This is a genomic window from Levilactobacillus lanxiensis (assembly GCF_016861655.1).
Lineage (GTDB): Bacteria > Bacillota > Bacilli > Lactobacillales > Lactobacillaceae > Levilactobacillus > Levilactobacillus lanxiensis.
In genome coordinates this window covers 228,610-271,682 of sequence record NZ_BOLN01000004.1, presented here as the reverse complement: position 1 = coordinate 271,682, position 43,073 = coordinate 228,610, and the positions used below count along the sequence as shown (strand labels likewise).

The 43,073-nt window shown below is 50.2% G+C and carries 40 protein-coding genes and 1 other annotated feature (1 of these 41 running past the window's edge); of the genes, 8 read left to right on the top strand and 32 right to left on the bottom strand.

Annotated features, from left to right (window positions below):
* Positions 1-183: 183 nt before the first annotated feature.
* The 3 genes from asnS to JUF22_RS06965 all read right to left on the bottom strand — a co-directional run bounded on the left by asnS (position 184) and on the right by JUF22_RS06965 (position 2,709).
* The gene (gene asnS / locus JUF22_RS06970; RefSeq protein ID WP_203644925.1) at positions 184-1,575 is read right to left on the bottom strand and encodes an asparagine--tRNA ligase; all 1,392 of its coding nucleotides are present in this window, start codon (positions 1,573-1,575) and stop codon (positions 184-186) included.
* 427 nt (positions 1,576-2,002) lie between these two features.
* The gene (locus JUF22_RS13850) at positions 2,003-2,134 is read right to left on the bottom strand and encodes an HAD hydrolase family protein (RefSeq protein WP_268890138.1); all 132 of its coding nucleotides are present in this window, start codon (positions 2,132-2,134) and stop codon (positions 2,003-2,005) included.
* Positions 2,131-2,709, bottom strand: a complete 579-nt coding sequence (locus JUF22_RS06965) for an HAD hydrolase family protein (RefSeq protein ID WP_268890137.1) — start codon at positions 2,707-2,709, stop codon at positions 2,131-2,133. Before JUF22_RS06965 ends, JUF22_RS13850 begins: the two co-directional genes overlap by 4 nt.
* Before the next feature lie 358 nt (positions 2,710-3,067).
* Here JUF22_RS06965 and JUF22_RS06960 point away from each other — a divergent pair, with 358 nt between their 5' ends.
* Complete coding sequence (locus JUF22_RS06960; protein WP_236000735.1) at positions 3,068-3,643, top strand: C40 family peptidase; 576 nt, start codon at positions 3,068-3,070, stop codon at positions 3,641-3,643.
* A 93-nt stretch (positions 3,644-3,736) separates the two neighbouring features.
* Here JUF22_RS06960 and JUF22_RS06955 read toward each other — a convergent pair whose 3' ends face one another.
* The 8 genes from JUF22_RS06955 to JUF22_RS06920 form a co-directional block, all read right to left on the bottom strand.
* A complete protein-coding gene (locus JUF22_RS06955) occupies positions 3,737-5,104 on the bottom strand; it encodes a M20/M25/M40 family metallo-hydrolase (RefSeq protein ID WP_203644923.1) in 1,368 nt (455 codons plus the stop codon).
* A 659-nt stretch (positions 5,105-5,763) separates the two neighbouring features.
* Positions 5,764-7,386, bottom strand: coding sequence for a peptide ABC transporter substrate-binding protein (locus JUF22_RS06950; RefSeq protein ID WP_203644921.1), 1,623 nt, complete (start codon positions 7,384-7,386; stop codon positions 5,764-5,766).
* Between the two features lie 85 nt (positions 7,387-7,471).
* Positions 7,472-7,709: a binding site (T-box leader), on the bottom strand.
* A 74-nt stretch (positions 7,710-7,783) separates the two neighbouring features.
* A complete protein-coding gene (locus JUF22_RS06945; protein ID WP_203644919.1) occupies positions 7,784-8,695 on the bottom strand; it encodes an anti sigma factor C-terminal domain-containing protein in 912 nt (303 codons plus the stop codon).
* Positions 8,692-9,168, bottom strand: a complete 477-nt coding sequence (locus JUF22_RS06940) for an RNA polymerase sigma factor (protein WP_203644911.1) — start codon at positions 9,166-9,168, stop codon at positions 8,692-8,694. Before JUF22_RS06940 ends, JUF22_RS06945 begins: the two co-directional genes overlap by 4 nt.
* A 186-nt stretch (positions 9,169-9,354) precedes the next feature.
* Positions 9,355-9,669 carry a hypothetical protein gene (locus tag JUF22_RS06935; RefSeq protein WP_203644909.1) on the bottom strand — a complete coding sequence of 105 codons (315 nt, stop codon included), beginning with the start codon at positions 9,667-9,669 and terminating at the stop codon, positions 9,355-9,357.
* On the bottom strand, positions 9,666-10,256 hold the full coding sequence (locus JUF22_RS06930; RefSeq protein ID WP_203644907.1) for a nucleotidyltransferase family protein: 591 nt from the start codon (positions 10,254-10,256) through the stop codon (positions 9,666-9,668). The genes JUF22_RS06935 and JUF22_RS06930 overlap by 4 nt, the downstream gene beginning before the upstream one ends.
* A gap of 114 nt (positions 10,257-10,370) precedes the next feature.
* Positions 10,371-11,756 (bottom strand): class II fumarate hydratase, encoded by a 1,386-nt coding sequence (locus JUF22_RS06925; protein WP_203644905.1) that lies wholly within the window; start codon positions 11,754-11,756, stop codon positions 10,371-10,373.
* A 907-nt stretch (positions 11,757-12,663) separates the two neighbouring features.
* Complete coding sequence (locus JUF22_RS06920; RefSeq protein ID WP_203644903.1) at positions 12,664-13,158, bottom strand: alcohol dehydrogenase; 495 nt, start codon at positions 13,156-13,158, stop codon at positions 12,664-12,666.
* Positions 13,159-13,374: 216 nt separating this feature from the next.
* On the opposite strand from JUF22_RS06920, the gene JUF22_RS06915 reads away from it, so the two are divergent.
* Positions 13,375-13,746 carry a DUF1304 domain-containing protein gene (locus JUF22_RS06915; protein ID WP_203640076.1) on the top strand — a complete coding sequence of 124 codons (372 nt, stop codon included), beginning with the start codon at positions 13,375-13,377 and terminating at the stop codon, positions 13,744-13,746.
* Between the two features lie 459 nt (positions 13,747-14,205).
* Here JUF22_RS06915 and JUF22_RS06910 read toward each other — a convergent pair whose 3' ends face one another.
* Positions 14,206-14,385: a hypothetical protein gene (locus JUF22_RS06910; RefSeq protein WP_125765600.1), complete on the bottom strand. Its 180-nt coding sequence runs from the start codon at positions 14,383-14,385 to the stop codon at positions 14,206-14,208.
* Positions 14,386-14,774: 389 nt separating this feature from the next.
* Between JUF22_RS06910 and JUF22_RS06905 the strand changes: the two genes are divergently transcribed.
* Positions 14,775-15,224 carry an OsmC family protein gene (locus tag JUF22_RS06905; protein ID WP_203644900.1) on the top strand — a complete coding sequence of 150 codons (450 nt, stop codon included), beginning with the start codon at positions 14,775-14,777 and terminating at the stop codon, positions 15,222-15,224.
* A gap of 64 nt (positions 15,225-15,288) precedes the next feature.
* Here JUF22_RS06905 and JUF22_RS06900 read toward each other — a convergent pair whose 3' ends face one another.
* Together JUF22_RS06900 and JUF22_RS06895 are read right to left on the bottom strand one after the other, a co-directional pair.
* On the bottom strand, positions 15,289-15,462 hold the full coding sequence (locus tag JUF22_RS06900; protein WP_164511371.1) for a hypothetical protein: 174 nt from the start codon (positions 15,460-15,462) through the stop codon (positions 15,289-15,291).
* Between the two features lie 61 nt (positions 15,463-15,523).
* On the bottom strand, positions 15,524-15,967 hold the full coding sequence (locus tag JUF22_RS06895) for a MarR family winged helix-turn-helix transcriptional regulator (RefSeq protein ID WP_125765598.1): 444 nt from the start codon (positions 15,965-15,967) through the stop codon (positions 15,524-15,526).
* Between the two features lie 188 nt (positions 15,968-16,155).
* Here JUF22_RS06895 and JUF22_RS06890 point away from each other — a divergent pair, with 188 nt between their 5' ends.
* From JUF22_RS06890 to ppx, 5 genes are all read left to right on the top strand, one after another.
* Positions 16,156-16,752: a DUF5067 domain-containing protein gene (locus JUF22_RS06890; RefSeq protein ID WP_203644898.1), complete on the top strand. Its 597-nt coding sequence runs from the start codon at positions 16,156-16,158 to the stop codon at positions 16,750-16,752.
* A 422-nt stretch (positions 16,753-17,174) separates the two neighbouring features.
* Positions 17,175-17,996 carry a LicD family protein gene (locus JUF22_RS06885; protein WP_203644896.1) on the top strand — a complete coding sequence of 274 codons (822 nt, stop codon included), beginning with the start codon at positions 17,175-17,177 and terminating at the stop codon, positions 17,994-17,996.
* Between the two features lie 772 nt (positions 17,997-18,768).
* Complete coding sequence (locus JUF22_RS06880) at positions 18,769-20,298, top strand: Ppx/GppA phosphatase family protein (RefSeq protein ID WP_203644894.1); 1,530 nt, start codon at positions 18,769-18,771, stop codon at positions 20,296-20,298.
* Between the two features lie 2 nt (positions 20,299-20,300).
* Complete coding sequence (locus JUF22_RS06875; RefSeq protein WP_236000738.1) at positions 20,301-22,460, top strand: RNA degradosome polyphosphate kinase; 2,160 nt, start codon at positions 20,301-20,303, stop codon at positions 22,458-22,460.
* The gene (ppx, locus tag JUF22_RS06870) at positions 22,461-23,396 is read left to right on the top strand and encodes an exopolyphosphatase (RefSeq protein WP_203644891.1); all 936 of its coding nucleotides are present in this window, start codon (positions 22,461-22,463) and stop codon (positions 23,394-23,396) included.
* A gap of 112 nt (positions 23,397-23,508) precedes the next feature.
* Here the strand turns inward: ppx and JUF22_RS06865 are convergent, their stop codons facing one another.
* From JUF22_RS06865 to glmS, 18 genes are all read right to left on the bottom strand, one after another.
* Positions 23,509-24,735, bottom strand: coding sequence for a hypothetical protein (locus tag JUF22_RS06865; RefSeq protein ID WP_203644889.1), 1,227 nt, complete (start codon positions 24,733-24,735; stop codon positions 23,509-23,511).
* Between the two features lie 126 nt (positions 24,736-24,861).
* A complete protein-coding gene (locus tag JUF22_RS06860) occupies positions 24,862-26,061 on the bottom strand; it encodes a hypothetical protein (protein WP_203644887.1) in 1,200 nt (399 codons plus the stop codon).
* Positions 26,062-26,154: 93 nt separating this feature from the next.
* The gene (locus JUF22_RS06855; RefSeq protein ID WP_203644885.1) at positions 26,155-27,348 is read right to left on the bottom strand and encodes a hypothetical protein; all 1,194 of its coding nucleotides are present in this window, start codon (positions 27,346-27,348) and stop codon (positions 26,155-26,157) included.
* A 127-nt stretch (positions 27,349-27,475) separates the two neighbouring features.
* Positions 27,476-28,522, bottom strand: coding sequence for a hypothetical protein (locus tag JUF22_RS06850; RefSeq protein WP_203644883.1), 1,047 nt, complete (start codon positions 28,520-28,522; stop codon positions 27,476-27,478).
* A gap of 262 nt (positions 28,523-28,784) precedes the next feature.
* Complete coding sequence (locus JUF22_RS06845) at positions 28,785-30,014, bottom strand: hypothetical protein (protein WP_203644882.1); 1,230 nt, start codon at positions 30,012-30,014, stop codon at positions 28,785-28,787.
* 462 nt (positions 30,015-30,476) lie between these two features.
* A complete protein-coding gene (locus tag JUF22_RS06840; RefSeq protein ID WP_203644880.1) occupies positions 30,477-31,235 on the bottom strand; it encodes an ABC transporter ATP-binding protein in 759 nt (252 codons plus the stop codon).
* On the bottom strand, positions 31,216-32,184 hold the full coding sequence (locus JUF22_RS06835; RefSeq protein ID WP_203644878.1) for an iron ABC transporter permease: 969 nt from the start codon (positions 32,182-32,184) through the stop codon (positions 31,216-31,218). The genes JUF22_RS06840 and JUF22_RS06835 overlap by 20 nt, the downstream gene beginning before the upstream one ends.
* Positions 32,181-33,074 (bottom strand): heme ABC transporter substrate-binding protein IsdE, encoded by an 894-nt coding sequence (isdE, locus tag JUF22_RS06830; RefSeq protein ID WP_203644876.1) that lies wholly within the window; start codon positions 33,072-33,074, stop codon positions 32,181-32,183. The genes JUF22_RS06835 and isdE overlap by 4 nt, the downstream gene beginning before the upstream one ends.
* A 13-nt stretch (positions 33,075-33,087) precedes the next feature.
* Positions 33,088-33,888 (bottom strand): NEAT domain-containing protein, encoded by an 801-nt coding sequence (locus JUF22_RS06825; RefSeq protein ID WP_203644868.1) that lies wholly within the window; start codon positions 33,886-33,888, stop codon positions 33,088-33,090.
* Positions 33,881-35,059 carry an NEAT domain-containing protein gene (locus JUF22_RS06820; RefSeq protein WP_203644853.1) on the bottom strand — a complete coding sequence of 393 codons (1,179 nt, stop codon included), beginning with the start codon at positions 35,057-35,059 and terminating at the stop codon, positions 33,881-33,883. Before JUF22_RS06820 ends, JUF22_RS06825 begins: the two co-directional genes overlap by 8 nt.
* Positions 35,060-35,131: 72 nt before the next feature.
* Complete coding sequence (locus JUF22_RS06815) at positions 35,132-35,863, bottom strand: NEAT domain-containing protein (RefSeq protein ID WP_203644845.1); 732 nt, start codon at positions 35,861-35,863, stop codon at positions 35,132-35,134.
* A gap of 607 nt (positions 35,864-36,470) precedes the next feature.
* Positions 36,471-36,779: a hypothetical protein gene (locus tag JUF22_RS06810; RefSeq protein WP_125765586.1), complete on the bottom strand. Its 309-nt coding sequence runs from the start codon at positions 36,777-36,779 to the stop codon at positions 36,471-36,473.
* Positions 36,780-37,108: 329 nt separating this feature from the next.
* Positions 37,109-37,396, bottom strand: a complete 288-nt coding sequence (locus JUF22_RS06805; protein WP_203644838.1) for an LlsX family protein — start codon at positions 37,394-37,396, stop codon at positions 37,109-37,111.
* Positions 37,397-38,186: 790 nt separating this feature from the next.
* Positions 38,187-39,272 carry an ABC transporter ATP-binding protein gene (locus tag JUF22_RS06800; protein ID WP_203644836.1) on the bottom strand — a complete coding sequence of 362 codons (1,086 nt, stop codon included), beginning with the start codon at positions 39,270-39,272 and terminating at the stop codon, positions 38,187-38,189.
* 206 nt (positions 39,273-39,478) lie between these two features.
* Complete coding sequence (locus JUF22_RS06795) at positions 39,479-40,924, bottom strand: glycoside hydrolase family 73 protein (protein WP_203644834.1); 1,446 nt, start codon at positions 40,922-40,924, stop codon at positions 39,479-39,481.
* 102 nt (positions 40,925-41,026) lie between these two features.
* Positions 41,027-41,731, bottom strand: a complete 705-nt coding sequence (locus tag JUF22_RS06790; protein WP_203644939.1) for a glucosamine-6-phosphate deaminase — start codon at positions 41,729-41,731, stop codon at positions 41,027-41,029.
* A 151-nt stretch (positions 41,732-41,882) separates the two neighbouring features.
* Positions 41,883-42,005, bottom strand: a complete 123-nt coding sequence (locus JUF22_RS13845; RefSeq protein WP_263853631.1) for a hypothetical protein — start codon at positions 42,003-42,005, stop codon at positions 41,883-41,885.
* Positions 42,006-42,516: 511 nt separating this feature from the next.
* A protein-coding gene (gene glmS, locus JUF22_RS06785) for a glutamine--fructose-6-phosphate transaminase (isomerizing) (protein ID WP_125765581.1) crosses the window boundary here: on the bottom strand, positions 42,517-43,073 show its 3' end. 1,261 nt of this gene lie beyond the right edge of the window; 557 of the gene's 1,818 nt are visible here — the last part of the coding sequence; its start codon lies off the right edge, out of view — the gene reads right to left on this strand; its stop codon occupies positions 42,517-42,519.

Genomic DNA, 43,073 nt, shown 5'->3' with positions numbered 1-43,073 from the left:
AAACTGGAATCCTCGTTCTAGCATTGAATATCCTCAAGTTAGTCTCCACCAGGAGAAGACGGCTTGAGAATCAAGAGTATGGAAATAAGGCACGAAACCAAAGTTCGGTTTCGTGCCTCATTTTTGTTCTACAGAGGCTAGTTATGTCACAGCCTCTTTTCAATTTCTCTAAATTTCAAAAAATTAGAATTCAGCGTTACCTGGGGTCCGTGGGTAAGGGATCACGTCGCGGATGTTTTCCATCCCCGTCACGTACATCAGTAACCGTTCGAACCCGATACCGTAACCGGAATGTGGCGTTTCGCCGTACTTCCGCAAATCAAGGTACCATTGGTATTCTTCTTGTGGCAAGTTGTTGTCCTTGATCTTCTTGGCCATTTCAGCGTGACGTTCCTCACGTTGACTCCCACCGATCAATTCACCGATACGAGGAACCAACAAGTCAGCAGCGGCAACGGTCTTACCGTCGTCGTTGTCGCGCATGTAGAAGGCCTTGATTTCTCGAGGGTAATCCGTCAAGAAGGTTGGACGCTTGTAAACCTGTTCACACAGGTAACGTTCGTGTTCAGCTTGTAAGTCGAGGCCCCAGTAAACGGGAACGTCGAACTTAACTGGTGCCTTTTCCAACTCTTCAATGGCTTGCGTATAAGTGACTTGGGCAAACTTTTCGCTGGTCGTTTGGTGTAACCGGTCCAACAGGCCTTCGTCAACGGCGCCGTTCAAGAAGTCTAACTCATCCTTGGCGTTGTCTAACAGATAGTTGACCACGTACTTCAATAACCCTTCGGACTCGTTGATAACGTCTTGCAGGTCGGCAAAGGCCATTTCTGGTTCGATCATCCAGAATTCTGACGCGTGCCGGGCCGTATGTGAGTTTTCTGCCCGGAAAGTTGGGCCGAACGTGTAAACGTCACGTAAAGCTAAGGCAAAGGCTTCAACGGGTAGTTGGCCACTGACCGTCAAGTTGGTTTCCTTCTTGAAGAAGTCTTCGTGGTCATCAACCTTGCCATCTGCCGTCTTAGGCAGGTTGTTCATGTCCAGCGTGGTGACCCGGAACATTTCCCCGGCCCCTTCGCTGTCACTACTGGTGATGATTGGCGTGTTCACGTAGGTGAAACCGTGACCCTGCAGGTATTGGTGAATGGCAAAGGCTGCCAATGACCGAATCCGGAAGACCGCGTAGAACGTGTTGGTCCGTGGCCGCAAGTGGGCCATGGTTCGCAAGTATTCATAGGAATGCTTCTTCTTTTGCAGCGGATAATCGTTGTCGGAAGTCCCTTCCAACGTGATGGACTTGGCGTGAACTTCTAAGGGTTGCTTAGCGTCTGGCGTGTAAACGACCGTCCCCACGACCTTGATCGTTGAGCTCAGTGGTAACTTCGTCAGTTCTGCATAGTTTTCAATGTCACTCTTCATCACGATTTGGGCATTCTTGATGGTGGAGCCATCGCCGAGTTCGATAAAGCCAACTCGCTTAGACCCCCGCACCGTCTTCACCCAACCGTGTAAGACAACTTCTTCACTTTCGGCAAAGTGTGTTTCGCCGAATAAATCTCTGACTAACGCTTCTGTCATTTGTATTCTCCTTCTTTGAGCACTAAAAAAAGACCCAACATCCCCATAATCAAGGGACGAAAGATCTTTCCGCGGTACCACCCAAATTGTTTTAGTAATCAAAACCAACTTTAAATAAACGTACTATCATACGTTCCGCTTGATAACGTGGCGGATCACGGCGCGGCCTACTCTCGAAATTTCAGCCGGCAACGAAAACGGGGTTATCCCCACCTGACGAGTGACTAAGCTCTCACTATCCTTAGTTCGCTAACCGTCGTAGCAGATTGGGCGTTGGCCGTTTTTATTGTCTTTAAGCTTATGCAACTGTTGTCAGATTAGCACAAGTTGCCCCGAGTTACAACTGAAATTTCTCGGTGCTCCTTAAAAACGCGCGACAAATCTAGGCCAAACGGGCAATCTGTGTCGCCACCGCCTGACTGGTCGGCTAACAGGTGACGGATGCCCGTTGGCCCAGGTGCGCCAGCTGGGCTTTGCTGTTAACCCAGACACTGGTACGCGCGCCGGCCAACATTTCCAGGTCATTTTGATCATTGCCAAACGCAATGTAGTCGGTCACGCCCAGGTGCTCCAGGGCCGTGGTTTTTTAATATTTTGGGCCGTAATATCTAAGTTGCCCTCCCCGGCATAGCTGACCACTGCTAAGCCTTTCCGAGCGGCCAACGTGCGGGACAAGTCAGCGGCCTGACGCGTTGGCAACCCCAGGAGCACCACCTTCACGGCCGTGGTAATTTCTGCTAAAGAGACCCGTTGCGCCAAGTGAGCCGGGTCAATTCGTTGGGCCAGGGGATGCATCGGGGTGACCCGCGCGGCGTAGTTCCAGCGGCCATCGACCACGTAATCCAGATTAGCCTGGGCAATAACCCCACGGAGCCGGTGAAAGTCTGCCGTCTGAATGGGCGCAACGACTTCGACGCGGCCATTCTGCGCCACGAGGGCCCCGTTAGCACCAATCAGTTGGGCGTGCTTAAACCCAGGAATGATCGGCATTAAGTCGCGAATGGGCCGCGCTGAAGCAAAAATTATCCGGTGGCCCCGTTCCACCAATGCCTGAATGCTGGCTAAGATTTCTGCCGCAATCGTTTGCCCATCAAAGCTCAAGGTGCCGTCCACGTCAAATACAAAGGTCTTCATGCCCACTACCCCCAAAATATTAAGTTGATAAGCTCAATCCTACCATGGATAGTGGCCCCTGCCTATCACATTCGTCACCACCCATTAAGCGAATTCGCAGCCAATTTGTCTAGCGTAACTGCCATTTTCACCAGCGGATTGTTCCAAGTTTCCAGCGATTCACACGCTTAGTGACTCACCAGCTTAGCAGGTTTCCGCGTGAAAGATTTGCAACATCTGACATCCACCGTTACTGAACTGTCTTAATCTGTAAACGCCATGAGACACCCCCGCAACCTTTAATCCGTATACTCGAAAGTGTCGTTAAGGCTTTCACCATTTATCAATCGAAGCCACCGACAAATACTTAACCATTGGAGTGACACTTATCACTATTCGAACGCGTCTCATACTCAGTACTCTCGGTGCCAGCGCCCTGTTCTTCGTCGGCACGACCACCACGGCCTCGGCGCACATGACAGCCCAGGCGCAACCGGCCGCTCAGACTAGTCAGGTCGCCACGACGACTACTAGCCAACCGGCCCCATCCTCGACCACCTATGCCCATACGACGGCCAATTCTTCAGCGGCCACGACTACCAGCAACGTCACCGGTGGCAATGGCCTGAGCACCGCCTTAGCCATCGCCAATAGTGGCACACCCTACGTTTACGGTGGCAACACGCCAGCCGGTTTCGACTGCTCCGGCCTGGTCCAATACGCCCTCGGGTTAAGCGCCCGGACAACCACGCAGCAGGCCACTCTGGGCACCCACCACTACGACGTGGCCAACGCGCCCGCCGGTGCCATTCTGTTCTGGGGTTCCGACAGCCAACCGTACCACGACGGCCTATCGCTGGGTAACGGCTCCTACGTCGCTGCACAAAATCCAACGGACGGCATTGGCGTCTTTAGCCAAGCTTACTTCCAACCTAGTTTCTACGTGATTCCTTAACAACTGATTCAACATTAACGCGTAACCGCCAAAATGGCCCGGGACAGTAATTGTCTCGAACCGTTTTGGCGTTCTTTCTTTAACCGATTTTTCTTAGGCCCGACCAAACGCCTGCAACAATTGTGCCGTGTAGGCCACATCCTGCTGGTAATCGGTGACCCGCACGTTTTCGTTGGGTGCATGGGGACCCGACCCCGCCCAGGTGGACCCGAAGGCCACGATAGGCGTGTGCAAGGTCTCATCAAATGGTGCCTGTGGCCCGGTTCCAGCAGCGTTGGGCACCAATTTCACGTGGTCCCCGTAAACGGCCTTCGCCGTGGTCAATGCCGTTTGCACGAAGGGATCAGTCAAGTCTGAACGGAATGGCTTTTCACCCAATAAATAGGTCACACGGACGTCATCGAAGCCGTTGCGGTCCAGCTGAGCCTGAATCAATTGGGCAATCTTATGTGGCTCCTGATTCGGCACCAACCGACAATCCAGCTTGGCCTTGGCAAACTTAGGCAGGACGGTCTTGACGCCATCCCCCTCGTACCCGCTGGTCAGGCCATTAATGGTCATGGTCGTCGCGTTGACCAGCGCCGTCGTTGGCTCTTCCGTGACTAATGGCCGCTTCAACCCAAAGTTCTGGCGAGTCGTTGCTTCATTGAAGGCTAACTGGTCCGTTGCCTGTTGCTCCACGGGCGTCAAGGCACGCACGTCATCGTAGAAGCCATCCACCAACACCTCGTTGTTTGGCCCCCGCAACGACGCCAATGCGCGAGTCAGTCGCCAAGCCGCGTTGTCCGCGTAGGCCGCCAGCGATGAATGCAAATCGTTATCGGCCGTTTGGACGCTGACCTCGAAACTCATGATGCCCTTTACGCCACAGGTGACGTTGAAGTTCTCGTCCGCATCCTTGCCGCCGGTCTCCCACACCACCACGTCAGCCGCTAAATCCGCTGCGTGTTTCCGCACCATTGGCTCAATGTGCCCACTGCCGACTTCTTCTTCACCCTCAACGATAAACTTCAAATTACAAGGTAAGCCGCCACTATTTTGCAGGGCCTTGACCGCCGACAACCGGGCCATCAACTCACCCTTGTCATCGGAAACGCCCCGGGCAACGTACTTCCCCTCAACCTCTGTGAGGGTAAAGGGTTCCGTGTGCCATTCATCTAAGGGTTCCGGTGGTTGCACGTCATAATGGTTGTAGAACAACAGCGTCTTATCCGCGTTGCCGGTCGGTCCGGCGGCAAACGTCGCGAACACAAAGGGATTGCTCCCAGCCACGTCCCGCCAGACTTCGACGTTGGCGCCTAACTTCTGAAAGGCCTGTTCCAAGAACGCCACCGTCTCGGGGATTCCCCGTTTCTGCGCGGAGACCGTTTCCAAATGTAAGTAGTCCGCCAGCCGTTGCCGATCCTCGGCTAGGGCCTGATTGACGGCGTTCTGTAACGTTTCTGCTGCTGTATCTGCCATGAAACCACTCCTTCGATATTTTTTGTTTAAACTTAGTACGCCTCCAGGATGGTGAAAATGGGCCGTGACGCGGTTCTGGTCGTTCCCGCCGGCGGGTCCAAAACGCCCTGCTATGGGGTCGGTTCCAGCCTAAGAACCGGGCTTCCACCTCAACTTTGAGCCAAAGAACGGTCTCAAAGGTTGCCCCGTGGACTAGGTTGGGAAAAGTTCGCCCAACCAAGACCACCGACACAGCTGGGCATTTTGCCCCGCCTCTGGTCACTAACACAGACCTCACTAGCTCATTTTCACCATCCCTGCGGCTAACACTGGTTTAACCCACAACTAACGATTCCATTAATCTATTCTTCAATTAACTTGTTACTCGGTATGACACTACTTATCCACATATGTGAGGCCAATAGAACGGGTGGGATTTCCAACACACAACTGGCAATCACCACCAACATCAGTGACCAGAGGTGGGTCAAGGCTGACCTGCTGTGTCGGTCATCTTGGCTGAGGTTTCTCACTCAGCTTAGATGACGGGACGACCTTTGAGACCGGGCTTCAGGCCCAAAGTCGAGCTGGAAGACCTCCCCTCAGGCTGGAACCGACCTCATAGCAGGCCAGCCTTGAACCCACCGCCGGGAACGACCAGCACTATCAGTTAAAACTCGTTATTTCCAGTAAGCGTAGCGGTATTGCGCGGCGGTGCTGAAGGTGCTGTACTTCACACCCCCGACCTTGTCGCTGACCAGGTTGACTTGGGCTTGTTGGTAAAGTGGGTTGAAGACGCCCAACTTAGACAGCCGTTGACTAGCTTCCTTCAATAGCGCAAACCGCTTCTTGGCGTTGGTTTCCGTTTGGGCGGCCAACATCAACTGGTTGTATTTCTTATCCACGTAGTTCGAGAAGTTGATGGAATTGCCCTTCATGAACAGGTCGAGGTCGGTGGTTGGGTCTGGTTCATCCCCGGTCCAGCCGAACGTGGAAACGTCAAAGTTGCCCTTGAACATCTTGTTGATCTGTTGTGTCAGTGGCATTGAGGAAATCGTGACGGTCAGCCCCGGCATGTCCTTTTGCCATTGACTTTGAATGTATTCGGCCACGTTCTTGGAGCCGTCGGAATCGTTGGTCAAGAGCGTGATGTTAAATTTACCCCCACCCAATTCCTGCTTGGCCTTGTTCCAGAGTTGCTTAGCCTTGGCATCGTTGTGTGGCGTGTAGTTCCCTGTGCTGACGGCGAAGTCCTTGCCGTTGTTCGGGTCCTTGGCAACGCCCTGAGCCACCATGTTCTTCAATGGCACGGAGCCATCCTGATTGACCTTGGTGGTTAATTCCTTCCGGTCGATAGCCAGGCTAGCCGCGGTCCGAAAGTTTTGGTTGCCCCCCAGCTTCGTCTTGGTATTGAAGTATTGGATGGATACGGCCGTCGTTAACGTCTTGCGCATCTGCTTCTTCAGTTTGGCGTTATTGGCCGTCCCAGTGACCGTGGTGCCGGAAATCTTGGTTTCTTGAACCTTGCCGGCGGCGAATAACTTTTCAGCCGTCGAGTCGGTCTTGACCACCTGCACGTTGACCTTCTTGATTTTGACGCTCTTGGCATCGTAGTACTTGTTGTTCTTCACGTAGACCCAGTTGTCCTTGGTCCCGTTCCACTTCTTCAGCACGTAAGGCCCATTGGCCACAACGCGGTCGGAGTTGGTCCCGTACTTAGCGCCGTATTTCTTGACCAAGTTCCGGTTGACGGGCAGATATTCGGTCGCCGCTTCGTAATTGAAGGATGGGTTCTGGCGAGTCAGGTTCACTTGTAGTTTGTATTTGCCCAATGCCTTAACCCCTAAGGCGGACGGTTGTTTCGTGCCCTTTTGAACGGCATCGTAATTCACAAATGTGGCAAACCGGTTGGCGTATTGCGCCTTGGTCGTTGGATCAACCTGCCGGCGGAAAGACTCGACGAAATCCTGGGCCGTGACTTGGTCGCCGTTGCTCCATTTCGCATTGTGGCGCAGCGTAAACGTATAGGTCTTCCCATTGTTCGTGGGCTTCACAACTTTAGTCGCAATCGCTGCAACCACCTTACCGTTGTTATTCTGGCGATATAATCCTTCAGTGGTCTGTTTCATCATGTAAAATGAGTACGCATCCGTGGCCTTATTGGGGTCAGCCGTTTGTAGCTCGGCCGGCATGGTGACGTTCAACGCCTTGTTCTGGTTGGTCGCCGACTTGCTTGACCCACAACCGGCTAAGGTGCCAACCACCATTAGTCCCAACAATCCTAATCCAAATCTCTTATCCATCGAATCCCTCCAAACTTTTCATATTCTGGTAAGCCTTTAGCTGCCGTGGTAAAAAAAAGAGCACCCTCAACAGAATTTTGCTTCTGCTAAGGGCGCTCAACGCGCGGTACCACCTCATTTACGACCTTAAGTCGTCACTTGACGGACTGCCCGGGACAATCCGCTCGCACGATAATGGGTGCCACCAACGCGGTTACTAGAAAAAATTTCTTCACCACTTCACTCCGAAGTGATTTTCGACTGGGGGCCTGTCTCCCCTCACACCAAACGGGAGTCGCTGGTCAGTGCCGCACCAATCTAATCGTCTTCATCAACGCTAATTATTTACCTGCAATCTAGCTTGGAGATAAGATTAGACTTTGATGAGAAATATGTCAAGTGCTTTTTAATCTAATTTTCATTTTATGCCCGTGTCCGGTTGAAAATAGCCGACAGAACTGGTCGTAATCCACTTCGCTTGCGTCAGGGGTTTAAACGCGCCACTCTTCCCAGTCACAATGACCCCGGCAAACTTGGCCTGGTCCAGCTTGGGATAGCGTTTGGCAAAGTGGTTGGCGTACGCGAGCACATCAAAGCCGTTGTACGTCATCCCACTCGCGGTGGACAGGGCCTCGTGGCGGAACCACCGGTAGTTTTCCGCGGTGAATTTGGCCTGACTAGCCCCCTGGAAGCCGACAAAATTATTGTCCATCATAGTGGGGTCGGCTTTACCAGAAACACCGGCCCAATACCAGTTAGCGTGAACCCCGGCCGGTAATTTGGCGTTAATTTGCTTCAGGGTCAGTCGGTGGTCAAAGGTCAGGGCGACCTCGGCCAGGTAATGCTTTTGCCGCACGACCTGCTGGACCTCATGAGCGGGCTGAACCTCGGATTTCTGCCGATTAACGTTGTAGAAGAGCGGAATCTTGTGTTGGGTGACCCGGTCATAGGCGGCCGTGTCGCTGAAATCGGCGGCATTAGAAAAACCGCCTCCACGTCCCAGCAACCAGGTATACGGCCCCCGGTTGGCGGACCAACTTTCGCGGGCCCCGTCAATATCCTTATAGCGGTGACTGACCACGGTGCCCCCAAAGAAATCGCTATTCTCCAAGAATTGATCACTGATTTGAATGTTGGGGGATAGCACCGCGTTGATCACGTCAAACGACCGGTTGATCTCATCGGATGCCTGCTTGGCCCTGACCCTGGTCATTTGGATAAAGGCCAGTCCCCCACCGACCATGATCACCAGAATCAGGCCAATTGTGATGCCCCAGCGGCGCCATTTGACCCGGCGCGCTAGCTTTTGAAATTGTTGCTCCTCATTCATGCTTCCTCACTCCTCAAAATTTTTTCCAACTTGCGATAAACGCGTTGCAGGCGCATCTTCACGGCCGCCGGGCGAATCCGTAACTCCTGGGCAATGGCGGCCATCGATAGCTCCTGATTGTACCGCAAAAGTAACAAGCGGAGTTCCTTAGCCGATAATCTCGCCAGCGCCGGTCCCAAGGAATCTTCGACGGGTGGTTGCCGGATCACCGTTTCCGGGCGTAAGTATTTTTCGACCAAATCCCGATAACGCTGGTCACGCCGATACTGATCCAGGTAGGTGGACCATGCCACCCGGTATAGGTACGGCCGCAGCTTGTCCGGCGGCAAGACCAGCTCCATTTCCAAGACCTTGACGAACACGTCTTGCACGATGTCTTCCGCCGTTTCCCGTTGTGCCCCGCGGCTGATCAGGTAGCGTTGCAGCTCGACCGCCAGCTGGGCGACTAATTTTTGGTACGATTGTAGCTGCATCCTGCTGCCTCCCCCCTCACTGAGATAACGAACGACTCGCCCAAAGGTAACGTTTTTTCTGAAAAAAGTTTCTCTAGCCGCATTATACCGAAAGTTGGGGATGACTGAAACGTAGGCACATAAAAAGGCCAACCCGCTGAGGCTGACCTTTATATTTTTAAATCACGATTCATCCACTGACATCGACTACATGCCCATGACACCCATGCTCTCGAAGCCATCTTTAGACTGAACTTCAAGTCGTTTCACAAACACCGCTAAATCTTCAATGGGCTCGACATCTCTGAAGTATGGATCCATCTGCTGGACGGAATCAAAGCCAGCGCCATCTGTGCCTAAAACGTGCACGCCCCAGAAATAAGCTGGTACGGAACTCGCATCAAGCACCTCACCCCAAACGCGTTGAATCTCCCGTCCCGAGTCATCCGTGGTCGAAAAATGATAGGCGAATGACCCATCCTTAAGCCGCGCTAACGCGATAAAATGCCGATACTTATTCACAGATTCCGCTCCCTTTCATGTCGTTCGTGTTCCTGATAATTATTTTGCTGATTACGTTGCGGCCAAACCTGAAGTTCCCAAGGGAAATAATAATTTTTGCTTTGAAAATAACAATGAATGGCGTGATAGTTACCATCTTCGCGAACGTAGAATCGAGAAATAATTTTCTGATTTTTAAGTTGCTTCAACAATTCCCTAAATTCATCACTGTCATACAGATCATCCGAAACAATAATTCTAGCACCAAAAAAATCGTTACAGATTTTTGCCACATATCGATGTCTGTTAAGGTTATGAGTTAACTTGATTTGAACCGTCTTAAACGATTTAACCCGGAACTGAATGCCTATCGTCGCATAAACTGATTGGTCTAAGAACGTGCCGACTTGCCGATTGCTACTCAATGCTTTGACGTATAACCACGAAAGTTCGCGCCATTCGTCTGTGTTAAAGTCATCAACATAAAGCTTCTTTAGATTTATCAGTAACCGACTACTGCGAACCTTACCATAGAACGCTGCATTAAACAAATCAGAGGATTCTTGTATTGCAAAAATTACGTTTTCAATCACTTTCAAATTTCTCACGAGAGCTCCTCCATTTTTCTGACTCTAGAGGTTAACTCCGTAAAACATACGCAATTTTTTAATTAATATCAAAATAAAAAAGGCCGCCCACTTGGACGATCCCTTCAACATTTTCTATTCTGGTCGGTTCACGTTCGTCATGGCCAACGGATCGACCCACTGATCAAATTGTTCAGCGGTCACGTCACCTGACTTCAATGCCGCCTCACGCAGCGTCCAGCCGTGTTGCTCCGCCGTTTGGGCAATCGCCGCACTGGCGTGGTAGCCGATATGAGGCGACAGTGCCGTCACCGTCATCAGTGAGCGGTCGACCAGCTCAGTCATCCGCGCCTGATTGACCGTCAGTCCGTGAATCAGCTTGTCCGCAAAGCTCTGCATCGTACCGGTCAGGAGGTCCGTCGATTCCAAAAAGGCGGCAATGATGACTGGCTTGTACACGTTCATTTCAAAATTCCCCTGGGAAGCGGCCACGCTAATCGTGACGTCATTACCCATCACCCGCGTCGCCGCCATGGTCAGCGCCTCCGCCTGCGTTGGGTTCACCTTGCCTGGCATAATGGATGAACCCGGCTCGTTAGCGGGAATGTTCAGCTCGCCATAACCGGCCCGTGGACCACTCGCTAGGAAGCGGACGTCGTTGGCAATCTTCAACAGGTCGCCGGCCAGTGTCTTCAACGCGCCGTGCACCACGGTCAACCCCGAATGGGCGGCCAGCCCAAAGAACTTGTTGGTCTTGGCCGTAAAGGGTTGCCCGTAAGCTTCACTCAACTGCGTGGCGACCGCTACATCAAAACCGGGTGCCGCGTTCAGTTCGGTTCCCACGGCCGTACCCCCGATTGGGAGTTCCAAGAGGGTGTCCTGGAGCGATTCGAGGTAGTCGACGTCGTGTTGCAGCATGCTGACCCAGCCACTGATTTCCTGTCCAAAGGTGAGTGGCGTGGCATCTTGCAAATGGGTCCGGCCAATCTTAACGACCTGCCAGTACGCCGTTTGTTTCGCCGTCAGCTCGGCAATCAAATGTTGTGTCGCCGCCAACACTGACTGTAAAGCCATCCGCGCGGTAATCGCCATGGCCGTTGGAAAGGTGTCATTGGAGCTCTGGCTGTGATTGACATCATCGTTGGCCAGCACCCCACTGGTCGGGTCGAGCTTAGCTGTCTGGTGGGCCAGCACCTCGTTAACGTTCATGTTGGTCTGCGTGCCCGACCCCGTTTGGTAGACATGAAGCGGAAAGTCCCGTTGTAGCTGGTCATCGGGCAACGCCAATAACTGGTCCGCCGCCTGAATAATCAGGTTAGCCTTAGCCTCGCGGACTTCGCCTAAATCACGGTTAGCCACCGCGGCGGCCCGTTTCAGCTGAATCAACGCCCGAATCAACACCAGGGGCATCAAGGGCCCGGTCGTAAAATTGTGCCGACTCCGTTCCGTTTGTGCGCCCCACAAGGCGTCGGCAGGCACTTTGACGGTGCCCAGCGTATCTGCTTCTTCTCGATAGGTCATTGTTTAATTTCCTCCCAAAAAAGTCTCTCTCTAATTCAAAATTTGTTGACACTGACCGTTCCCGGCGGCGGGTTCAAGATGCCATGCTGTGGGGAACGGCTACGGCCTGAAGAGCGGTCCTCCGCCTCGCCTTGAAACCTCGCCAAACCCGCGAGTTTCCAAGGTCGTCCCGTGTTGTTAGGCCGAGAAGCTCACTCGGTCTAACAACACCGACACAGCTGGGCATCTTGACCCACCTCTGGTCACTAACATTGTCACCAATTTTTCATCAGATTTAAGTCACGTAACGTCCAAAATTGCGTCACAAATGTTCTCGACCACAGCCAATTAATTTCAGTTAATAGTGTCTGATTTCCCCTATCATAACAGAATAGAACGGCGAATGCTTAGCACTATTTCAACGAAATTAAACAAAAACTGAGACATTCCGATAATCCGATGACATACAAAGTAACTAATAGAAAAATAAGTCTGACAAGCTTCCACCCTCGATAGTAGAACAACCAGAGAGCCTTATAACACCACTACTTTCAGCGCACAGAACTAAACCAATTTCAACTTACATGGCTGGTGAAGATGAGCCAGTTGTGGGAGTAACCAGAGGTGAGCCAAGGCGACCAGCTGTGTCGGTGGTCTTGGTCGGAGTCCCTTCCCGACCTAGTCCACGGGGCAACCTTTGAGACCGCTCCCCAGGCTCAAAGTTGAGGTGGAAGACCGCCCTTTGTCTGGAACCGACCCCACAGCAGGGCCCCTTGAGCTCACCGCCGGGAACGGACGCGACGCGGCTCATCTTCGCCAGCCCGGCGGCGACAATTGGTTTGGTTCTAGTGCACCAAAAAAGTCGTTCCCGACTGATCGGAAACGACTCATTTTGGCTTCTATTTCTTTGCTGGTTAAGCGTGCTGATTTAACCTTCAGCGGGGGTCTTTAACTTCAATTCGTCGTTTTTAGCCAACTGTTTCTCAGCCTGTTTCCGGGCATCAACAGCATCATAAAAGTCGGTAAAAGTCTGGTTTAAAATGTAACGGCCATGGTAGAATAGACGTGCAGCCCATTTGCCAGAACGCTTGTCGAAGCTGACGCCGATAACGCCGGAAATGTTCCGGGAGCTAATCTTTGTCAACGCCGCAACGTTGCTACCATTCACTAATGGCAGGTTCATGGCGTTACCAATTTGCTTACGGGTCCGGGGATCCTTGGTGAGCCGGTCTTTACTAACATCTCGCCGGTAACACCCACAGCTCACGGTAATCCCGTGCCGTAACCGATAACTATCAACTGTGACCAGGTTGCCACAGTTACATTTACACAGCCACGTCGCGTTACCATTCTTGGCCGTGCCGTCACGACGAATAACCGTCAGTCTGCCGAATTGTTGTCCACTTAAGTCTAGGAGTCTCATGGGAATTCCTCCATTCATAATTTCAAAAGTCTTGGTGTGACGCCATTCTCCCCGTGAATGACCCAGGTGTCCTGGTAAATTTATCCTCACTTAACTATTCTACACGCCAAACTAAAAATTAGCTTAAAGTTGCAAATGTTTTTGATCTGAATGGATGATTACCCACACCGTTATCCATTACCACTATACTAACTCAGATAGAAGAAGGCAATTATAATGATTATAATTTTAACATTCTTAATTTATTTTGTCGCGGTTGAACATCTCGTAATTATGGGCTTGGAAATCTTTGGTAAACCTGAACAACAAGCCAAGCTATTCGACATGCCCCTGAGCTTCGTCAACCAGGCCCCAGCCAAAGCAGCCCTCGGCAATATGGGTATCTACAATGGCATGTTGGCAGTCGTCCTCCTCGTCAGTCAATGGGTGCTCACCGGCCAACCCCGGTTGATTACGACGGCCCTGTTACTGGTCTACATTGTGATAGTTGCTATTTATGGGAGCCTAACCGTTAAAAAGTCGATTTTTTGGCTCCAAGGAATGCCGGCATTAGTGACGTTTCTCGTTTTACTAACACAATTCCTTTAAGTGAATCTTTAAATTTGAGGTTTACAGACCCCCGCGGCAACGTTATAATAAGAGTACATATTCAGGTGAGAGCCTGCCACGGGACTTCAATCGTTGGAGGAGTTAATTGACATTTAGCCATTATTAACACCGTTGAAGCCGTACACATACTTCTATTCTGCTGGTTGCGTCCGACGTAACTAGCTTTTTTATTACCTAAAATTTCAAAAAAAGACCAAGCCTATAAAACCAGGCTTGGTCTTCTTAGCATTTATCGTATCAACTTACATATTGCTAGCCGTAATCCACAACATAATCATGTGGTAGATCACGTCCGCCATGATGCCGATGAACAACCATCCACTCAGGTAATAAACATAATACATCATTGGACGTTTCATCTTCTAGCCCCCTAATTCGTCACAGCGTACCACGAATCACCGTGTACCCAGTCAAAAAGGGTTTGGTAGCCCCAGTTACCTAACTAACTGCGGACGTCTCACGCCGTTGGGCCGCCGCAACAATGGCTTTTTGTTCTGCCACGGTTGCCGCAAACTGTTGCATCATTTTCTTCTCGACCACCTCGGCACCATGCTGTTTCGCGCGCCAGGTAATCATCTGGAACTTCTTGCGTTCATCTAATAGCTGTTCGTTTAACATTTGGCTCCCCCCAAACTGTTCGCCAGTGTCTGCTACTTAATGACTACATTATAAACATAAAATTCGGTGTGGTCTACCCCCGTTACGCAATTATTACAAAACTTTTACATAAAACCGTTTACGTACTTTCCCCGGATTAGCGGGCTTTTGCCTAACGTTTACTTTCATGACAATCCGCATTTCAGACCATTTAATCTATAATTGGTATGGTTGTCACGTGCAAACGGTTGAACGCTTGTCCCACCTTGACTTGCCGTAATTGTTTAATGGCTTAACCGTCATTGGTTTAGCCATTAGGAAAGCCCTTACACTTACGTGGCGTTTCCGTTGTTTTTTAGTCTCAATCGGCGTAATCTAGGGGTAGACTAGACGAAAGAAGGTAATTCTTTTTGGCCATTGACCGTAAAAAATTCCCACCCCGCTACCGGACCGTTGCCATCAACGACGATGGGCTCGAAAGCCACTCCTACGTGCCGGGTGGACTGGACGTTTTAACCACTGATCCGCTCTCCGACCAGCCGGGCGCGAACCCCGAACAATTTGTTGGGCTGGCCCTGAGTACCTGTTTGAACGCCACGTTGGAAGCCATTGAGAAACGTAAAGGGATTCCCCACACGTCACAAGTCCACACCATTGTGGAAATGGCGCGTGACACCCGCGGCCTCCAATTCTACGTGACCGCCCAGATTCGGATTCCCGGTGTTGACCAGGCCACAGCCGAGGCCATGGCAGACCTCGCCGAACGCCGTTGTCCTGTTGCCAAGCTCCTGAATGGCAGTGATAACGTGCGTGTTGAACTGGTAAAAGAATTCTCACCCGTTGAGGCGGTTGTGGATTAATCCGTCAAAAAAATGGACCACTCGCCCTGACAATATTTGTCGGGAGCGTGTGGTCCATTTTTAATTAGCGCCGGCCCAGATGCCGGGTCAGCCGGTCCCACCATGATCGTTTCACGGGTTCCCCGTACACATACGACCGTGATTGGCGTGGCGACCGCTTGGCATCGTGGTCATCATCCATGAAGACAATCTTGCGCCAGCGCTTCTCTTCCTCAGTACTCATGCGCTTTTTGCTCATTGGCTCCATTCTCCTTCTCCATCGCAAATTCTCCGGTGGTCAAACGTCCCAAGACGTTCACTTACTTCTTCATGCGGGTAACCTGACTGAAATCTCGAATAAAGTTCAAGATTTCGTGAGCCCGCTCATCACCGTAAACGTCGACCCACCCCTGAAAACGGTGGTTGATACGTTGCCGGATTGCCTGTTCAGCTTTAGTGCCAGCTGGCGTCGCCAAGAGATACAGCCGCCGCCGGTCATTTTCATCCGGCTGCTGTTGCAGGTAACCCTGTTTTAACAGGACCTTGATCTGACGAGAAATGGCGCTGCGCGTGACCTGCCGCTTGCTGGCAATGTCCATCAACGTGACGTTCTCGTTGCGCGTGATTTCTCGCAAAATCAAATACTGTTCAAATGACAAATGAAACGCCTTAGCTGGTTCGGAAACAAACTCATCTAAATACTTCAGCGAATTCATGTAGACGTCGATAAATGCGTCTAACAAAGGCTCTTCTTGCTCAGCCATGATTACCCACCTACATTTCTCAAAATACGATTTTTATCTTAGCATTTACGCCCGGCAAATACCAGCTTTTTCCTACCCAATTAGGCGGTTGTCCGCCCCGTCCTATGCTAAAATGAAGGTAGCGACTCCCCGTTTTCATTGGCGAGCCACCACAGTTCTAATTTTTCACTTTCGAGGGGGAAGTTTCCATGTCACACGTCAAATTAATCGCCGTGTTGGGGAGTGTCTTGTTGCTGGCAGGATGCGGTGCCGGTAACAAGTCCGCGGCCAAAACGCCATCCAGTCAGCAGGAACCCGCCAGCAGTCGGTCGAGTCAGTCATCGTCAGCACAATCCAGTCACGCCAAGTCATCGGCCAGCTCCAGTAGTACGGCTAGCGTTGCCAAGACGGCCACGTTTAGCAATCAGACCTTTACGATTAAAAACGTGGCGTTCAAGCTGACTGGCTCTAAGATCACGGCCAGTGCAACGGCCAATCGCAACCTATTTGTTATTTATTATACCGTAACGAACCACCAGAACACATCCATTATCCCGAGTGACCTCTGGCAAGATGCCGTGAGCGCCAAGCAAAATGGCCATAAGCTGGGTACTGGCAACCTAGCCTTCACCACCAGTCAGACCACTGATAACAACAAGTTGAACCGCACCGTGATGCCGGTCAAGGCCGGGCAGTCGGTCAGTGGTCTGGCGATGTTTGAGCCTAAGGGCAGTCAGAACATTACGGTGACGTTCAAGGATACGCATGGTCAGACCGTCCACACCAGCACTTACCCGGTGAACTAGGGTTTCGGGCTGGTTAGTGAAAATGAGTCGGACCGCGGTGATGCTGTCCGTTCCCGGCGGCGGGTTCAAAACGCCCTGCTGTGGGGTCGGTTCCAGCCAAAGGGCGGGCTTCCACCTCAACTTTGAGCCTGGAAATCGGTCTCAAAGGTTGTCCCATGGGCTAGGCTGTGAGAATACCCCAGCCAAGGCCATCGACACAGCCGGGCATTTTGACCCGCCTCTGGTCACTCACATCGACCACCGCTTGCCACACTTTCACCAGCCCTACGGCCGACACTAGTTTAGTCCGAGGTCTGCGTCGTTTTGGCAATCTGGCCGATAGTCAGCATCAACGCAACAATAACTTATCACCGTGTCCACAATTATCAACTGTTTTCAGTTTTGTCACCCGAATCTATTTCAGCGCCAGAAAGGAATTGCCTATGCCGAGTTTAATCGAACGCATTCACCAAGTTGAGCTGGGAAATCTTGCTCAGTTTGCTCATTTGTGCCAGCAACTAGACCTCCCCTACTTTTTAATGGGGGGCTCACTTCTCGGCGCGATTCGCCATCAGGGGTTCATTCCCTGGGACGACGACGTGGACGTTGGCCTGCTTCGTGCCGACTATGACCGATTCTTGGCCGCCGCGCCCGACCTGCTTGCTGGTAGCCATTACTTTCTGCAGACGCCCACTAGCGATGAAAATTACGCGCTGAGTTACGCCAAGCTCCTGGACCGCAACACCTATATTGAAGAAAAACGCAACGTGAACAACGCGCGGAAGGGGATTTTCATCGACATTTTCCCATTAGATCGAATCCCCACGGATATTACCGCCCAACGTGAACAGCTCGGGAAGTTTCAGCTACTCAATACGCGGATTCTCCTACAGTTGCGCTACCACCTGGTGGACAATCCCCTCCGCAAGCTTCAAAGCCCGCTCAAGCCTGAGCAGGTCACCGCGGTCAATGAATTGAAGGCACAACGCGAAGCCGTCATGACCCAGTACCAAGACGACGAGACGCTCCCTCAAGTCAAAAATTTAGCGTCCCAGTACGCTTATGACAAGGAAATCTACAGCGTTGCGGAACTAACTGACCTAACCCCCGTGCCATTTGAGCAGTTAACTGTTCAGGCGCCGTCGCAATATGATACGATTTTAACGCGGCTATACGGCGACTATCACGAATTACCACCGGAAAACCAGCAAACAGAAAAACATCTCGACCTAGTCATCATGGACAATCAATTATTTACCGATTAAATTAAAGCGTTAACAATTGGATTAGCCATCTGACAAACCAAGTCAAATCTCGAAGTTTTTCACATTATTTTTGCCCCCAGCAACATGGTCCAGACCAATTTTAGTATAATAAACACAATCTGTGACAATAACTAAAGTGGTAAAACGTAAGATCCGATTAGTCGGTTTACATGCGGCAATGGAACTACCCGTTCAATGGGCCACAACCTGTGGTCTAACATCCAAGCCATGCAGTCTCTAATAATGCGTTTAAGTTTCACAATAAGTTAACCCAGATTGATGAACGACCAGTAGCCACAACAAGAAGCCCATTAGCCTCATTGTCAAAGCACAGAACGGACCACATGGGGTTAAACCGGTGTCAGCCGCAGGGCTGGGAAAATGGGCCGGTCGTGGGAGTGACCAGCGGGGCGCCAAGGTACCCGGCTGTGTCAACAGTTCACTTTTAACTGACCCCAGAACACTGATTCTAAGTAGCCACAACAGAACCGTTGCCCAAGCACAGAACGGGACCACATGGGGTTAAACCGATGTCAGCCGCAGGGCTGGTGAAAATGGGCTCAGCCGTGGGAGTTACCTTAGCGGGTTCCCCGCTTAGGTAACTGATATCTTTGAGACGTGAACTTCGGCTCAAAGTAAGCCCGGAGACCGCACTTTGGCTCCGGGCGTTCGCCCACAGCGCCACGGCCCATTTTCACCAGCCCGGAGGCGCTGCCAAAGACAAAAAGGCTTAACCCAAAACCAAGAATATTGAAGAAAGTAGATGAATTTTATGGCTGATGATTATTTTGGCGCTATGCTCGTAAACGTGTCCAGTATTGAATTGTCGATTGTGAACCTTAAAACCGGCGCCCAGACGGAACGGGTCAAATCGGCCGTCGCCATTGGGGAAAATATTTACAACCATGAAGAAATTAGTTTTGAAACCGTGGGAGATGCCGTCGAAGCATTGCGTGGCTTCCTCCAGGTTTTAAAGGACTACGGCGTGACCCGGTACAAACTGTGGGGTTCACAAGCCCTCTCGTCGGCACCCAACGCCGAGTTCATCCGTGATCAACTCTATGTGCGAACCGGACTCCACATCGAATGGCTCTCTCTGGGCGAGGAATCCTTCGTCCGCAACGAGGCGATTGCCCTGAAGTACGACCGCTACCATCACCTGGTCAAGGACCACGCGGCCATCATCGGCATGAACTCCGGAAGCACCACCCTGTCCTTCTTTGCCCACGACGACCTGATTGCGTCACACAACATGAAGTTGGGTCCCATCCGGATCAAGGAAGTGCTGCAAACGTTGCGGGCCACCGCGCCCAACCCGGTCGACGTCCTGGACGATTACATCAATAGTAAGGTCGATGACTTCTACCGCTTCTTGCCGGAAGAATTTCAAACGACCCAAAACCAGGTGATGTTGATTGGGGCCTCCCCCCTCAACACCTACTTCATCCCCAAGGGCGACGTGAGTTACACGCTGTCCGTCAAATCGTTTAATAAATTCTGTAATGAGGTGGCTGGGGCCTCCAACCAATACTTAATGGAGCGGCTCCACCTGACCGAGGAAAACGTGGAAATCGTCTTACCCGTGGTCCTGCTGGTCCGTAAGCTCCTGACGGTCGTGCACGCCGAGAAGCTTCACCTGGTCAACCTGAACGTCCTAGACGGCCTGACCACCAACCAAGCCATCACGGCGGGCTATCACAAGTACCATTTCGAAGACCAAATCTTAGCCGCCGCTAACGACCTGGCCGACCGGTATCGCGTGGAACCCAATCACATGGAGTTGGTCCGGCGCTTTGCCCTGCACCTCTTTGATCAATTGAAGCCACTGCACCACCTGACGCCGCGCGACCGCTTGTTACTCGAGGTCGCCGCCATCGTTCACGATATTGGGGGCTTCATCGACACCCACGAGCACTACCTGCACTCGGATTACGTGCTCAAGGAATCTGAAATCCTGGGATTGTCGACCGAGGAAACGCAGATCATCGCCGCCGTTTCCCGCTACCACAGTACCCGGACGCCCGCCGAAGACCTGGCTCATTTCCGCCAGTTAGACAGCGACAAGCGTGTCGTGGTTGCCAAACTCTCCGCCATCTTGCGGATTGCGGACGCCCTCGACGATGCGCATCAACAAACGATTCAACGCATCTCCGTCTCCGTGCGGACCAACAAGGTCGTCATCACGGCCTTCAGCGACGACGAGCTCTCGCTGATTCGTTGGGCCTTTAACTACAAGGCCGATTTCTTCACTGATGTCTTCGGCCTGCAACCAGTCTTAAAACAGAGGAGGTTACACAAATGACCCTGGATTATACAAAAGCAAAATATTACACCAACCGGGAACTCAGTTGGCTAGATTTTAACGACCGGGTCCTGGAGGAAGCCCGTGACAAGGCCAATCCGTTACTCGAACGTGTGCGGTTCCTGGGCATCACCCAGAGCAACGCGGATGAATTCTTCATGGTCCGGGTCGCCTCGCTCTCGAAGCTGGCCGCGGTCAACTATCCGAAGCCAGACGCATCCGGCATGACGGCCGAGGATCAATTACTCGCGGTCAACGCCAAGGCTCACGACCAAGTCGTTAAGCAATATTCCACGTTGAACCGGATGCTGCTGCCGGCCCTCGCTGCGGAAGACATTCACATCTTGACGCCCAACGAGTTAACGCCGCAACAGACGCGCTTCATTGAAAAATACTTCAACGATGAAATTTCGCCAGCCCTGACCCCAATGGCGGTGGACAGCTCACGGCCGTTCCCGTTCATTGGCAACAACACCCTAAACATTGCGATGCGGCTATACAAGGACGGCGACAAGAAGGATAAGCGCTTCGCCACCGTACAAGTCCCCGAGATTTTCCCACGGACCGTGCGTCTGCCGGGTGCCGACAACGATTTCATCATGTTGGAAGACATCATCAAGACCTTCATCGGCAACCTGTTCATTGGCTACCAAGTCAAGGAAGCCGCCAACTACCGGGTCATCCGGGACATGGACTTGGACGTCGCCGAAGAGGATACGTCCGACCTCCTGAAGGAAGTTGAACAACAACTGAAGAAACGGGAACACGGGGGCGCCGTCCGCATGGAAGTCGAGGCCGGCATCAGCCAGTCGCTACAGAACCGCCTGGCCACCTCCATCAAGATTGCCGACTACGCGGTCTACGAAATTGGCGGGCCCATCGACTTGACCTTCCTGTCGAAATTGACCAAGCAGATCAGTGGTCACGACGATGAAAGCTATCCGAAGTTTACCGCCGCCCGGACCCCTGGCCTGCAACATGACGATGACGTCTTCAAGACCATTCGCCAGCACGATGTCTTGGTGCACCACCCGTTCGACGATTTCGCCGCGGTTACTGAGCTGATTCGCCAGGCCGCTTGCGACGACGGCGTGCTGGCCATTAAGATGACGCTGTACCGGGTCTCCGCCAACTCCCCAATCATCAAGTACCTGGGGAATGCCGCGCAGAACGGCAAACAGGTCACGGTGCTGGTCGAAGTTAAGGCCCGTTTCGATGAAGAAAACAACGTCCACTGGGCCCAACAGCTTGAAAAGATGGGCTGTCACGTCATCTACGGTCTGATTGGCCTGAAGACCCACTGTAAGCTGACGCTGATTGTTCGGCGGGAACCCGACGGCATTCGGCGCTACATGCACATGGGGACCGGGAACTACAACGACGTGACCGCTCACTTCTACACCGACCTGGGACTGATGACCACCAACACGGACATGGGCATCGATGCCTCCAACATCTTTAACATGTTGTCCGGCTACTCCGAACCGCCCTACTTCCACCAGCTCCACATGTCACCCGATGGCATCCGCAATTTTATTACGGCTAAGATTGATCAGGAAATTGCCAACGCTAAGGCCGGCCAACCTGCTTGGATTGAAATGAAGATGAACTCCTTGTCCGACTCGGCCATGATTGCCAAGCTCTACGAGGCGTCCAACGCCGGCGTTAAGATCAAGCTGATTGTCCGGGGCATCTGCTGCTTAAACGTGGGCATCCCCGAACTCAGTGAAAACATCGAGGTCCACTCCATCGTCGGCCGCTTCCTGGAACACAGCCGGATCTACGCGTTTGCCAACGCGGGTGACCCACAGCTGTACCTGTCCAGTGCCGACTTGATGACCCGGAACCTGAATCGGCGGGTCGAGTTACTCTTCCCAATTTTGAAAGATAATCTGCGTGAAAAGGTCTTTGATATCTTCTCAACCTTGTGGCACGATAACGTGAAGACCCGGGTGCTCACAGCCGACCGGACCTACACCCGCGTCGACCGGCGGGGCCTCGAACCCCTGGATGCCCAGGAAACCTTCATGGCCCAAGCAACGGCGAAAATCAAGGCGAACGCAACGCACGCGCCACAGGACAGCAACGCGCCGCACCAATTCAAACCGATGTTAAGTCCTAAGAACCAACCAAAATCCCCTATTGATCGGAGTCTTGACTAAATGGAAAACTTAGTTGTCATCGACCTGGGTTCCAACTCAGTGCGCATGACCATTAGTGAAATTGACGAAGCCGGCAATCACCAGACCGTGGCGGAAGAAAAGCGCTACGTCCGGTTGTCGGAAAACATGGGTGAAGAGCAGCTTCTCCAACCCGCTGCCATTGAACGGACCCTGGCGGCGTTAGCGGAATTCAAGGCCATCTACGATAAATTAGACGACCCGCAGATTACCGCAGTCGCCACGGCAGCCGTGCGGCAGGCAGCCAACCAGAAACAATTCTTGAAGCAGGTCAAGGACCAATTTGACCTCGACTTCGACGTCATCTCGGGGGCGACGGAAGCCCGCTACGATTACGTCGGCGTGGTGCACACGCTGCCCATCGTGAACGGCTTGATTGTCGATACCGGTGGCGCCTCCTCCGAGCTGATTCTGGTGGAAAATCGCCAGATGAAGCACGTTGTCTCGATTCCGCTGGGCTCCGTGACCCTGTCACAGGCCTACCTGGAAAGCGACAAGGTCCAGGCGGACTCGTTATTCTCCGCCATGACCTTCGTCAACAACGTCTTCAACGACGTCTGGTGGCTGCGTGAAGCGACGAACCTGCCCGTTATTGGCCTGGGCGGCGCCAACCGGACGCTGGCCAAGATCAATCGGCGGAACAAGAATTTCTTAAACGTCGAGGACGTGCACGGCTACAAGCTCAGCGCGACCGACGTCTACAGCACGTTAACTCAGTTGCTAGGACTCGACCTGGCCGGCCGTAAGAAGGTGCCGGGTCTGTCCAAGGACCGCGCCGACATCATCGTCGGTGGCCTGATTCCGGTGGCCCTGTTGATGCGGCTGCTGGATTCACAGCTGATCACCTTCTCCAACGCTGGCCTGCGGGACGGCATCCTGTATGACCGCATTGACCAGATCAAGGCTGCGGTGAAGTAAATTTATTGAAAATTGAAAATCCCAACCATTCAGAATTTTCTGAGTGGTTGGGATTTTTTGTGCTGTTGGGTTGCTTGGGTGTTTAGTTACCACTTACTCCTCCAGAAGGTGGTTATTTGAAATTAGCATATGGGTAATTGTACGTTTCCTTTAATCCACCTGTTATAAACTTTACTTTTCCATTTCGGTAGATAATTACAGAACCGTAACCATCAAATGCAACCGTGTTCACCCGTACTAGCTTTTTGTTACTTGTTGAATAAAATCTACTGTGAATACTATCCACAGATAGATAGTTATCAGCGTGCTCTGCAACATACTTCGTGCGTAATTTTCTCTTATTAGTGCTTGACTTCCACAGTTTGCGACGATAGGTATACGTCTTAATCTTTACAGCATGCCCATTACGAAAATAAATTTTAGTTGGACGATTATCCATACTAATAACTAGCACACGAGAAACCATTTTGTTCTTCCCCATCACCAAATATGCTCGCTGTCGCAAAGATAAACTATCATTTACACCAACTCGATTTCCCGTAGACTTTTTACTCTGCACTTTAGTAACGAGTTTTTCATGCTTTTTTACCGTCAATAATTGTTTTCCTGGATCTTGATATTTACCAGCAATAAGCGTATGCCGCGCTTTAAAAACCCAGCCGAGTTTTCTACCCTTAGCCGTCTCAAGGAAAACGTAATGTTTATTTTTATGAGTAATCAACTCCTTCGTCGCATATAGCTGCTGAGTTGTTAATCGATCAAACACATGGGTAATATATGTGTAGGACATCGTATATACTGGGCGATTCCAAATTCGATGACTATTCGGATCAGCGATATAGTAAGCTTTTTTCTTGGTATATGTCCACTCTGATTTAATTACGGCCAATCGTGTGACATCTGATGCCTTTACATACCCCATATCATCTGGTTCATCTGAATTTTTCTCAAATCCACCTGTTCCAAATTCAATCATGTGATAATAAACTCCCTTACCTGCAGTTATCATCTGCTTAATACCAAAAATCTCGCCTTTCTCTTCCTGATAATCCGAAATTATTCCATGCTTCGTCCCAACATCTTTTAGACTATGATAGAACTTAACTCGCTTATTAGACATCTTATAAGCAACATTAGGATCAGATTTCTGAATAGATACAATCTTTCCAATAGCAAGTGATTTCTTTACACTACTAGAATTCTTAGTATCCGTAATTTTACTGCTTGTTGTGGCAACACTTTCAGAACTACCTGCTGCTTTCCTACCATTGTCCCCTGAGCATCCTGCAATAAATCCTGCCAATATCAATGCACACACTAATATTTTTTTATTTTTCATGGTTCGCTTCTTCCCATCTATACTGCCTTAGACGTTTTTGTTGCTTCAGCAAAGCGGTTCATAATAAGATATCCCCGTCCTGCACTTGTAATTCCCATTCCTTCGGATTACTCCTCCAGGAGGTGGTTACTTGAAATTAAAACTTGATAATGGATATGTCATAATGTGCTTGTACTTATGTGTGTTAAATTTCACTCGGCCATTACGATAAACCGTTGTCGTTGCCATCCCATCATAGCCATAGGTAATGACAGTAACCAATTTAGGATTCTTGACCGAATAGAAATTTGCCCGGGCGTTATCTGTTTGCAAGAAAAGATGTCCCGCCTGGTAATGTGTCCGTAATTTCTTACGATTAGTAATTGTTTTCCAAGGCTTTCGGCGGTATGTGTAGACAGTCAGCTTAGTCGCTTGTCCCTTATGAAAGTTGATTTTAGAAATTCGATTATCCATCCCCGTGACTAAAACTTTGGCAATGTGGTGCTGCTTATCACGTAAAATGTAAGTTCGCTGTGGCATCGACAGGCTTTCATTGGTTGTTACCCGATTACCCGTGGAACGATTGCTTTGTACTTTCTTAGTCATTGCTTCATGCTTCTTAGGCTTCAAAAATTGCTTACCCGGATCACGATACTTTCCGGCCACTAACGATTTAGAATTTTTAAAAGTCCAACCTAGCTTTTGGCCATTCGCCCGTTCTAAGAAAATATAATGCGAGCCGTTATACCTAGTTACTTCCTTGGTCGCATACAATTGCTCCGCAGCCAATCGATCAAACACCCCCGAAATGTAGGTATAGTGAACCGTGTAAGGTGGCTGATTCCAAATTCGGTGAATGTTCGGATCAGCAACGTAGTAGGGCCGCTTGTGCTTATACGTCTTGACATCGTGCACCGTTTTAATTCTCTTCATATCGCTTGCTTTTACATAACCAACGTCCGCAAAGTCAGAAAAATTATCGATTGTCTGAGGCCCATGAATACCTTCGAACCCGCCAGATTCATAGGTAACCATGTGATAAAACGTCCCCTTTGATGTGACATACTTGTTCGTTGCCCCAAATGTCTCACCACGTTCAGTTGCGTAGTCCGCAGTCACCGCAGATTTTTTACCAAACATTTTTAGACTTCGATAAAAGTGGAGTTTTTTATTGGCTATTTTGTAGGCCACGTCGATGTTTGGAACCGTACTTTTCTTGATTTGACCAACTTTAGAATTCGTTGGCACAAACATGCTGGCCGTCGCGTTCTCATCAGAATTCACTTTTGATGCACAACCGGCAACTACTAACGCTAAGCCCAAAAGTAAAAATATTCTACTCTTCATATCTGACCTCTCCCCAGACCGATTTTAAAATACGCAACACGTTTCCCACTCACAACTCTCATCGATGCTCCGAAAGACCATAGCATAAGATGGTTACTTGAAATTAGCGTATGAGTAAGTCAATACATGTTTGTAAATATGCGTACTAAACTTAACCTTTCCATTTCGGTAAATAAGTGTCTTAGCACTTCCATCACCGCCGCCAATAGTCTTGACACGTACCAGAAGCTTACTTGACTTGGGATAGAATTTAACATCAGTTATCGCAATGTCTAATGAATCATGAGCCAAATAATAGCTTGAGGTTAACTTTTTCCGATTAGTTATTGTTTTCCACACTGTACGTCGGTATGTGTATCCAACCATTTTAGTTGGCCGACCATTCTTAAAAACAATCTTGATTGGTCGATTGTCCATCCCCACTACCAATAGCTGAGAAATTTTCCGCTTATTCTTCCGGACAATATAAGCACGTTGCGGCACTGACAAACTATCATTAACACCCACTCTGCTCTTCGTTGATTTAGCACTCTGTTGCTTTTTAATGAGCTTATCATGAGCTTTCACTTTTAATAGTTGCTTCCCGATATCACGATACTTTCCCCTAATCAGTACTTTGAGAGACTTGTAAACCCAACCCAACTTTTTGTTTACCGTTTCCAAGAAAACATAATGAATACCATTACGCTTAATCAATTCCTTAGTCGCATACAATTGCGTCTGGGTTAGCCGATCAAACACGTGCGAAATATAAGTATAGTGCTTCGTATATATTGGGCTGTCCCAAATACGATGTGTAAATGGATCAGCTATATAGTATGGTTGCCGTTTCTTATAAGTCCATTGCGACTTAACAACGTTGACTTGCTTTACGTCCTCAGCTTTAATCACACCGAAATCATCAAACGCATCATAATCAGTTGATGTCATGGCGTCCTTAGACTTTTCAAATCCCCCCGAATCATACGCAACCATACGATAGTACGTACCACTTGCCGTCACATACTTGCTAATAGCACCTAAAGTAGTGATTTTAGCATCGGCATAATCAGCAATCACCCAATCCTTTTTTCCATACTTGGCCAAACTCTTATAAAGTTTAGCGTGCCGATTTGTTACTTGGAATGACTTGTCTGGATTCATTTTTGAAACTGATTTTACAATCCCAACTTTTGAGTTAGTTTGTACACTTGAGCTTGCTAAACCACCCATGCACCCCGCTAATGGGAGTCCAAGAGTAATCAAGACTATCACTAGTACTTTCATCTTTAAATGAACATTAAACATCACTTGATACTCCCCTTTGATTGGGCCGTTTCTGCTACACGGTTAAATACCATGTATCCTCTACCTGAATCTGTCAGACTCACCCCTTCTAATATGGATAATGCACCACCTCAAGTCCAGAGACTGGTTACTTGAATCTAGCATATCGGTAAGTAATGATTTCTTTATATGGATGGGTCATAAATTTAACTGTACCGTTCCGATAAATGGTTGTCGTTGCCATCCCATCTGACCCAATCGTTTTATTCATCAAAAGCTTCTTGCTTTTTTGAGAATAGAAGATTGTCTTGGTCGTTGGCGTATCAATGTAAATATGGTGTGCCCAGAAAGAGTGTCGTAATTTCTTTTGGCTTGTAGTTGTCTTCCATGGTTTACGCCGATACGTATAGCTAATCAGCTTAGTTGCTTGGCCATTCTTAAAGGTGACTTTAGTTGGTCGGTTATCCATCCCCATAACCAATACCCGTACGATTTTTCCCTGCTTATTTTTGACAATGTAGGCCCGCTGCTGCATGGATAAGCTATCATTAATTCCCACACGACTCTTAGTGGATTTTACTGATTGCACATGTGATTGTAATTTCTCGCTCTTTTTCTTATTAAGTAACTGCTTACCTGGATCCACAAACTTCCCTTTGACTAGGACCTTTGGTGATTTATAAACCCACCCCAATTTTCGGTGCGCCGTCTCCAAATACGAGTAGTGTGAACCGTTGCGTTTGACCAATTCTTTAGTCGCATACAACTGCGTGTGTGATAACCGGTCAAAGGTATGGGAAATGTACGTGTAGTGGACCGTATAAGCTGGTCTCGTCCAAATCCGATGATTGCATGGGTAGGCTAAATAGTACGGTTGTCTGTGAGCGTAAGTCCATGATTGGGTCACCGTTTTTATCGGTTTAACATAATCGGCCTGAATGTAACCCTGATCTTCGTACGCCTTATTTTCTTCAGCAGGTGTCACATCATTCTCAAACCCGCCTGAAAGATAGTTAACCATGTGGAAATAGACACCTTTGGTGGTCACAATTTTTTCAGAGACCCCTAAAGTTAAATCCGAACCGTGAACCGTTTCATAGTCTGAATAAAAACCGGACTTCTTACCAAACTCTTTGAGGTTTCGATAAAAGATTGCTTTCTTATTCGATACCTTATACGCATCATCAACATTCATTTTCTTACGTGAAATGATTTTACCTACAGGTAGAGCAACCTTCGACGATGACTTTGACGAGTTGCTGACCTTACTTGAGGAGCTACTAGCAGAAGCTACCTTTTCGTGAGATTCATTGTTTGTACAGCCAGCTATTGATATACCCAACATAGCTAAAATCATGAACGTCTTTCGTTTCATCATTATTGCTCCCTTTGTCCACATTCTTAAGCCACTAATTGATTGTGACTTAATGACAACTACCCACTCCATAAGAACATGACTACTTAAAATCGGCCAACGGATAGGTAATAACATTCTTATACACATGAGTCTTGAATGATACCCGGCCATTTCGATAAACAATCGCATGTGCAATACCGTCATAACCAATTGTCTCAACCATCGCTAATTTTTTACTCTTCTTAGAGTAGAAAGTTGTTTCAGCAATATCAGTATCGATATAAGCATGCTCCGCCCGATAATGCGTTCGTAATTTTTTCTTGCTGGTTACAATTTTCCAAGGTTTTCGCCGATACGTATAGTTACTGAGTTTGGTCACTTGTCCATTATGGACAGTTAACTTCACAGGCCGATTATCCATTCCCATCACTAAAACACTCGTCAACTGATGCTTTCTATTTCGGACAAGATAAACCCGTTGTTGCATAGAAAGACTGTCGTTAACACCTACACGATTCTTAGTCGATTTTTTACTCTGAATTTTCTGTACCATTTTTTCATGTTTCTTTGGCTTTAATAATTGCTTTCCAGGATCACAATACTTCCCAGCAATCAAGACCTTAGGTGTTTTGTAAACCCAGCCTAACTGCTTACCTTTAGCCGTTTCAAGATACACATAATGTGAGCCAGTGTGCTTAATCAGTTCCTTAGTTGCATACAGTTGTGTCGTTGAAAGTCGATCAAACACGTGATTCACATAAGTGTAGTGAACCGTATATGCTGGCCGGTTCCAAATACGATTATTACAAGCGTCTGCCACGTAGTAAGGCTGCTTTTTCTGATAGGTCCACTGTGACTTAACTGTTGAAAATTTAGTTAAATCACTAGCCTTAACATAACCATTATCCGCTTCGTCGTTATAGTCTGAAGAACCCTCTGGCGAAATTGAATTTTCAAACCCACCAGATTGATAGTTAACCACATGATAATATGTATTATCTGCCGTCACATATTTTTCCGTAGCCCCCAAAATTAGATTGGCCCCATGAACTGTCTCATAGTCTGAAAATATGCCACTCTTTTTCCCAAAGACTTTCAAACTATCATAAAATTTAGCCTTTTTATTGGTTACCTTGTACGCAACATCAGGATCCATCTTCTCCGAAGAAATAATTTGACCAATTGGAAGAGTTTTAGATACGGTCTGCTTCCTTTTTGGACTGTTGCTATCACTGCTGGCAGAAGCTCTATTAGCTTGATTATTCTGAGTCGCACACCCCCCCGTCAGTAACCCCAATACTGTCAAGCCTAACAATACCGTTTTCTTCATTCCCCTGTACCCCTAATCATTTTTATTAATCCACTATGTATAGCCAAATCTGAATCAAATTTTGAACAGGATTTCCCTGGCTTCAGCTGCGTATGCGCCAAGCTCACAATTTTAGTCTCATGGATATAAATTGAAATTGATAAGAAATTCACATGAACACGTGAATTTTGCCAATGTTCAGTTAAAATGCTGTCCCCACGAGCTTTCTATCCTGAATTCATGAACGTCCTATCAGTTGAAAATTGACACTAAGTTAATTCCAATAATGAACTTCCCCTAAACTAAAAGCAAGATTAAATACCAAAGCCGTTTAAATTATTTACGCCAATCACATAAAGTCTATCAATCATTATAGTTTGCTTGTTGTTAGCTTTCATGTCCCCAAAAACAGGCTTTCCTATTATGTCTGGCCGATAAAAAGCGCCTCTGTCACAGCAGAGACGCCAAAAATTTTATTAGTCTTTAATCCGGCAGCTGAACAATATAAGGCCCCAGATGCGGCACTGTCACAATCTCAATCGGCGTGGCAAACGTCCGGCCTAACAGCTTAGCATCGCGGAGATCATCCGGGGTGCCACTGGCGACCAGCTGGCCGTCCTGCAACAGCCACAGCCAATCACTCACGCGAAAGGCCTGGTTAATGTCGTGGAGCACCTGGATCACCGTCAGGCCCTTGGCCGCCAACTGGCGCAACTGCGTCATCAACTGTTGCTGGTAATGCACGTCGAGGTAGGTCGTCGGCTCATCCAGCAGGAGCACGACCGGTTCCTGAGCCAGAGCCGCGGCCAACCAGGCACGCTGCTGTTGGCCCCCAGAGAGGTCTTGAATCAGCTCATCGGCCAGCGAGGTCAGCCCCGCCATGTCTAAGTATGGCGTCACCTCGTTTGCCGGGACCGCCTGCAACAACCCGTGATACGGCAAGCGGCCCGTCGCCACGACCTCCCGCACCGTCAGCTCGTCGTACAGCTGATGATGTTGCGTCACCATGGCCACTTGTTGGGCCAACTGCCTGGTGCTCAATTGATTCAACGGCTGTTCATTTAACACGACCTGTCCCGCCTGTGCCGGTAGCCGCCGCGCCAATAGCTGGAGCAGCGTGGACTTGCCCGCACCGTTGGGCCCAATGATCGTCGTGACCTGTTCTGGTGGAAAGACCCCCGTCAGGTCACTCAGGCCGCGAGTTTGGCGAGGATACTGATAGCTAACGTGTTGACATTCCATGAAATCCTCGCCCCCGTTGTAAGAGAATAATGACAAATGGCCCACCGATCACGGCCATCATGGTTGCCGCAGAAATCTCGCTGGGCACGATGACCGTTCGTCCCAGCGTATCGGCGGCGAGCATCAGCCAGGCCCCCGCGAGCATGGAGAATGGGAGCACGGTTTGGTAATCGTGGCCGACTAGCCGCCGCGCCACGTTGGGGATCACGATGCCGACAAAGGGAATCGTGCCAACTACCGCCGTCACGCTGACGGCCAGGTACATCCCCAGTAACAGCAACGTCCAGCGGAGCACGTTGACCGGCACGCCCACATTTTTCAACGCACTATCCGTTAATTTTAAATAGTTCGCCCAGGGTGCCAGTATCAGGGCCGCCACGAGCCCCACGACGCCCAGGCCGAGCAAGGTGGCGGTATCGCTCCAGGTCAACCCGTTAAACGTGCTGTGGCTCACCGCAGCGGCCCCACTGCTCAACAGCTGTTGCAGGCCGACAAAGGTGGCATCGAGCGCCACCCCCACGATGATCAATCGGTAAGGGTCGGTCAGCGCCCGGCCACTGGTCAGGATGGTCAGGGCAATCAGCCCACCGACCAGCGCCATTAGCCAGTTGCGACCGGGTAGCCAGGGTAAGAGGAGTGCCCCACCCAGTTTAAAGAAATCGGCAGCGGAGCTAATCCCTAAGATACTGGGGTCGGCAATGGGATTGCGGAAGACGGCCTGGAACAGTGCACCGGCAACCGCCAGACTCCCGCCACAGATGAGACTGCTCAGAATCCGCGGTAGTCGGAGTGAAAAAATCGTCACGAAGGCGCGGCTGGCCGGATGGCTTACCGCCCACGTGACTTGAGACAGTCCCAGCCATTCCGTGCCGGCCATGAGCGCAATCAGGCTGGTCAGCACCAGCAGCGCGAGCACGCCACCGTACCACCAGCCAGCATGTTTGGTCATGCGGCCGCCCCCTTCGGATACAGCCACTGGCTGACCTGTTTGAGCGCCGTGGCGACCCGCATGTTCGCGGTCGCGTCAAAGGTCGGCTCCTGTAGGTCATAGACGCGGTGGTACTTGACCGCCGCCGTCTGCGCCCACATGGCATTACTCTTGAATTCGTGATTAAACTGCTGGGTCACCATGCTGGGCATCGCGTGCTCTAGGCGTAAAATGACCTGTGGATTCGCCTTCTGAATGGCCTCGTCGTTAGGTGCTTGATACTCCTGTGTGCGACTGGTAAAGACGTTTTGCCCTCCGGCCAGGCGCACCAGGTCCCCCACGTACGAGCGATTGGTGGCCACCATGTAAGACGCACCGGGCAGTCCCATTAATACCAAAACTCGGGGCTGTTGCCGGTGACGCGCGCGTGCCGTTGCCCGCTGTTTGGCTTGATTGATCAGCCTATTTTGCTTCGCCGCAGCCGCCTGGCGGTCGTACCGCTTGCCCAGCTGCGTCAACGTTTTCTGTAAATGGCCCACGCTGGTTAAATCTAAAAAGTGTGGCGTCACGTGTTGGGCCTTGAAGGCTTTGCCAAATTGGTCGTCCAACGTCGTCACGGAATACACGACGGTCGGTTTCAACGCCGCAATCTTTTCCACACTGGGATTCATCGGGCTCCCCACCTTGGTGACCTGGCGATACCGTTGTGGCAACTTATTAGCCGTCGTTGGCACGCCCACCAGGGGTAAATGGAGTTTGTCCGCAATCTGAACGATAGCGACCGTCGTTGCCACGATGCGTGGCTGGCTTTGCTTCTGACGTTGCTGTTGCCAGGCAATGCCGCCACCGGCGAGGCCCAGCACCACCAAAACGGCCAACGTGATCAGGCCGATTTTTCTTGGATTTTGCATGTGCACTTACCTCCTAGTGTCGGCCAAAGTACCACCAACTGCCGCCACCGACTAAGACAACGATGGCCACCACGCCGCCAATCAGCGCGCCCCAATGGGTCTGGTGCGCCGGTAGCTGGTCCGCACTAGTGGCCGATTGACTGTCGGCACTGCTGGACGATTGGCTACTGGTAGACTGACTGGACTTGGCTTTGGCTGATGACTTAGCCTGGTTCTTTGCTTTCGTGGAACTGCTCTTAGCCTGCGATGACGCTTTAGACGCGGTGGCTGCCGACGATGATGCGCTAGTGGTCGCCGGTTTGGCCGTGGAACTTGCCGCCGCACTGGACTGGGTCCGCTTCGCCCGTGTCGTGGTCGTCTGTTGATTCAAGGCCGGTAAATTCCCCGTCTTAAACTTAAAGGTGATCAGGTGCTTGGCCTTGTACACGTCCGGCACATAGATTGATAGCTTCGCGTTTACCGCACGTTTCAAATTCGTGGTGGTAAAGCTGTAATACAGATGGGAATTGCCCGCTGAATCCTTGACCTTGCGGACATTTTCGGGTGATTGCCCATCAACTTCTAAGACTTTTACCGGCCAACTGGTTAACTTCTTGGCCGTTTTAATGTCCATGGTGACCACGTAGGCGTGATTTTTCACCGTCACCTTGGCCGGATGGACAAAGTACCCACTGGCCATCGAGGTTTGATTGGTCCCGTATTTGAGCGCCGAATAGTCCAGTGATTGGGCATGGGCCGCTGTCGCTGTGGGCAGGAACCAGACAGCGATAGTCACCAGGATGGCTAGCATGAGACTGCGTAAGCCTTTAGACATGCGCGCGACCTCCTCGCCAAATGAATCCGCCGAGCGCTAACCCCACGAGACCCAGGACGGCCCAGTTGTTCGAGGCTTCACCCGTTGGTGGCAGTGTTGCCTGATGCGACTTGGTCGCGGTCGACGTGGCCGTTGGACTGGCACTAGCGCTGGCTGCGGTCACGGTGGTATGTGGCAACGCCGCAACCGTCGCGGCCGCTGCCTGATCAGCCGCCCCACTCCGGGCAAAACGGAAACGAATCGGGAACGTCTGACTGATGTTCATGGCAGGCACCGTCACGTGAATCCGACCCGGAATCAATTTCTGGGTCAACGCGGACCGTTTCGCCACGGAAAAGGTATAACTCATGGTATAGTTCCGACCACTCTGACCGTACGTCACGTTTTGTGGCTGTGCGCCGTTGATGCGCTTAGGCACGACCGCCCGGGCCCCGAGCTTCAGGGACTTGGCGTATTTCACATGGAGCGTGACCTGATACCCGGTGCTCTTCGGCGTCACGGTCGCCACATCCGTGTAGTATTGATTGGCCTCGGACTTGGTCATTTTACTGCCCTGTAAGACTTGGTAGCGCCAGTATTCGGTGGCCGCTGTCGTCTTTTTAGCCGTTGAGGTGGCGGTCTTAGCTTTGGTCGTCTTCGGCACGGTTACGGAAGCCCTCTGACTGCTGGCATTGGCCTTGGCAAACGTTTCGGCCTGGGCAATTAAGTCCGTGGTCGCGACACTTGCGCTGACGGATTTGGCCTGGGCCCAGTTCAGGGTCAGGCGGGCCTGTTCCTTCATGGCCCCCATCGGCGTCGTCAGGCTAAAGGCCGTGGTCAGCGGACTGGTCTGGGCCGTCAGATTAAATTGATACAACGCCTGTTGATCCACCGTTTTGACCAGCGTCACGGCTTGGTCAGCCACGATCATCTTCTTAATGTACTTGGCGCCATTCGAGGTGATCAGAACCGTCACCTGAGCGTGATTCACGCGAACCACGGCCGTTTTACCAAAGAACTGATTGGCATCGGACGTGGCGCTACTGTCCGCCTTGATAATTTTCATGGGAACTTGATAAAGGCCATTGCTTAACGTCGCGGCATGGCCATCCGTCGTTTGGGTCCAGCCAAGAAAGACGAGACCCACGACCAGACAGGCGATAACACGGAAAAATTGCTGTAGATGTTTCATCTTGTGCTCCCCCGTTTCTTATTTTAAATAAAACCAAAAAATCACCACCGAAACCGGTAGTGATTTTTCCACTTACTTAACCGTTACGGTCTTGGTCACGGTCTTATAACCGGCTTTAGTCGCGGTGACCTTCAACTTCCAACTCTTCTTAACGGCCTTCTTCAGCTTGACCGTGTAGGCCTGCTTCTTGGTCGTGACCTTGCCTAACGTGGTCTTGTTGTGCTTGACCGTCACCTTGGCGCCCTTGGTGGTCGTGCCACTAACCTTCTTGGCCTTGGCTTTGACTGCCTTGGTGCTCAGCTTAACGGTCTTCTTAGCCTTCGCCTTCGTGGTGGCCTTCAACGTGTTGGTTTGAAAAGCCAACGTTGCGGTTTCCTTCATGGCTTGTGGCATGCCCGGAACGGCGACCGTGAAGCCAATCGTTTGGTCTTGCTTCAAGTTCACGTTGCTAAACGTGTATGTATTGCCCGTTGCCGCCTTCGTGACCTTAGCCGCCTGACCACCTAACGTGACGGCATCCAGGTACTGGTTAGCGGCCGCCGTGCTCTTCAACGCCACGGCAGTCTTCTGGTTCTTAGCCGTAACCGTCGCGGTGGTGAAGTAGCCAGCCGCTTCGGAAGCCGTCGTGGTCCCGGTCTTGTACAGATTGTATGTGATGCTGTACTTACCATTTGCCAGTTTAGCCGCATTTAAAGCAGCCGCCTGAGCCGTCGCAGTTGGCGTTGTGACTTGGTTCAAGGAAATGCCGGCACCCGCACTGGTAACCATCAATAAGGCACTCATAATTGTTAAAGATTTTTTCATAAAATAAACCCTCCCAAAACAAACTATAAATCTTTTATGAATCCGCTTTCATAGTAGCACGATTATTGGTTGAGTACCACAATTTTGTGGCCAATCAAATTGTCATTTTGTTTATAGACTGATAGGCCGATTAGTTTTTCCTTGGGGTTAAATGGGTGGTTAACTGGATTGGATGTCGATGACAGTCCGTTTCCGGCGGCGGATTCAACCTGACCTGCTATGGGGCCGGTTCCAGCCTGAGGGCCGGGCTTCCACCTCGACTTTGAGCCAAAAGGCGGTCTCAAAGGTCGTCCCGTGGGCTAGGCTGGAAAAGGACTCCAGCCAAGACCACCGACACAGCTGGGCAGGTTGATCCGCCTCTGGTCACTTAGACTGTCCGTGCTGATCCATTTTTTCTATCCCGTACCTACTGTCAGTCACTAAGCGTTGGTCTCATATTTGTGAGTGCTTGGGCTCCGCATGGTTGGCTGGCTTTGTTTGCTAAGTTGGCTAACTATCGTCTGCCCGCAATCATCAGTTCCGTGCGTGATTTAGCCCCAAACCAGTCTAAAGAAAAAACCACATCCTCATTGACTAGGACGTGGTTCGCTAACAGATAATTTAAAAATTACCCAATATGGTTTTCGTGGAGAATGGCCGCAACTTCCTTTTCCATTTCTGGCGTGCGTTTCCATTCCTGAAATTCAGTGAAGGCCTCTTCTGGCATCGTGTAATTTTCGTTCACGTAGTCTTCGTAAGCCTGGACGTGAGGCGTGTGGGCAATGTTTAGCTGTAGGATCCGCACTTGCTTGATCAGCTTGCGCTCCACCGCTAGTTCCGCCCGGCCATTTTGGACCATGTCGCTGATTTCCATGTATTTACTGCCATCGAGGCGGGTAATTTCCTCGATCAGTGTAAATGTTTCGTGACTTTTCATTTTTAAATCGCCTCCGCACAATGCTTCTATTATACCGTGATTTTGGGCAAAACAAAACCACTACCAGGGAATGGCAGTGGTCGGCATAAGAGAGAAAGAGAATTGATTAGAAGGTAATTATTAATACCTTACGAGATATAATATACCGGTTTTTGTAAGCGCTGTCAATAGCTTTCAAAAAATAGTTGGTGATTTTCACTATTATTTTACGTTATCAGTTTGGGTGCTCACCAGTTACTCCCCACTCCTACATAGGGTTGGACCGGATTGACGGTTATTTAAAAAAATATATTTTGTGTCGCATTTGAAAATGGTCTGTAACTTGGCCGCTAGTTGGCGTGGCTCAGCTTGCGCCAGAGTTCAACTAAGCCCACTACCAAGACCGCACCAATGACCAGAAGGATTCCAGCGTTCACGGGAAAAATTTGACCGTGAAATTGGCCAATCGCCTGTGTGACCCGGTAAAAGGTGATGTGAAAAAAGTCTACCCTAAGTGGCGTGATATCATCTGCCCGAGCAATCCAGGCATCAAAACCGCCCCACAGTAGCATCGCGATTGCTGTGACTAAACCACCGCTGATCATTTCAATGAGAATTCGCCGACTAGTTTTGTTCATGTGGATTGCCTTCCCTTTTTGGTTGGGGCTAGTTTACTGCAAGTGCTTTGCGACGGTATTAATTTGTGCGCGGTTGGGTTGGTGAGTTTTATTAAAGTGCGTTTTGATTCCACTTTAAAAGAAAAGAGCCACCTTGTAATTGGTAGCTCTTAATTAACGTTATTTGGTTTAAGTTTTGCTTGGCTCCTCGCGGAACTATCCCGATACTGGCAACTTCCGAAACGTGCTACGCGGGGCAGGTCCCTGCGCTTAACCCCGACTAAGCAATGACCCAAGCCTGGCATAGTCCTTAGATCTTATCTTGTTTTAGATTGTTTGCTTGGCTCCTCGCGGAACTATCCCGGTACTGGCAGCTTCTGAAACGTGCTACGCGGGGCAACTGGTTCCGCTTAACACCGTAACGGAAACGACCCAAACCCGGAGATATCCCTTAAATCTTATCTTAACTTTAGGTCGTTTGCTTGGTTCTCCACGGAACTATCCCGATACTGGCAGCTTCCGAAACGTGCTACGCGAGCCAGACTCCTGCGCTTAACCCGGCAAAGAAAATATCCCAAGTTCGGGGATATTCCCTTTGCCACGTTAATGCTCAGAGTCTAAACGGCTCGCTCCGCACTCTACAAAAAGAGACCGAGAATTTCTTCTCGTCCCCGCCATTTAGTCTTCACCAAATGAGAGATAAACCTTTATTCGGTTCATTGGGAAATCAAATAAAGGGGTAAATAAATGGTAACTTAAAGATACCACGAAAAATAATAAAAATCTATCTGTATTCTTATTATTCTCTAATTTATTTCACATTTGTTGTTTTGTTTGAATCGTGAAGCACCGTTTCTGGGTGCACAATGCTCCCTGGGTTTTGCAGGACTTCACTCACTGAGTGACCCGAAACGTTGACCAGGCACGCCAGGACAAAGACGATGGCAACCCCGAAGGTTAAGAGGCGATTGCCCCAGCTCATCTTTTCACTGATGACTGAGCCATAGAAGTCCTTCTTGACCTCGGCTGCCACGTTTGGATCATCTGGTGCCGCCGCTTGACGTTCTTCGGTGACCTGTTTCTGGTAAGCGTCAATATCAAAGGACTTTTGGTTGGTCTTCATTTGACGTTGGAAGTGCTTCTTTTCCTTCTTGGTCTGACCCTTGAACCACTTGGTGAATTCGCGGTAGTGCTTGACCACATCAGCGGTCGCACCAATTTCCTTGAGCGTCCCGTAGTGAATCCAAGCGACGCGGTCACACAGAATTTCCACTTGCTTCAGGGAGTGACTGACGAAGACGATGGTCTTACCCTCGTCTTTAAACTCAGAAATCTTGTCCACACACTTTTGGTAGAAGGTATCATCCCCAACGGACAACGCTTCATCAATGATCAAGATGTCTGGGTTCACGTGCACGGCAATAGAAAAGCCCAGCCGTGACTTCATCCCAGAAGAGTAACTCTTAACTGGTTGGTATAAGAAATCACCAATATCAGCGAAGGACACGATGTCATCCATTAACGCATCAATTTCGGGATTAGTCAGCCCCTGCATCAAGGCCTTCAACCGAATGTTTTCCAATCCGGTCAGGTTCCCCCGTAAGCCGGCACCGATGGCGATGATTGAGGTATCCCCGCGAACATCGACCGTCCCCGTCGTTTGGGGAATGATGCCAGAAATGATGTTGGACAGCGTCGACTTTCCGGAACCGTTGACCCCAATCAGGCCCAGGGTTTCGCCCGGCTTTACTTCCAGGGAGATGCCCATCAATGACCAGAAATGTGGCACGGTGGAGTTACTCAGTGAGAAGAACGCGCGCAGTTTTTCCGCTTGGCTCTTGTACAGATCGTATTCCTTCGTAACGTGTTGTACTTTAATTTTGTAAGAATTATCCATGAATTAAACTTCCTAACTCAATTTTTACGTTTCCTTATGCGGCCCGTAAACGTACCGGGCTCAGTCTGTTGTATTATACCAAATATTTGTGACTTGTGGGAACTTTCTAGTCAGCCTTAGCGATTTGTTAAGGTGTCCGCGATGTCCAAAACGCAAAAAGGTTCAGCAGCCCCACGGCTACCAAACCTTCGAATCACTCTATTTAATTAAGCTAACGCCCGTGAATCGACCCAGTAATTGGTCTTGTTGCCGCTGAACTGGATGCGGTACCAAGTCGTCCCGTAGGCCGTCTTGAGTCCCTTATAGTTCACCGTAACCTTTGCGCCCTTCTTACTCCCGCTCGGCCATTTATAGCTTTCCTGGTTAAAATGGGTCTTCTTCACGTGATTGTAAAGCGTATACTTTTTGTACTTGGCGCTCAGTTTCTTGGTGCCACTGGCCGCTGAATACAAAACGTAGTCATACTGGGGACTGGCAGCCGTTTCCGTTGACGCAATCCAATACTTATCGTCGCCAACCTTGATCCGGTACCAGGTCGATTTGACCCCATCCTGCGTCTTCACCGCCTGATTATCAGCCGTGTAGGACTTTGCCGTTAACTTCTTCAGCGTGCCCATGGACTTGGCCAGGTACGGCGAATTGAACACGTGGTTGTAGTAACTCCCACTCAACGCGCTGTTTACCTTGACCGTGGCCGACCCTTTGGTGTATTTAACAGTTGGCAAGGTTAACGCTTTGCCGTACACCCAATACTTCTTGGCTGAACTGCTGTCAGTAAATTTCAGCCGGTACCAGGTGGTCTTCTTGCCAGTCGTCGTGGCCTTCTTGACCCCACGCATATCCAGGTAAACCTGAACATCCTGGCCAGCTCTAACCTTGTTCCAGGCCGTCTTCGTGACCTTCTCGCGGGTCCCCTTGATGTGGTTGTACAGACGGTAGCTGGTGTATTGGGCGTTCAACCGAGCTGTTTGGGTCCCACTCGCACCAAAGTACGTCGCCTTGTCATACACGACGGGCTTCGGCTTAGGTGCCGCGGTATCCGCACTGCTACTGTTAGAGGAGCTGCTGGATGAACTTGTCGAGCTTCCATCTAGCAGCGAACTCAGATTATACGTCTTAATAATCGAGATGAGACTGCTACCATAGGTTGGGGCGGTGGCGTACGTGTTGGTCAGCGCATTGGCTGCGTCACTGTAAGTCGCCGCATTTTCCCGCCAGGTCCCACTGTAAATCGTGGGATTGTAACTGGTCCCATTGCGTAACAACGTGGCGTTGTCCGTCATTGAGGCCTTGGCGCTTGGATATTTTCTAAAGTTGGCATTTGTATAGTATAACTGTCCATTACTATCGTACTCGGACGTCTGCATCGTCACGGATTGGCCATTATAGGCGCCTTTAATGCCAAAGTAATTATTGGCGGTAGTGGTGAGCGTACTGGTCCCCCAAGCGCTCTCTAAGGCAGCCTGAGCCATCATCACAGACGGATACAATTTATACTTGTTTGCCACCGTCGTGACCGGACTCTTTAAAGTTGAGATAAAGGTTTGTGGGTCGGTGGTCGCCGCATGCCCCGTCCCCTTACTAATGGTAAAGCCACCGACGCCGACACCCAAGACGAGCGCGGCTAGTAGCCATCGTTTCGTTCGCTTCATTTTACCGGTTTCCCCCTTAAAATCGCTTCCAGGACAAGAATACCATATGTGCCCCGGGTGCAGAAAGGAAAATTCAAGAGAAAATGCGGTTGAAACAAAGACTTAATCTAACTGACTTGCAGCGGCTTCATCCAAGATCACGGTCACATTCGGATGAGTCTGCAAATAGCTGGCTGGCACGTCTGGCGTTACGGGACCTTGAATCATGGCAGCAACCGCGGCAGCCTTGGCTTCACCGTAGGCAACAATCAGGATTTGCTTGGCCTTTAAAATGGATCCGATACCCATGGAATAAGCGTAACGTGGCACTTCATCGGCGTTGTCAAAGAACCGCGCATTGGCGTCAATGGTCGAATCCGTCAACATCACCTTGTGGGTCGTTGAGTCGGGGTCAGTCCCGGGTTCGTTAAAGCCGATGTGGCCGTTCTTACCCAAGCCCAACAGTTGTAAATCAATCGGGTTTTCCGCAATGATTTGATCGTATTCGCTAGTGGCCTTAGCCGCATCCAAATCAGCCCCATCTGGGACATATGAATGTGCAAAAGGTTTAGCGTTGAATAAGTGTTCTTGCATAAAGTAATGGTAGCTTTGTGGATGGTCTGCGTTCAAACCAACGTATTCGTCCAGGTTGACCGACGTTAATTGACTGAAGTCCAAATCGCTCGCAGCCAATTGTTCATAAATGGTGACTGGCGTGCTCCCAGTTGCTAAGCCTAAAACCTTGGCCCCGTTCTGTAACGCATCTTCAAAGACCCGGAAGCCGGCTTGGCCCCCTGCTTGCTTGTCGCTAACAATTTGTACCTTCATGTTCGTCAATTGTTTCATATCATTCAGTCTCCCTCTCTTAATGGTATAGGCCAATTATAAATGCTCTAGACCAGTTTTGCAAGTTATTTGCTCGGGATTTTGAAAATTTTTGAAAACAAAAAGGACGACCGCCAAAATGGCTACCGTCCCACTACTTCCGCCGAATTCCCCGCCGGTTGGCGCTTAAATCGTTCTGTTGCTTGCGGAATTTTTCAAAAGTGGCATCCTTTTGCTTCTGGTTTTTATGACTATCGACTCGCTTCGTATATTTCATCATTTTCACCTCCCGCTTTCATAGATTATTTGCAATTACTATACAACTAAAAGTAAGTTAACGCAAGAAAAAGACGTTCCCTGGCGAGCACCAAGACAGTCACAAACGCCGCGTTACTGGGTCATTAGCCAACTAAGCTACTCAACTTTCTCGTGATGGCGTGCCGGGAAACAATCAGCGAGCAACGGCCGAAGTTGTATTGTACCTGTAGTAGACATCAAGGACGGCTGAATCCACCCACTTGTTGGGTGGCACGCACCGAACCAGTCCCAGCGACCAGAGGCGGCTCAAAGTTCCCGGCTGTGTCGGTGGTCTTGGCTGAGGTTTTGTCTCAGCCTAGTCCACGGGACAACCTTTGAGACCGCTTCTCAGGCTCAAAGTTGAGGTGGAAGACCGCCCCTCAGTCTGGAACCGGCCCCATAGCCGGGCACTTTGAAAGCCGCCGCCGGGAGCGAACCCAAAGCTCAAAAAAAAGAGCCACCCAACAAGTGGGGAGCTCTCAGATGAAACTTTATTCAACAGTCACACTCTTGGCCAAGTTCCGTGGCTTATCAACATCCAAGCCCTTGTTCAGACTAGTGTAGTAAGCCAACAGTTGTGCTGGGACAACGCTCAGCAATGGCATTAACATTTCATCAACATCTGGCAGGATCAAGTCGTCGCCGTCAACGGCTAAACCTTCGCGAACGATGGTCAACGTCTTGGCACCCCGCGCCATGGTTTCTTGTAAGTTACTCCGAGTCAGGCCGGCCGTCTTTTCCTGGGTGATGAAACCAATGACTGGCGTGCCCTCTTCGATCAAGGCAATCGTCCCATGTTTCAATTCACCGGAAGCAAAACCTTCACATTGAATGTAAGAAATTTCCTTCAACTTCAAGGCAGCTTCCAAAGAAACGGCGTGGTCGATGCCCCGGCCAATGTAGAAGGCCCGGTTGGTCTTCAACAGGTAGTTGTTCGAAATGGCTTCCAACTTATCCTTTTCGTCAACGATGGCCTGCATCCCCGTGGCAACTAAACCAAGTTGTTGACGGATGTTAAAGTTTTGGGCGATGATTTGGCCCGTCACTT

What these genes read in the sequence shown, in the direction of transcription:
- asnS (WP_203644925.1), bottom strand. Translation starts at nt 1,575, where the DNA reads ATGACAGAAGCGTTAGTCAGAGATTTATTCGGCGAAACACACTTTGCC.
- JUF22_RS06965 (WP_268890137.1), bottom strand. Translation starts at nt 2,709, where the DNA reads ATGAAGACCTTTGTATTTGACGTGGACGGCACCTTGAGCTTTGATGGG.
- JUF22_RS06955 (WP_203644923.1), bottom strand. Translation starts at nt 5,104, where the DNA reads ATGGCAGATACAGCAGCAGAAACGTTACAGAACGCCGTCAATCAGGCC.
- JUF22_RS06950 (WP_203644921.1), bottom strand. Translation starts at nt 7,386, where the DNA reads ATGGATAAGAGATTTGGATTAGGATTGTTGGGACTAATGGTGGTTGGC.
- JUF22_RS06945 (WP_203644919.1), bottom strand. Translation starts at nt 8,695, where the DNA reads ATGAATGAGGAGCAACAATTTCAAAAGCTAGCGCGCCGGGTCAAATGG.
- JUF22_RS06940 (WP_203644911.1), bottom strand. Translation starts at nt 9,168, where the DNA reads ATGCAGCTACAATCGTACCAAAAATTAGTCGCCCAGCTGGCGGTCGAG.
- JUF22_RS06925 (WP_203644905.1), bottom strand. Translation starts at nt 11,756, where the DNA reads ATGACCTATCGAGAAGAAGCAGATACGCTGGGCACCGTCAAAGTGCCT.
- JUF22_RS06920 (WP_203644903.1), bottom strand. Translation starts at nt 13,158, where the DNA reads ATGAGACTCCTAGACTTAAGTGGACAACAATTCGGCAGACTGACGGTT.
- JUF22_RS06915 (WP_203640076.1), top strand. Translation starts at nt 13,375, where the DNA reads ATGATTATAATTTTAACATTCTTAATTTATTTTGTCGCGGTTGAACAT.
- JUF22_RS06910 (WP_125765600.1), bottom strand. Translation starts at nt 14,385, where the DNA reads ATGTTAAACGAACAGCTATTAGATGAACGCAAGAAGTTCCAGATGATT.
- JUF22_RS06900 (WP_164511371.1), bottom strand. Translation starts at nt 15,462, where the DNA reads ATGAGCAAAAAGCGCATGAGTACTGAGGAAGAGAAGCGCTGGCGCAAG.
- JUF22_RS06895 (WP_125765598.1), bottom strand. Translation starts at nt 15,967, where the DNA reads ATGGCTGAGCAAGAAGAGCCTTTGTTAGACGCATTTATCGACGTCTAC.
- JUF22_RS06890 (WP_203644898.1), top strand. Translation starts at nt 16,156, where the DNA reads ATGTCACACGTCAAATTAATCGCCGTGTTGGGGAGTGTCTTGTTGCTG.
- JUF22_RS06885 (WP_203644896.1), top strand. Translation starts at nt 17,175, where the DNA reads ATGCCGAGTTTAATCGAACGCATTCACCAAGTTGAGCTGGGAAATCTT.
- JUF22_RS06880 (WP_203644894.1), top strand. Translation starts at nt 18,769, where the DNA reads ATGGCTGATGATTATTTTGGCGCTATGCTCGTAAACGTGTCCAGTATT.
- ppx (WP_203644891.1), top strand. Translation starts at nt 22,461, where the DNA reads ATGGAAAACTTAGTTGTCATCGACCTGGGTTCCAACTCAGTGCGCATG.
- JUF22_RS06865 (WP_203644889.1), bottom strand. Translation starts at nt 24,735, where the DNA reads ATGAAAAATAAAAAAATATTAGTGTGTGCATTGATATTGGCAGGATTT.
- JUF22_RS06860 (WP_203644887.1), bottom strand. Translation starts at nt 26,061, where the DNA reads ATGAAGAGTAGAATATTTTTACTTTTGGGCTTAGCGTTAGTAGTTGCC.
- JUF22_RS06855 (WP_203644885.1), bottom strand. Translation starts at nt 27,348, where the DNA reads ATGTTTAATGTTCATTTAAAGATGAAAGTACTAGTGATAGTCTTGATT.
- JUF22_RS06850 (WP_203644883.1), bottom strand. Translation starts at nt 28,522, where the DNA reads ATGAATGTTGATGATGCGTATAAGGTATCGAATAAGAAAGCAATCTTT.
- JUF22_RS06845 (WP_203644882.1), bottom strand. Translation starts at nt 30,014, where the DNA reads ATGAAGAAAACGGTATTGTTAGGCTTGACAGTATTGGGGTTACTGACG.
- JUF22_RS06840 (WP_203644880.1), bottom strand. Translation starts at nt 31,235, where the DNA reads ATGGAATGTCAACACGTTAGCTATCAGTATCCTCGCCAAACTCGCGGC.
- JUF22_RS06835 (WP_203644878.1), bottom strand. Translation starts at nt 32,184, where the DNA reads ATGACCAAACATGCTGGCTGGTGGTACGGTGGCGTGCTCGCGCTGCTG.
- isdE (WP_203644876.1), bottom strand. Translation starts at nt 33,074, where the DNA reads ATGCAAAATCCAAGAAAAATCGGCCTGATCACGTTGGCCGTTTTGGTG.
- JUF22_RS06825 (WP_203644868.1), bottom strand. Translation starts at nt 33,888, where the DNA reads ATGTCTAAAGGCTTACGCAGTCTCATGCTAGCCATCCTGGTGACTATC.
- JUF22_RS06820 (WP_203644853.1), bottom strand. Translation starts at nt 35,059, where the DNA reads ATGAAACATCTACAGCAATTTTTCCGTGTTATCGCCTGTCTGGTCGTG.
- JUF22_RS06815 (WP_203644845.1), bottom strand. Translation starts at nt 35,863, where the DNA reads ATGAAAAAATCTTTAACAATTATGAGTGCCTTATTGATGGTTACCAGT.
- JUF22_RS06810 (WP_125765586.1), bottom strand. Translation starts at nt 36,779, where the DNA reads ATGAAAAGTCACGAAACATTTACACTGATCGAGGAAATTACCCGCCTC.
- JUF22_RS06805 (WP_203644838.1), bottom strand. Translation starts at nt 37,396, where the DNA reads ATGAACAAAACTAGTCGGCGAATTCTCATTGAAATGATCAGCGGTGGT.
- JUF22_RS06800 (WP_203644836.1), bottom strand. Translation starts at nt 39,272, where the DNA reads ATGGATAATTCTTACAAAATTAAAGTACAACACGTTACGAAGGAATAC.
- JUF22_RS06795 (WP_203644834.1), bottom strand. Translation starts at nt 40,924, where the DNA reads ATGAAGCGAACGAAACGATGGCTACTAGCCGCGCTCGTCTTGGGTGTC.
- JUF22_RS06790 (WP_203644939.1), bottom strand. Translation starts at nt 41,731, where the DNA reads ATGAAGGTACAAATTGTTAGCGACAAGCAAGCAGGGGGCCAAGCCGGC.
- JUF22_RS13845 (WP_263853631.1), bottom strand. Translation starts at nt 42,005, where the DNA reads ATGAAATATACGAAGCGAGTCGATAGTCATAAAAACCAGAAGCAAAAG.